This window comes from Streptomyces pyxinicus (genome assembly GCF_024753135.1).
In the GTDB taxonomy this organism is placed as follows: Bacteria; Actinomycetota; Actinomycetes; order Streptomycetales; family Streptomycetaceae; genus Streptomyces; species Streptomyces pyxinicus.
Genome location: NZ_JANUGP010000001.1, coordinates 56,571 through 111,274, shown reverse-complemented (window position 1 = coordinate 111,274; position 54,704 = coordinate 56,571). Strand labels below are relative to the sequence as shown.

The window sequence follows — 54,704 nt, the reverse complement described above, 5'->3', positions numbered from 1 at the left end:
CTCTCCGGCGGCCAGCGCCAGTGCGTGGCGATCGCCCGCGCCGTCCACTTCGGCGCCCGCGTCCTCATCCTGGACGAGCCGACGGCCGCCCTCGGGGTCAAGCAGTCCGGTGTCGTCCTCAAGTACATCGCCGCCGCCCGCGAACGCGGCCTCGGCGTCATCTTCATCACCCACAACCCGCACCACGCCTTCATGGTCGGCGACCACTTCAGCGTGCTGCGCCTCGGCACCCTCGAACTGAGCGCCGACCGCGGCGAGGTGAGCCTGGACGAGCTGACCAACCACATGGCGGGCGGCGCCGAACTCGCCGCGCTCAAGCACGAACTGGCCCAGGTGAGCGGCGTCGACGTGGCGGGACTGCCCGAGGCGGGCGACCTCACCGCACCCGTGGCGACCTCGCCGGAAGGGAACACCTGAGATGACCGACCCCACCCCGCTGGACCGCATCCGGGTCGGCTCCGCCCCCGACTCCTGGGGCGTGTGGTTCCCCGACGACCCCCGCCAGGTCCCCTGGGAACGCTTCCTCGACGAGGTCGCGGAAGCGGGCTACGACTGGATCGAACTCGGCCCCTACGGCTACCTCCCCACCGACCCCGGCCGGCTGGCCGGCGAACTGGCCCGGCGCGACCTCACCGTGTCGGCCGGCACCGTCTTCACCGGCCTGCACCGCGGCCCCGCCGTCTGGGACGACACCTGGGCGCACGTGAGCCAGGTGGCCGCGCTCACCCGGGCGACGGGCGCCCGGCACCTGGTCGTCATCCCCTCCTTCTGGCGCGACGACAAGACCGCCGAGATCCTGGAGCCCCCGGAGCTGACGGCCGAGCAGTGGGCGCACCTGACCAAGGGCATGGAGCGGCTCGGGCACGAGGTCAGGGAGACCTACGGCCTCGACATCGTGGTGCACCCGCACGCCGACACCCACATCGACACCGAGGACCACGTCGAACGCTTCCTGGACTCCACCGACTCCGAACTGGTCAACCTGTGCCTGGACACCGGGCACTACGCCTACTGCGGCGGGGACAGCGTCAAGCTCATCGAGACCTACGGCGAGCGCATCGGCTACCTGCACCTCAAGCAGGTCGACCCGGCCGTCCTCGCCGAGGTGGTCGCGCGGGAGGTGCCGTTCGGTCCGGCCGTGCAGCGGGGCGTGATGTGCGAACCGCCCTCCGGCGTGCCGGAGCTGGGACCGGTCCTCCAGGCCGCCCAGCGGCTCGGGGTGGACCTGTTCGCCATCGTGGAGCAGGACATGTACCCCTGCGAACCGGACCGGCCGCTGCCGATCGCGGTGCGCACCCGGCGGTTCCTGCGCTCCTGCGGGGCGTGAGGAGTCTCCCTCCGGGGCAACTGGTTTCCTGCGCAACCACACGTGATTCGGGTGGGCGGGCGCCGGGAACCAACCGGGGCACGCGGGCGTTCTCCTGAATGACGGGGGACGCCCGCGGAGACGGGAGGACGAGATGACACACCGTTCGGAACACCGGCACACGTCCCAGGACACCACCGACGCGGCCACACTGCGCCGCGACCGCTTCGGCACCCTGCCCGAGCGGATACGCCCCGAGGACACTACGGAGACCCGCCCGGCGACCCTGCCGGACCCGGCCCGGGACCGCTACCACGCCGACGAGTGGCTGGTCCGCTACTGCCTCTGAGGCACTTCGGAGGGGACAGCGACGCGGGCGAGCAGGCTCCCGGCGCGGCCCGGAACCGCCCGCGCGGCGGGGCGAGGTCGCCGACCGAGCGGTTACCCGGCCTTCTCGGTGCCGGTCCGGGCGCCGTCGGCCGAGTGCCGGAGTGATCTCGCACCGGGACATGTCACCGATCCGGGCCGCGAGCCGCACCAGCCCGTCCGGCACCCGGAGCACGGGCACCCACAGCCGCCGCTCGTCCGGTTCCTGCCGGGGACGGGCCCCACACAGCACCGGACAGCACTGTGGCCCGGCGCGGTCGGTCCGTCGTAGCCGGGGTTCGTCCGCAGCGGAGACCGGTGGCGCCGGCGGCTCCCTCCGGGCCGGGTCGACTCGGAGGATGTCCTGCTCCGGCTCCGACTGGGTGGGTCGGGGCGGATCGACCTCTTCCGTGACGGCGAGGAGCGGCCCGAGCGCATCCTGGCGCAGCTCGTCAACGCCCCGCGCGCCGGACCCGCCTGCGGGGCCTCAGCCCGCCCGTACCTCCGCGAGCGTCACCGGCCGGTGCTCGCGCAGCGACAGGGTGCAGGCCTCGGCGATCCAGCCCGCCTCCAGCGCGTCCTCAACCGTGCAGGGGGAGGGGCGGGTGCCGGTCACGACCTCGGTAAAGGCGGTGAGTTCGGCGCGGTAGGCGGCGGTGAAGCGGTCCATGAAGAAGGCGTGCGGGATGCCGGCGGGGAAGGTGGTCCCGGGCTCGACCGAGCGCAGTGGCAACTGGTCGTCCAAGCCGACCGCGATCGAGTCGGTGAAGCCGTGCAACTCCATGCGGACGTCGTAACCACGGGCGTTGTGGCGGGAGTTGGAGACCGTCGCCAGGGTGCCGTCGTCCAGGGTGAGGAGTGCGCCCGTGGTGTCGGCGTCACCGGCCGCCCGGATGTACGCGGCGCCCCGGTTGCCGCCCACCGCGTACACCTCGGTCACCTCGCGGCCGGTCACCCAGCGCAGGATGTCGAAGTCGTGCACGGAGCAGTCCCGGAAGATGCCACCGGAGGCGGCGACATAGGCGGCCGGCGGCGGCGCCGGGTCCAGCGTCGTACAGCGGACCGTGTGCAGGGCGCCCAGCTCGCCCGAGCGCACCGCGGCCCGCGCGGCGGCGAAGCCCGCGTCGAAACGCCGCTGGTAGCCGATCTGGATCGGCACGCCACTGTCCCGTACCGCGGCGAGCACCGCGACGCCCTCCGCCATGGTGCGGGCCACCGGCTTCTCGCAGAACACGGGAACACCGGCCGCCACCCCGGCCCGGATCAGCGCCGGGTGGGCGTCCGTGGCCGCCGCGACGACCAGGCCGTCCACCCCGGCCGCGAGCAGCGCCTCCGGCGAGTCCGCGACCTCGGCCCCGAACCGCTCGGCGGCGACCTTGGCGGCCTGCGCGAACGGGTCGCAGACGACGAGCGACTCCACGGCGTCCAGGCCGGCGAGGGTCTCGGCGTGGAAGGCCCCGATGCGGCCGAGGCCGAGGATTCCGATGCGCATGCTGCTGCTCCTAGGGTGCGAGGGGGCCCGGTGCGCTCGCCCTCGGTCGCGGTCCGGCGCGGTGCTGTCATTCTTGTCAGTACAAACCCCTCGAACAACCAGCAGGCAGCCATCAAAAACCCCTCAAGGAGCCGGTCCGTGGGCCATCCGTTCCCGATCCGGGAGATCGCCCGTCAGGCGGGACTCAGCGAGGCCACCGTGGACCGGGTGCTGAACGGCAGGGGCGGGGTCCGGGAGAGCACCGCGCGGGAGGTGCGGCGGGCCATCGCCGACCTGGACCGCCAGCGCACCCAGGTCCGGCTGGTCGGCCGCACCTTCATGGTCGACATCGTCGCCCAGGCACCCGAGCGGTTCACCACCGCCGTGCGCGCCGCCCTGGAGGCCGAGCTACCGGGCCTGCACCCGGCCGTGGTCCGCTCCCGCTTCCACTTCCGCGAGACCGCCCCGGTGCCCGAGCTGGTCGCCACGCTGGACCGGATCGCCCGGCGCGGCTCCCAGGGCGTCATCCTCAAGGCCCCGGACGTGCCCGAGGTCGTCGCGGCCGCCGGCCGGCTCATCGCCGCCGGCGTCCCGGTCGTCACCCTCGTCACCGACCTGCCCGTCACCGGCCGGCTCGCCTACGTCGGCATAGACAACCGGGCCGCCGGTGCCACCGCCGCCTATCTGACGGGCCAGTGGCTCGGCGACCGGCCCGGCAACGTCCTCACCAGCCTCAGCAGCGGCTTCTTCCGCAACGAGGAGGAACGCGAGATGGGCTTCCGGAGCGTCATGCGCGCCCGGCACCCCGAGCGCGCCCTGAGAGAGATCACCGAGGGCCAGGGCCTGGACGCCACCCAGTACGACCTGGTGCGCGCCGCCCTGCTGCGCGACCCGGAGATCCGCGCCGTCTACTCCATCGGCGGCGGCAACGACGCCACCCTGCGCGCCTTCGCCGACCTCGGCCGCGACTGCGCGGTGTTCGTCGCGCATGACCTCGACCACGACAACACCCGCCTGCTGCGCGCACACCGGCTGTCCGCCGTCCTCCACCACGACCTGCGCCAGGACCTGCGCGAAGCCTGCCGGCTGGTGATGCGCGCCCACGGCGCCCTGCCCCCGGCCGGACCGGTACCGCCGTCCGCGATCCAGGTCGTCACCCCGTACAACATGCCCGCGGGGGCCGCCGCGTGACAGGGGACCGGACGCCCCGCACCGAGCAGGTGGAGATCGAGGGGGTACCGCTGCTCGCCACCTATGTACCGGGCGGCCGGATCGGGCTGCTCGCGCTGCACGGCAGCAACGAAGGGGGCACGGCCGAGCTGGCCGGCCTGGTGGCCCGGCGCTGCGACGCCACCAGCCTGGTCTTCACCCAGCCCGGGGTACGACGGCCCGTGCACCTCCCCTCCGCGCGCATGGCCGCCGACCACTGCGCCCTGCTGCGGGAGTTCCTGGACCGGGTCGCGCTCACCGTCTCCCTGCACGGCCACATGCGGCCCGCGGCGCAGCGCACCCTCTTCCTGGGCGGCGGCAACCGTACGGCGGCCCACCTCCTCGCCGCGGAACTGGCCGCCCTGGCACCGGAGTTCCGTACCGTCACCGACCTGGCGGAGATCCCCCGGCACCTGCGCGGCCTGCACCCCCGCAACCCGGTCAACCTCACCCGGCTCGGCGGCGTCCAGGTGGAACTCCCGCTGTCGGCCCGCACCACCGGCACCGCCGACACACCCCCGGCGCCGGTCGCGGGCGCGCTCACCGCCGGTGTCGTACGGCTCGCTCACGCCGTGTCGATGTCCACCCACGAGCCGAGCTGAGCGGACCGCTCCATCGCGTCCAGCACCGCCGCACCGCGCACCGCGTCCGTGAGCGTGGTGCCGTACGGCGTGCCCTCGGCGATGGAGCGGACGAACCGGTACGCCTCGATGACCTTCAGATCGTCGTAGCCCATCGCGTTGGCGGCACCCGGCTGGAACGCGGCGAACTCGCCCGCGCCCGGGCCGACGTACACCGTGCTCACCGGCTGGTCCTGGAACGTCGTACCGCGGCTGACGCCCAACTCGTTCATCCGGCGGAAGTCCCAGAACACCGCTCCCCTGGTGCCGTGCACCTCGAAGCCGTAGGCGTTCTGCTCGCCGACCGAGACCCGGCAGGCCTCCAGCACGCCACGGGCACCGGAGGCGAAGCGCAGCAGGCAGCCGACGTAGTCCTCGTTCTCGACCGGCCCCGGGACGCCTCCCGAGGCCAGGGCGTGACCGGCGGTGGCGCCGGCCGGGCGGGCGCGCTCCGGGACGAAGACGGCGGTGTCGGCGGTGAGCGAGACGATGTCGCCGAGCAGGAAACGGGCCAGGTCGGCGCCGTGCGAGGCCAGGTCGCCGAGCACCCCGCTGCCACCGCGCCGCCGCTCGTAGCGCCAGGTCAGGGCGCCGTCCGGATGGGCGGCGTAGTCGCTGAACAGCCGGACGCGGACATGTGTGACCGCGCCGATGTCACCGGCGGCGATCAGATCGCGGGCGGCCTCGACGGCGGGCGCGTTGCGGTAGTTGAAGCCCACCGCGCCCTGCACGCCGGCCCGCGTGACCGCGTCGGCGACCGCGCGGGCGTCCCCGGCGCTCAGACCCACCGGCTTCTCGATCCACAGGTGCTTGCCGGCCTCGGCCATCGCCACGCCGATCTCCCGGTGCAGGAAGTTCGGCGCCGTGACACTGACCGCCTGGACCCGGGGATCGGCGGCCACCTCGCGCCAGTCGCGCACGGCGCAGGCGAACCCGAACCGCTCGGCGGCCTCCTCGGCCCGACCCGGCACCTCCTCGGCGACCGCCACCAGCCGGGGACGCAGGGGCAGGTGGGGATAGTGGTGGGGGAGACGGGCGTACGCCTGGGTGTGCACCCGGCCCATCCAGCCGAACCCGACGACGGCGACACCGAGCGCATCCACCATGACAGCCCCTCCGTGGACCGGTCCAACTCCTGTCCCGGTCACCATGTCCGGACATGGAGCGGCTGTCAAGCAGTGCGTACCCGGCGGCCGACCCCCTTTGACAGTCCTCTCCCGCACATGGAACGGTCCATCCATGAGACCTCCGACGATCCGCGACGTGGCCGAGCGCGCCGGGGTGTCCAAGTCGCTGGTCTCCCTCGTGCTGCGCGGCTCGGGACCGGTCGGCACGGCGAAGCGGGACGCCGTCCTCGCCGCCGTGCGCGAGCTGGACTACCGGCCCAACGCCGCCGCGCGCAGCCTGAGCGAGCGGCGCACCCGGACCGTCGGCGTCCTCCTGGACGACCTGCGCAACCCCTGGTTCGTGGACCTGCTCGACGGCCTCAACGCCCCCCTGCGCACGGCCGGTCTGCGCATGCTCCTCGCCGACGCCCGCCTGAACCGGCGGGCCGGCCACGACCTCGCCGAACCCTTCCTGGACCTCGGCGTCGACGCTCTCGTGGTGGTCGGCACCGTCCCGGACGCGGGCGCGCTCGGCGACCTGGCGCGGCGGATGCCGGTGGTCGTGGCCGGCGCCCGCGAACCCCGGCCCGTCCGGGTGGACGTCGTCGCCGGGGACGACGAACAGGGCGCCCGGCTCGCCACCGAGCACCTGCTGGGCCTCGGCCACCGGCGCGTCGCCCACCTCGCCGGCCACGGCGCCGTCGGGACGCTGCGCCGGCGCGGCTACGAGACGGCCATGCGCGCTCACGGCGCCGAGCCCCTGGTCGAGCCGGGCGACCTCACCGAGGAGGGCGGCTACCGAGGGACCGTACGCCTGCTCGGCCGCCCCGAACGGCCCACCGCCGTCTTCGCCGCCAACGACATGGCCGCGGTCGGGGCGCTCTCCGCGGCGGCCGAGCTGGGCCTGCGGGTACCGCGCGACCTGTCCGTGGCCGGCTATGACAACACCGGCACCGCCCGGCTCCGGCACGTCTGGCTGACCACCGTCGACACCGGGCCGTACGAGATCGGCCGGCGCGCCGCGCGCTGTCTGCTGGACCGCTTCGCACGGCCGGAGGCGGAGGGGCGCGAGCAACTGGCCGTGCCGCGGCTGGAGATCAGGGGGACCACCGGACCGCCGCCCGGCCCGGCGGCGCTCACAGGTTGATCGCGTACGCCTTGCGCAGCGTCTCGTGCACGGTCCACGTCGTACGGTCGCCCGCCCGCAGCACCGCCATGTCACCCGGTCCCACCCGCAGCGTCGGACCGCCCTCGACCTCGATCGTCGCCGAGCCGCTGACCACCACGAACAGCTCGTCCGCCTCCGTGTCGGTGACCACGCCCGGCGTGATCTGCCAGATGCCCCGGAGCTGCCGGCCGTCCGGCGACTCCCAGACCACCTTGCCGGTCACCTCCGGGGTGCCGGAGACGATCTGCTCCGGGTCGAGGGGCTCGGGTTCGAGGTCGGCGTCCGGGATGTGGATCGCGAAGCTGTGCGTCATGGGGCCGACCCTAGCGAGCCGCGCCGGCGCGCCGCCGTGGACAGTGTGTGGGGCGTCCGGGCAGGTGGGAGGACACATCGTCGCGCCGCGCGAACTGGCGGCGGGGCGCGGCCCGGGTGATCGTGGAGGCATGGCGGACTCCACGGCGGCCACCGGGACGAGCGGCACGCCCGGTGAGCCGCGCCGAGGACACGACACCCGCGAGGCGGTCCTCTTCGGCGGGGTCTACGGCGCCGTCCTCGCCAGCTCGATGGTCGCCGCGCTCACCCAGTACGGCCACAGCTCCGCCGCGAGCCGCCGCTACGACGCCCTGTGGCTGCTGGTCACCGCCTGCGCCTCCGCGCTGGCCCACGGCTACGCCCACTACATCGCCGAGCGCACCCCGCACCGCCGCTGGGACGCGCTGCGCGCCCTGCGGCAGGAGTGGCCGCTGGTCACGGCCGTGCTCCCGACGGTGTTCCTGCTCGCGGGCGCGGGCTGGGGGTGGTGGCCGCCGGGCGGGGTGGAGTACCCGGCGTTCGGCCTCAATATCCTCCTGCTCTTCGCGCTCGGCCTCGTCACCGCCCGCCGCGCGACCCGCGCCTGGCCGGTCGCCGTCCTCACCGGTCTCGGTGACGCGCTGCTCGGCGTGCTGGTGGTCGTGGCGAACGCGCTGATCAAGTAGCCACCCGGCCTCAGCGGCCGGTGCGCACTCCGTCCAGGGCGATGGCGAGGACCCGGTCGCGCTGGGCGTCGTCCTCGAAGGCGGTGGCCGTGATGCCGGCGACCATCCGCAGCAGGTCGCTGAAGTCCATGTCCGGCCGCGCCGTGCCCGCGCGCTGGGCGCGCTCCAGCAGCGGGCCGCCGGCGGCGTACATCGAGTCGCGGCAGGCGGTGAAGATGTCCGACTCCTCGTTCAGCGCCTCGCGCACCGCCCGCTTGGTGACCATGTAGCCGGCGAACCGGTCGAGCCAGGCGGTCAGCGCCGCCCAGGGCTCGCGACCGGCCAGTTCCACGGCCGCCTGGCACAGGGCGTTCACCTCGTCCGCGTAGACGCTCTCGAAGAGGTCCCGGCGGGTGGGGAAGTTCCGGTACAGGGTGCCGATGCCGACGCCGGCCCGGCGGGCGACGTCCTCCAGCGAGGCCTCCGCGCCGTGCTCCGCGAAGGCCTCGCGGGCGGCGGCGATCAGGGCGTCGTAGTTGCGGGCGGCGTCCTTGCGGTGCGGCCGGCGGGTCGCCACGATCTCGCCGACGGGGAACGGCGTGGCCGTCACTGCTGCCTCCTGGGCGGCTGGTGGAAGCGGAGGTCTCCGTACCGGAAGCGGAGGTAAGCATCCGTTTCTTGAACCGGAGGACTACCTCCACTACAGTGGAGGGGTACCTCCACTTTACCAGTGCGGAGGCGGCTCCGCCGTGGCCGGACCTGCCCCGATCTCCCCGGCCTCCGATGTCCGGGCGTCCGTACACCCTCCGTCAACACGTCTCGGAGAGGCACCCTCATGCCCCGCTCGTCCACGCGTCTCACCTTCGCGGTCCTCGCGACCGGTGCCGGCGTGTTCTCCATGCTCCAGTCGCTGATCGCGCCGGCCCTGCCGACCGTCCAGCACGCCCTGGGCACCTCCCAGTCCACCGCGACCTGGGTGATGACGGCGTACCTGCTGTCGGCTTCGGTCTTCACCCCGATCCTCGGCCGGGTCGGCGACCTCGCCGGGAAGAAACGCACCCTGGTCGCCGTGCTGGTCACCGTCCTCGCGGGCTGCCTGACAGCCGCGCTGGCCCCGAACATCGGCGTGCTGATCGCCGCCCGGGTCGTCCAGGGCGTCGGCGGCGCCCTCTTCCCGCTGTCCTTCGGCATCATCCGCGATGAGTTCGCCGCGTCCCGGGTCAGCGGCAGCATCAGCAACCTCTCCGCGGTGATCGCCGCCGGCGGCGGTGTCGGCATGGTGGCCGCCGGTCCGATCGTCTCCGCGCTGGACTACCGCTGGCTGTTCTGGATCCCGGTCGGCATCGTCGCCGTGACCGTCCTGATCGCTGCGCGCTACGTCCCCGAGTCCCCCAAGCGGGCTGCGGGCAAGGTCGGTTGGGCCGGTGCCATACTGCTGTCCGCCTGGCTGGTGGCGCTGCTGCTGCCGCTGAGCGAGGCCGGCCGGTGGGGCTGGGGCTCGCCGAAGGTGCTCGGCCTGTTCGCCGCCGCCGTGATCCTCTTCACCGTCTGGCTCACCGTCGAGGCCCGCTCCCGCAACCCGCTGATCGACCTCCGCGTGCTGCGGCTGCCCGCCGTGTGGACGACCAACACCGCCGCGCTGCTCTTCGGCGCCGGCATGTACGCGATCTGGTCCTTCCTGCCGGGCTTCGTCCAGACGCCGACCGCGGCCGGGTACGGCTTCGGCGCCAGCGTCACCGCCTCCGGCCTGCTGATGCTCCCGATGCTGCTGGCGATGTTCCTCTCCGGGATCCTCTCGGGCCGGCTCGAACCCCGCGTCGGCGCCAAGGCCCTGCTCACCACCGGAGCCGCCCTGGGCGCCCTGGCCTGCGGCTTCCTCACCCTGTGGCATGACGAGCGGTGGCAGATCGCCGTCGTCGCCGGCCTCTTCGGCCTCGGCATCGGCCTGGCCTTCGCCTCCATGGCCAACCTGATCGTCGGCAGCGTCCCGCCCGAGCAGACCGGCGCCGCGACCGGCATGAACGCCAACATCCGCACCATCGGCGGCTCCATCGGCGCGGCCCTCACCAGCGTCCTCGTCACCGGCCGGCTCCAGCCCTCCGGCCTGCCCCAGGCCTCCGGCTACACCCACGGCTGGGCCCTGCTGTCCCTCCTGTGCCTGGCCGCGGCCGGCGCCGCCCTCCTGGTCCCGGCCCGCCGCCCCACCCCCCTCACCCCGGCCACCACACCGGGTACGGCACGGACACCGGCCGGGGTGCGGTAGGGTTGACCTGCGTGATCACACGGGCCACTCCGGGTGGGATCGCGGCCGGGACGTGGCGCAGCTTGGTAGCGCACTTGACTGGGGGTCAAGGGGTCGCAGGTTCAAATCCTGTCGTCCCGACTGGAGACGGTCGTAGATCAGGGGCCGGTGTCGGAGCAGTCCGACACCGGCCCCTGATGGTTTCGCCGCCCTTGCGGACACCGGCCGGGGCACCGTTCGTGGTTGCGCGCCCGGTCGCTACGGCTTGAGGAGGATGCGGCCGACGTGCTCGGTGTCGTTCTCCATGTACGCGTGGGCGTCGGCCGCCTTGGTCAGGGGGAAACGGGCGGCGATGGGGGAGTGGACGCGGCCTTGGGCGAGGAGGTCGAGGACGCGTAGGGCGTCCTCCTGGCGGGCGCCGCGGATTCCGACGATGTCGCACTCCAGCATGGTCAGATCCAGCACCGCGAAGGGCATGGGGCCCGGTGTGTTCATCGAGCCGGACGCGGGGCAGAGGCGGCCGCCGAGGCGCAGGCTGTCGATCAGGAGGCGCAGCAGATCGCTGTTGCCGGTGTTGTCGATCGCGTGGTCGGCACCCCGACCGCCGGTCAGGTCCCGGATGTGGGCCCGGGCCGCGGTGAGATCGGTGGTGACGACGACCTCGTCGGCACCGGCGGCGCGCAGCCCCTCGGCACGCGCGGCCTGGCGGGTGGTGGCGATGGTGCGCAGGCCGAAGACGGCCGCCAGGTTGAGCATGGCCAGGCCCATCGGACCCGTGCCGCCGGCCACGAGCAGCGTGTCACCCGCTTGTACGCGGAGCCGGTCGCGCAGGATGCGGTGACTGGTGCCGTACGGCCACAGGGTGACCGCGGCCTGTTCGAGATCGGCGTCCGCCGGCAGCGGCAGCCACAGGCTCTCGTCGCGGATCAGGTGTGACGCGTAGCTGCCGGGGCTCTGGTGCCCGGGGATGGCGATGCCCGTGGAGAGGTTGCCCAGGCCGCGGTAGGTCTCAAGAGCGGTCGGGTTCTCCGGGTGGACGACGCCTGCCACCTTGTCGCCGGCCTGGAAAGCCGTGACCGCGCTGCCTACGGCGAGTACGGTGCCGGCGCCTTCCCGGCCCAGGCGCTGCGGCAGGGGGAAGGGGTTTCGGCCGGGCAGGACGATGTCGCCGAGACCCTTGCGGTACCTGAGGTCCCAGCCGGAGAGGGCCGTGGTGTCCACGGACACCAGCACGTCGTGGGGCCCCGGGTCGGGCAGCCGGCGTTCCTCCACGGTCAGTTGCTCGGGCCCTCCGTTCTCGTACACCCAGACTTCGGTGGCGGTGGTGGGTTGCGTCACGGGAATGCCTCTTTCGACCGACGGTACTATGCCCTACATAACAGGATGCTGGTTCTGTATAGCAAGACTGGGTGAGGTCGTGGGGCGTGCCGCGTCCGGGGAAGGTGGCCGCAACCGTGCCCGCAACTCGCCGATCAGGTGGTGGAGTTCGAGGGGGGTCGTGGCCGTGCCGAAGAGGTAGAAGTCGGGGCGGATGACGGCCGCGACGTGGCCGTGTCCGGGCAGGTGCGGCAGACAGGCGTCGTCGGAGTCGACGTACTCCGCGCCGGCCGTGGCCGGAGAGTGCAGCGGGAGGATCGTCGCGCCGATCCGGTCCAGGAACTCCCGGTCGCGGAGATCGAGTTCGGAGCACGCGGCGTCACCGTCGGCCAGGACGACGAAGCCACCGCCGGTGATGTCGTCCAACGGCGCGGTACGGCCCCGGCGGGTGACCCGGTGCTGAGGGGTGAGGTGCCCGGCGCCGGGGGCGCGGGACGTGCCGTCCTCGCCGCGTTGCAGGACGCCGTCACCCAGGACCGGCGGGGGCATGTCGGGGAGTACGCGAGCGGGGTCCGCCCCGGCGGCGATCATGCGCGCGTCGCGTGCGGTGGCCGCTGCCTCGTCGGGTACGCAGATGACCTTCCCCAGCGCCATCGACATGCCGATGGCGTGCTGGACGTGGTCGCGCCGCTCACTGGTGTAGGTGTCCAGGAGGGCGGGGGACACGGTGCCGTCGAGTACCAGGCCGAGCTTCCAGGCGAGGTTCATCGCGTCGCGCAGTCCCGAGCACATGCCCTGTCCGGCGAACGGCGGCATCTGGTGCGCGGCGTCCCCCGCGAGCAGCAGCCGGCCCTCGCGCCAGGTGTCGGCCCAGCGGGCCTGGAAGGTGTAGACGGCGTGCCGTTCGATGGTGGTGTTGTCCGGGGTGCGCCCCCAGGGCTTGAGCAAGTGCCAGGCCGCGTCGAGGGAGTTCAGGTCCGTGACGCTCTCGCCGGGCAGGCGCATGAACTCCCAGCGGCGCCGCCCGGGACCGCCCGAGACGAGCGTCGTGGGCCGCCGCGGGTCGCACAGCTGCCAGTTCATCGGGGACCACACGGTGTCGGTGTCCTGGGGGAGGACGTCGACGATGAGCCAGTCATGGAAGTAGCCCAGGTCGGTGACGGCGGTACGCATGCGGGAGCGTACGAAGCTGTTGGCGCCGTCGGCCCCCACGACGAAGCGGGCCCGGAACGTCTCGCCCGTCCCCGTGACCAACTCGACGTGCTCGTCACCTTCGTGGAGACCGACGACCTCCCGGCCGCGGCACAGGGTGATGCTCGGCTGTCCGGCGGCGGCCGCGGTGAGTACGGCTTCCAGGTCGGGCTGGGAGAAGAAGTTGGCGACCGGCCATCCCGAGGGGCCGTTGCCCGACCAGTCGATACGGAGCAGGGCGTCCCCGTCGCGGTTCCGCCACTCGTAGTGGTCCGGCACCGGCTCGGTGACCGCCCGTACCCGCTCGCCGACGCCCGCGAACTGGAGGATCCGGCCGATCTCGTCGTCGAAGTGCACCGCTCGCGGCAACTCGTAGGGTGTGGGCCAGCGTTCGAGTACGAGCACCTCGTGACCGGCGCGTGCGAGCAGCAGGGAGAGGAGCTGGCCGACGGGGCCGAAGCCGACGATCGCCACGTCGTACGCGGAGGACGTCCCGCCGGTCATCGGGTCACCGCCCCGCACTGTGGGTTCCGGTCATCAGCGCGGCGAGGTCCTCGGGGCGCAGGAAGGACGGAGGCGGCGGCGGACCCCAGGCGAACAACCCCCGCGCGCCTTCGAGGACTTCGGGCGTCCACAGCTGGTCGTCCACGACGCAGTCCATGTCGGAGTAGTACTCGGAGAAGTTCCCGGCCGGATCCTTGAGGTACCAGAAGAAGTTGGACCCGGCGTGGTGCCGGCCCAGGCCCCAGACGTGCCGCTCGGGGTGCTCCCGGAGCATCGCGGTGGCCCCGCGGCCCACCTCGTCGATGTCGTCGACCTGCCAGGACGTGTGATGCAGGAAGGTGACCGGAGCGTTGAGGACCAGGATGTTGTGGTGGTCGGTGGAGCAACGCAGGAAGGCGCCCTCGCCCTTGATGTAGTCGCTGGCCTTGAAGCCGAGTCCATCGCGGAAGAACGAGGAGGTCGCCTCGAAGTCGGTGGTGCCGACGACGGCGTGGCCGAGCTTGCGGGGGCGGACGGGGGTATCGCGCAGGACACCGGGGGCGCGGGTGCCGGCCCGCTCGACGCGGCCGGGGCCGTTGTAGGGAATCGCCGAGACCGGGGACTGGGTGATCCTGGGGGCGACTTCGAGGACGGCGCGTACCCCGGTGGCCTTGTCGCGGGCCGCCAGCGACGAGCCGTGCCGTTCGCCCGGAACGCCGATGCGCTCCAGGCGGGACGCGGCGGCGGCCAGGTCGTCGGAGTCGTCGACGCCGACGCGCACCTCGACCAGGCGGCGGGTCGGGGCGTGCACGATGTGCAGCTGGCGTCCGCCGTCGCGGGTGGCGAACCAGCCGTCGCTCTCGGGCGAGAGGCCGAAGTCGGCGTAGTAGGCGGCGGTTTCGGCGACGTTCGGGACCCCCATCGTGAGGGAGGTCAGGCGGTGCAGTGCCATGGCGGGGACTCCTTTGTCCGGTTCCGTGGCGCGGGCGGGGCCGGGTCAGGCGTGGAAGGTCTGGCGCAGCTCGCCGATGCCCTCGACGGACGAGACCAGGACGTCCCCGGGGGCCAGCCAGCGCTGCGGATCGCGGCCCAGGCCGACGCCGGCCGGGGTGCCCGTGAAGACGACGTCGCCGGGCAGGAGCGGCAGCACGGCGGACAGCTTCGAGATCAGGGTGGGGACGGTGAATATCAGGTCGCGGGTACGGCCCTTCTGGACCTGTTCGCCGTTGATGCGGCAGCCGAGTTCGAGGTCGTCCGGGTTGTCGAACTCGTCCGGAGTGACGAGCCAGGGGCCCATCGGTGTGAACCCCGGGAAGGACTTGCCGAGGCTGAACTGCGGTACGGGGCCGGCCAGCTGGGAGATCCGCTCCGAGATGTCCTGACCTGCCGTGAGCCCGGCCACATGCGACCAGGCGTCGGCCTCGGCCACGTGCTCCGCCCTGGTGCCGATCACCGCGACCAGCTCGACCTCCCAGTCGGTGTGCCCGCCGGTCGGCAGCGCGACCTCGGTGACCGGGCCCGAGATGCTGGTGGCGAACTTCGTGAACACCGGAGGGAGGCCCTCGGGGACCGCGAAGCCCGCCTCGGACGCGTGCTTGCGATAGTTGAGCCCGATGGCGAACAGCTGGCGCGGGGCGGGTGCGGGGGAGCCGAGGTCGACGGCCTCGAACGGGCGGCCCGGGGGGAGCTCGACAGTGGCGGCCCAGGACCGGAACTCCGTCCAGCGCTCGTACACGGCCTGCGGGTCCGCGCCGAAGCGCCCGCCGCCGGCCTCCTCGACGTCGACGGCCCGGGTCTGGTCGTCGGTGATCAGAGCCAGTCGGCCGCAGACATTGGCGATCCGCATGGAGTGCTCCTCGTCGGCATCAAGGGAGCATGCTGACGTCGAATTCAGCATGATGATTAGGGTGATGCTGCTCCCGGTCCTCCGGTGACGTCAAGAGGGGGCATGGGAGTAACCTCCATAATCAATTCAGGGAAGCGTCGGAGGAGAGCCTTGAGCACCGCACGTGATGCCGCACGCACGAAGGCCACCAGCCGGGCCGAGCAGGCGGCGCAGCACATCGCCCAGCTCACCGAGGCCGCGCGACCCGGTGCCAGGCTCGGCACGAAGGAGTCCCTGCGTACGCGGTGCGCGGTGTCGGTCGGGACCTTCAACGAGTCGCTGCGCCTGCTCCAGTCCCGCGGTCTGGTCACCGTCAGGCCCGGCCCGGGAGGCGGGATCTTCGTGGCCGAGCAGTCCCCCATGGTCCGCCTCGGCAATTCCGTGCTCGCCCTGGACGCGCAGGAGACGGACGTGGCGGACGCCGTGCGCATCCGGGACGCGCTCGACCCGCTGCTCATCGAGGACGCGCTGTGGCACGCCTCGCCGGCCGACATCGCGGACCTGCGCGAGCGGATCGAGGACATGGCGGCGGCGGCCACCGCGAGCGACCCCGTCGCCTTCGTCCACGCCAACTGGAAGCTGCACGCGCGGATCGCGGCGATCAGCCCGAACTCGCTGCTGAGGTCGCTCTACGACAACCTCCTCGACCTGATCGAGACCCACACCCTGGACGTGCTGCCCGCGAGCGACCAGCCGCTCGCCGACTACATCGCCGAGCGCCACCAGCTGCACCGCGACCTCGTGGACGCCCTCGACGCACGTGACCGCGAGACGGCGCTGCGGCTCATCCACGAGCACAACACGAGCCTCGCCGACCCCCAGCGCTGATGCGGCGCTCCGGCCCCCCCGGGCGGGGCGGGCCAGAGCGCCGCGGCGGCGAGCGTTGCCCGGCGGTCGGCCGCCGCAACGCTCAAGTGCTGCTCTACAGATGGGCCTTGAGGAATGCGTCGACGATGTCGAGGACATCCTCCTGCCAGAACGGCGCTCCGCCGTGGTCCGCGCCGGCCAGCTTGTAGAACGTGACGGGCTGGCCGGCCGCCTTGAGCGCGTCGTGGAGCAGGACGCTCTGGGCGAACGGGACGAGCCGGTCCTTGCTGCCGTGCATGATCAGCAGCGGCTTGAGGGCCGCGTCGGGGGTCACGTGGTTCATGGCCACGGTGGGGGCGACGAGTTCGGGGTTCTCCCGTACGTCGCGGCCGCCGATGAGCATGCCTTCAGGGCTGTCGGGTGCGATGTGGTTCTGCACGGAGGGCTCTTCGCACATCCGGGAGATGTCGGTCGGCCCGTAGTAGTCGACGAAGCACCGGATGCCCAACGGCTCCTCACCGACGGGCTCTTCGCTGAAGGCCTGGTCGTTCTCGGTGAGGTACGTGAGGACGGTGGTGTGGCCGCCGGACGAGTCGCCCCACAGGGCGATCCTGCTCGGGTCGACGCGGAACCTGGCGGCGTTGCGGGACAGGAAGCGCAGAGCCGTGCGGGTGTCGTGGATCTGGGCCGGGAAGGCCGCCACCGTGGACGGGCGGTACTCGATGATGGCGACCACGTAGCCGCGCTTGGTGAAATCCGCCAGGGCGGCGGCGTTCGCCCCCAGGTCCTGCGGGAACCAGCCCGATCCCTGGACGAAGCCGATCAGCGGGAACGTGCGCTCGTCGTCCTCCGGCACCGGGGGGTGGAGCACATGGACACGCAGGGGATACCCGTCCTTCTGGGCGTAGCGCACGTCGGTGGTCACACGCGCGTACCGGGGCGTGAGGTCAGCGGGGATGACCCGCATGCCCTCGCTCGCCGCCTCGCTCTCGGGGAACGCGTCGTATCCGACCTGCTGCGGTTCGACGACGGCTCGGTTCGGGGAATTGACGGTCATGCCTTCTCCAGATCGTGGGCCGCGGCTGCCGGTACGGCGGCGCGGCCCGTGCGGACGTACCTGAGGGTGGTGAGGAGGGCGACGGCCGTGAGGACCACGGCCGCGACCAGCAGCTGGGCCGTGGCGCGCTCGTCGCCGTCGAGGGTCCCGGCGATCCCCAGGATGTAGGGCGCCAGGGCTGTTCCGACGGCGGCGCCCGTGAAGAGCAGCGCGGTGGCCATGGCGGACGCCTCGGGGGTGGACCGGTTGTTGGTCTCCGTGACGAGGAAGGGCATGTAGACCCCGAAGCCCAGGCCCGCGAGGACTGCCGCGACATAGCCGGTCAGGGCGCTGTCCGCGCCGGCGCACAGGGCCATGGACACGGCCAGGACCAGCGCCGAGGCCGTCCCGGTCCAGTTGCGCAGCCGCCTGACCGCGGTGCCGAAGATCAGGCCGGCGGCGACCGACGCCAGGGCGAAGAAGGTCATGATCCAGGGCACGGTGGAGGCCGCGACCAGGTGCTTCTCCGCTGTGAAGGCCAGGGGCATCGAGATGATGAGGCCCTGGTAGCCGGCGGTGAAGACGAGCATGAGACCTGCGGCGAGCCACGCGTCGGCCGGCAGCCGGTACCAGCGGGGCGTCGCGGCGGCGGGCTCGGCCCGGACTTCCTCGGGCCTGACGACCTCGGCCCGGACTTTCTCGGGCCGGGCCCGCCCGGGCGGCTCGGGCACGTATCGCGCGTAGAGCCCCATGCAGGCCAGGCCGACGCCGTAGACCAGGAACGCGGCCTTCCAGTCCCACAGGACGAGCAGGCCGACGAGCAGGTTCCAGATCACGCCGCCCAGGCCGACCGCGGCGCTCTGCCAGCCGAGCATGTCCTCGCGCTCCTTGCCGCGGTAGAAGTCCGCGATGACGCTGGCGCTCAGCGGCTGCACGAAACCCATGCCGATGCCGAGGACGATGCGCGAGGCGAGCAGCGCCCCGAAGTTCCCGAGGGGGACGAGCACCAGCGGGGCCATACCGGCCACGGCCATCAGGGCCATGCCCAGCAGGGTGAGCCGGCGCTTGCCGAGCCGGCCGGCGAGCGCGCCCGCCAGCAGGGTGCACACCGTCACCGCGGCCGACCCTATGGTCATGAAGCTCTGGATCGAGGTCTGGCTCTCGTGGGGGAAGGCGTCGGCCAGTTCGGGCAGGGTGGCGGACACGGCGCCCGCCTCTGACAGCAGTAGAGACGCCGACAGCAGGGCTGCCCGGAATCTCCTGGACTGGGGATCGTGGCGCACGAGTCCTCCTCATTGAAGTCATGGCCTGCCGCGACGAGTGGGGTGATGTAGGTCGTGGGCGCCCGGCGGGGCGCCGACCGCATCGGCTCCGGCCCCACTCGGGGCGCCTCGGACCCTACGGAGCCGCACGTTTTAAGTCAACGGTTGACGTAAATAGGGTTCGGATCGCCGTCGCACCCCGGGAGCCGGGCCCGGGAGCCCGGCCGGTCAGGCGCTTGCGCGGGGCGCGACCCCCCTGCACCATGAACCGCATGCCCCCGTCACCCGCGGTCTCGGCCGATGTCGGCCGGCACAACATGTCCCTGGTCCTGCGCTCGCTGGCGGACCACGAGCCGTGTGCCAGAAGCGAGATCCGGGCCCGGACCGGTCTGGTCAGCGGCACCGTCACGACGATGACCGAGGAACTCGCGGCCCGTGGTCTCGTACAGGAGACGGGGAGCGTGTCCGGAGGGGGCAGGGGCAGGCCACGGCGGTTGCTGCGGACGGTGCCGCAGCGGGTCAGGACGGTCGCCGTCCAGCTCTCCTCGGGCAGCGTCATGGGGGAGGTGAGGGACCTCGCCGGGCAGGTCCTGTGGGCGAAGACCGACGAGCACGGCACCGCCGCGGGTGACATCGACGAGCTGGTGGCACGGGCGGGGCGGATGCTCGACGCCGCGATCGAGACGGCCGAGGACGATCCGCGCGTCCATGTGCCGGCGCCGGTGGTCGTCGTGCCCGGCCTGCTCAGGTCCGATGCCACGGTGGTCGCCTCGCTCGAACTCGGTCTGGGCCAGACCGACTTGCGCACCCCGTTGACCCGCCGGCTGCGGCGCCCGAGGGACCTGGCCCTGATGAACACCGGACGGCTGGGCGCCCTGTCCGAGTACGCGGCGCACCCGCCCGACGCCCGCCCGCACGCCATGGCGTACGTCAACGGACTCGAAGGGGTCGGCGGCACCGTCCTGCTGGACGGGGACTTCTACGGCGGTGCGCACGGACTGGCCGGCGAGTGCGGCCACATCACCGTGGACATGAACGGGCCCCGGTGCGGCTGCGGCGCCCGGGGCTGCCTGGACCTGTATCTCGGCCTCACCGCCATCCTCACCCGGGTCGGTCTGCCCACCGAGGACCCGGCCCGGTCCCTCGGCGAACTCGTCGACCGCCTGGAACGCGCCGAGCCCACGGCCTGCGAGGCCCTCGACACGGCCGGCCGGGCACTGGCGGGTGCCATGGCGACCATGGCCAGCTACACCGACCTCGACCTCGTGGTGCTCGGCGGCGTCCTGCCCCGGCTGTTCCCCTGGCTGGAGCCGCACCTCGACGAACTCGTCACCGCCCGGAGCCGGGTCACCCCCGAGTTCAACCCCAAGGTCGCCCTCGCCCGGTACGGCAAGGAGGCACCGCGCCGGGGCGCTTGGCTGCACTCCCGCGGCCTGGTCCTCGACGATCCGTCCCGGGTGCCGTACGTGTGAGGTCCGCGGTGCCGGGGATCGTGGTCCGCCGGTGATCATCGGCCGGGACACTCCGCGTGCACCCTGCCGGGCACCCCAGGGCGAGGCCTACGAGCGGCGTACCCCCCAGGCGCCCTGACCGCCCGCGTGCAGGACCGGTAGCAGCACCGTGTCCACGAACTCGGTCTGGGCGTCGACGGAGAACGGCCGCCCCTGGATCATGTGCCGGACGAGAGCCCGTCCCAGAATGAGGTCGAACAGGACGTCGGTCACCGCCGGGTCCTTCAACTCGCCGCGTCCGATGGCGCGCTGTACGACGTCGCGGCAGTTGCGCTGCTGAGTGGCCAGCGCCCCGCCCCGCAGGGTGTCGGCGATGACCGGGTCCTTCTGCGCTGCCGCCAGCAGGCTCACGAACCCCGGTGTGTCCTCCTGTGCGGCCAGCGCGGTCAGCGCCGTCACCAGGGCGATCAGATCCTCGCGCAGGCTCACGGCCGTGGCCGGCAGTTCGGCGGTCGCCTTCGAGCGGTCGAGCAGCGCGGCGCACACCAGGGACCGCTTGTCGGGCCAGCGCCGGTAGATCGTGGTCTTGCTCGCCCCGGCGCGGGCCGCCACCGCGTCGATGGACAACTGCTCGTAGCCGACTTCGCGCAACAGCGTGTGAGTGGCGCTGATGATGGCCGCCGTGCGTGCCGCCGCGCGACCTGGGGGCATCTTTTTCACGGACATGGTGTACGTGATCGTATGGTTCGGCACCGGGCCGTCGCAACCGGCGGGCCGCTGGGAGCAGCGGGCTGTGCAGGGCCGCGAACGCCGATGTGTACGGTGCCGTCTTCTCTCCTCCGCTTCTCTCCTCCGGGCGGGGCTCTTCAGCGCGTGAACCACCCGGCCTCGGGAGTCAGATCTGCTCAGCCGGCAGGCGGACGGTCAAGCCGTCCAGTGCGGGGGAGACCGTGATCTGGCAGCTGAGGCGACTGAAGTCATCCGGTTCCAGGGCGAGTTCGAGCATCGCTTCTTCCGTCTCGGACCGTGGCTCCAGGCGCTGAGCCCAGGGTGGCTCGATGTGGACGTGGCAGGTGGCGCAGGCCGCGATACCGCCGCACTCGGCCAGGATGCCGCGGATGCCGGTCCTTACCGCCGTGCGCATCAGGGTGTCCCCGACGACGGCCTCGCGTTCGTGGGCGACCCCGGCCGCGTCCACGAAGGTGACCCTGACCCCCATCAGGACTCCGCGGCGAGAGGGCTGGGCACCGACGGTCCGGTCATCGGGTACGGGACCAGTTCGGCCACGTGCCGTCCGTCCTCGGTGAACCGCAGCTTCGTGCGGTACATCATGCGCACCCGGTTGTCCTGCCACACCCCCTCGACCGGGTCGACGCGGAAGAAGACCTGCCGCAGCCGCACCCCGGCGCGCCGGAAGTTCTCGTACATGTCCGGGGAGTCGCGCAGCCACTCGAACTGCTCGTGGCTGAGCCCCAGCACCCGCTCGACCTCCTCGGGATCATTGACGAACGAGGCGCGGCCGGTGACCTGGACGTGACGGGCCTGAAGGCGCCCCGCGAAGCCGTCGGCGGGCATGTGGGCGAGCGTGTAGCCGACCCGGAGGTCACGCAGGATGCTCTCGTACTTCCGGGTGTAGGTGAATGTGTGCAGGTAGGCCGTCAGGCCGTCCCCGACGAAGTGCATCATCGCGGCGGAGGGGAATCCGTTCTCGTCCAGAACCGCGACCGCCCCGACCTCCTCCTCCCGCAGCAGCTCGACGACGGCCCGCTCCACGTCCGCGGCACTCGGCTGGGTCACTGCCATGTGGATCCCTCTCCCACCAGACTGCTCGGTCGAATGTGTACGGGACCGTATCGACTAGGAGCCAGCTAAACAAGGGAAAGGAAACCTTGAATTACTGAATGCGTACGCTAGCGTCTCGTTCATGAGGCGTTACGACGTGATCATCGCGGGCGCGGGACACGCCGGCTCGGCGGTCGCCGGGGAGCTGCGCGCGGCCGGCTTCACGGGGACGATCCTGCTGGTGGGCGACGAGCCCCGGCTGCCCTATCAGCGGCCGCCTCTGTCCAAGGGGTGGCTGACGGCGAGCCCCGACCCCGAAGCGCTGGAACTGCGCCCTGCCGCCTTCTACGCCCAGGAGCGCATCGACCTGCTGCTCGGCAGCCGCGCGGAGAAGGTCGAACCCGCCGCGAATCTGCTCCGCCTCGCCGACGGAACGGAGCTGACATGGCGTCACCTCGTCCTCGCCACCGGAGCCGGGCCGCGCGTGCCGCGACTGCCCGGCGTCGGACTCGACGGCGTGCACGTCCTGCGCGACATGGACGACGCCACACTGCTCAAGGCGGCGCTGGAGTCGGGGCAGCGGCTGGTGGTCATCGGCGGCGGCTGGGTCGGTCTCGAGGTGGCGGCCTCCGCGCGTGCTCGGGGGGTCCGGGTGACCGTCCTGGAGGCCCGGCCGCGGTTGCTGGCCCGGACCGCCGGCCCGACGGTGGCCGCCTGCCTGGAGCGTCACCACCTGTCCCGGGGCGTGGACATCCGCACCGGTGCGCAGGCGGAGAGGCTGTTCGCGGGACCGGACGGGCGGGTCGGGGCCGTGCGGCTCGCCGACGGCTCGTGTCTGGACTGCGATGCGGTGCTGCTCGCCGTCGGCGCGGTCCCGAGGGACGCCCTGGCCCGTGCGGCCGGTCTCGTCTGCCGGGACGGGGTACTGGTCGACGCCCAGGGGGCCACCGACGCCCCCGGCGTGTACGCCGTCGGGGATGTCACCGTCCGCCCCCTGGCGGGGGAGAGCTTCAGCGGGCGCCTGGAGAGCATCCAGAGCGCCCACGAACAGGCGCGGCGGACGGCCGCCGCCATCTGCGGACGGCCGCAGCGTCCCCTGGAGACGCCCTGGTTCTGGTCCGAGCAGTACGAGCTGAGGATCCAGATAGCGGGGCTGCCCCTGGAAGCGGGGACGAGTGTGCTGCGCGGAGAGCCGGACGGTCCCGGCTTCGCCGTCTTCCATCTGCGCGGCGACCGGCTCCGAGCGGTCGAAGCGGTCAGCGCGCCACGGGAGTTCGCGCTCGGCCGCAAGCTCATCGGAGAGGGTGCACGTGTCTTGGCCTCGGCGCTCGGGGATCAGACCAGGCCGCTGCGCGAGGCCGTGCTCGGGCACGGCTGAGTTCCGCCGGACCGGACCCGGCCGTCGCCCTCCGTCAGGGGATGCGAGGCCCGGGACCTGAGGGCGGTCCCGGGCGGTTGGTGGGACGGGCGAGTGCGTCAAGGCGCGTGGAGGGCTCGGCCGTACGCGGGTGCTCAGGCCGTGCAGACGCCGGCGACGGCGATCTTCCGGACCAGGATCGGATAGGAGAGTGATCCGTCAGGGTAGAGCGGCAGGAGGTTCTGGAAGTCTTCGTTCATGAACGCCTTCCTGAGGGCGGTGAGGGACTCCCAGACCGCCACGTTCGTCAGCACCCTGCTGTCGCCGATGCCGCGGTGCAACTGTGCTGAGACGAAGCCGGGTTGGGCCTTCATGACGAAGGAGTCCTTCCGCCAGGCGTCGATGACCGCCTCGGTCCGGCCCTCGGGGGCGACGAAGGTGTTGACGAGGGTGACCGGCTGCCCGTCGTCGTGGCCCTGGAGCTGGGCCCGGAAGGGGAGCCTGGGTTCGATGTCCCGGATCTCGATCATGCGCCTCTCCTGATTCCGCTTGTTACGCTGGCTTCTACCTCTAGTGCTAGAGGTAACCTGTCCGCAGTGCCGCGGGTGCGTGGCGGCGGGGCTGGATTTTTTCGCATGGCAGGACCATAGTCTTCGTTATCAGGACACGACAGGTTCAGGAGCTGACATGTCTCAGCGGACGGCCAGGGGCGCGCGCCCACAGGAACCCAAGATCGACCGTTCCCTCACCCTGCATCTGCGGGGTGACTGGGGGAGCGCGAACCTGCACCGGGTGTGCGGCTGGATCTCCCAGGAACTCACCGACCGGTGCGGCCCTCATACGAAGGTCGCCATCTGGAACAGCCGTGGCTTCAGTGACGCGGTGCGGGCGGTCGGCCGCGGTGAGGTCGATGTCGCGATGACCACGCCCGTCGCCTTCGCGACCGCAGCTCTCGACGGGCGGGGGGTGTTCTCCGAAGAGGCCTTCCCGGAGCTGCGCGCCCTGGGTGTCGTGCCGCAGCGCGACCGGCTCGTCATGGGTGTGCGCAAGTCGCTCGGCATCACCACGTTCGCCGAACTGCGCGCGGCGAGGCCCGCGTTGAAGCTGGCCACTTCGGTCCACGACGGAGTGAACTACGTCGGCCTCGCCGCGCACGAACTCCTGACCCGCTCGGGCGTCGACATCGAGGGGTGGGGCGGCGAGTTCCTGGAGGACGAGCGCCCCTTCGAGACCCTGGACCACGTCCGGGACGGCCGGGCGGACGCCGTCATCCATGAGGCGTACATGCTCCCCGCCTGGCAGGAGATCGGCACCGGCCTGAACTTCCTGGAGGTCGAGCCGGACGTCCTGGACGGGCTGTGGAACGACTACAGCTGGCCCGCCGCCGTGGTCGACGAGGGGCACTTCCCCGGCTGCCCGCGCTTTCGGACGCTGGACTTCTCGGACTTCCTCGTCCTGACACGTAGTGATCTGCCCGAGGACGTCGCCTACGCGATCGCCTGGGTGCTCGGTGAGACGCGGCACGTCATCGAGAGCCAGTACCGCCACCTCGCGCCCGAGCGCAGCCCGATCAGCTACCCGCTCGACCCGGTCGTGATGGGCAGGACCCCGGTTCCGCTCCATCCTGGTGCCGCCGCGTACTACGACGCGCTGCCCACGCCGTGACGCCCCGGGAAGCGCGGGCTCTGGCCGTGCGGGCGTCCCACGCGCTGGCGGCCGCCGGACAGGGCGACATGGTGTGGGGGCACACCGCAGTCCGGGACCCGGAAGGCCGGGGCATCTGGATCAAGGCTCCCGGCTGGGGCCTTGAGGAGGTCCGGGAGGAACGGCTGCAGCTCGTGTCCTGGGCGGCCGACGTCCTCGAAGGCGAGGGGGCCCCGCACAAGGAGTGTCACATCCACCTCGAAGTGCTGCGGGCGAACCCGGAGTTGACGTGCTGCGTGCACACCCACGCCCCGGACGCCGTGGCGTTCGCCGCGCTCGACGTGCCGCTGCTGCCCTTGTCCCACGAAGGGGCACTCTTCGCCGGCGAGGACGTACCCCGCTTCCGTGACACCGGCGCCCTGGTCAGCACGGCGGCCCTCGGCAAGGCGCTCGCCGCCACGCTGGGCGACGCCCCGGCGGCGCTCATGCCCAGGCACGGCCTGGTCGCCGCGAGCCGCGGCGTCCCGGCCGCCGTGATGCACGCCGTCCTCCTGGACCGGGCCTGCCGGACCCAGCTGACCGCCCTCGCCGCCGGCCCGCCCCGGACGTATTCGGACGCGGCCGAGGCCCGCGCCAAGCGCGCCCAGTGCTGGCCGGACAGCCAACTGGAGGCGGGCTGGCGGTACTTGCTGCGCCGCGCCGCCACTCACCGGACCACCTGACACCACCCGGCACGACGAAGGAAACCGAACGATGACCGACCACCGCACCCCCACCGCCGCGACGACCGACTGGGTCACCCTGCCGACCGCCGACGGCCCCATGCGCACCTACGTCGCACGCCCCGGCACCCCGGCCGACCGGGCCGTGATCGTGCTCCAGGAGGCGTTCGGCGTCAACGACCACATCCAGGACATCGCCCGCCGCTATGCCGCCCGCGGCTACCTCGCCCTGGCCCCCGACCTCTTCCACCGCAACGGCGTCGGCACCCTCGGATACGAGCAGCACGCCGAGGCCATGCCGCTGATCGGAGCCATCGGAGCGGACGCGATCGTCACCGACGTGGACGCCGTGCTGACCCACCTCGCCGAGGCCGAGGGCGTCCCGGCCGCCCGTACCGCGGTGAACGGCTTCTGCTTCGGCGGCCGGGCCGCGTTCACCGCCGCCACCGCCATCAGCGGCCTGGCGGCCACGGTCGTCTTCTACGGACCCGGCATCGCCGCGGGACCGCACGCCGTCCTCGACCGCGCCCAGTCCATCGACGCACCCGTGCTGCTGCACGTGGGCGCCGAGGACCCCACCATCCCCGCCGAGCAGGTGGCGGCGATCGACAGCGCGCTGAAGAGCGCCGGCGTCACCTTCGAGAGCTACGTGTACCCGGGAGCGGGGCACGCCTTCGCCTGTGACGCCCGGCCGCACATGTACCGCGCGGACCCGGCCGGCACCGCCTGGAGCCGTACCCACGCCTTCCTCGACCGGCACCTCCCCGCGACGGCCTGACCAGTCCGCCCCGCCCGCCCCGACCGACCCGTCCAGCTTCAGGGAGTCCGCATGGGAACCGTGCAGGAAGTCATCCAGGTCATCTGCTCCGAACAGCCGCCGCGGACGGTGGAACGCGACGAGCACCAGCTCCTCTCCGCCCCCCATCCGAGCCCGTTCCCCGTCAAACTGTGGCGCGACCACGAGCCGTTGACGGTGGTGCACTTCCCCCAGGAGTACGCGGCCCAGCCGTTCGCCCCGCCCCGCGGCGTCTACGAGAGCGCCCAGGTACGCGTCGAATGGCAGACGATGGACAACCGTCAGCCCTTCTACCACCGCAACACCGACGTCGATGAGATCTCGTACCAGGTGGCGGGCGAGCGGACCCTCATGACCGAACTGGGCGTCGTGGAGCACCGCGCCGGCGAGTTCTCCCGTATCCCGCGCGGCGTGGCCCACGACAACTACGGCCGCAAGGAGAGCCACCTCCTCTTCTACACCCCCGCCCCGGTCGCCGAGGACCGCCCGGCGGAACGCGACTCGGAGCCGGTCTTCCCGCCCTTTGCCGGCTGGGAGGCGGGGCGGCTCAACGAGGCCGTCACCCAGTGCATGGGCACCCCCGGACACGACATCACCGTCTTCCCGGTCGACGAGCGCGCCCTGCTCGAACAGGTCCACAAGGAGAAGGACCGGCTGCGGGTCCTGCGCGCGGCCGACGGGTACGGAGTGACCTGGCTCTACCGCTCCGACCCCTTCCGGCTCGCCACCGTGCGCCTGCCCGCCGGCGACGGCCGCGTCTACCACCGCACCCTGGACGCCGACGAGATCCAGTACCAGATCAGCGGCCACCGCACCCTGATCACGCAGCGCGGCATCGTCGAACTCGGCCCCGGAGACTTCGTCCGCATCCCCCTCGGCCTCGCCCACACCAGCGTCACCGCCCAGGACAGCGAGCACATCGCCCTGTACTCGGACCGCGAACTGCCCCAGATCGCCGAGACGACCAGGACCGCCGAGCCGTACTCGCCGCAGCGGCTCGCCGCGGCGCGCGCCTGACGCCCCCGACCCCGTCAAGGAGCCGCATTCCATGACCGCCATGCTGGCCGCCCGAGCCCAGAAGGGCTCCAACACGCTGCAGCTGCACAAGATCGCCGTGCCGGAACCGGGCCCCGGGGAGGTCCTGGTCAAGGTCGCCGCCGCCGGACTGGCCCCCGGCATGATGACACTGCTCGCCCAGGGCGCCTTCAAGCACCTGCCCACCACGCTCGGCCACGAGGCCGCGGGCGCCGTCGCCGCCGTCGGCCCCGACGTCACCGGGATCGACGTCGGCGCGCGGGTGCGCGTGCACCCCAACCTGAACTGCCGGGCCTGCGACCCCTGCCGCACCGACCGCGAGATGATGTGCCGGCAGCAGGCGATGATCGGCCACGCCGCCTTCAGCGACGTACCCATGCCGCTGTACGACCGCTACCACGACGGCGGGCTCGCCGAGTACGTCCGCGTACCGCACTGGCTCATCGACCAACTGCCCGACTCCGTCAGCTTCGACGTCGGCGCCAAGGTCCACGATCTCGCCAACGCGGTACGGGCACTCAAGTGCGCGCAACTGCCCACCGGAGCCACCCTGATCGTCACGGCCGCGACCGGGACCATGGGCACGGCCACCATAAAACTCGCCGCCCACTTCGGGGTGGCCCGCCTCATCCTCGTCGCCCGCAGCACCGAACGCCTGGCAGCCGTACGGCACTTGGCGGGCGGCATGGCCGTGGACACGGTCGCACTCGAACAGCTTCCCGACGACTGGGGAACCACCCAGGCGCTCACCGGCGCCCTGCGCGCCCTCGCACCGCAGGGCGCCGACGCGGTGCTCGACTACGTACCCGACGGACCGGCCACCGCCCAGTCACTGGCCGCGCTCGCCACCGGCGGCACCCTCGTCCACATGGGCGCCAACCGCTCGCCCCTGCTCTTCCCGATGGTCGCCGTCATGGTGAACTGCTGGCGGATCGTCGGCACCCGGGCCTGCACCCGTGCCGACGCCCAGGAGGTGTTGAAGCTGCTGGGCGGCGGCGCGCTCGACGTCGACGACCTCATCACCCACCGGTTCCCGCTCGCCGAGGCCGAACGGGCGGTCGCGGCCATGCAGAGCCGTACCGAACCCATCTGGATGGCGGTGGTCAATCCGTGAACCGCCCCGCCCCGCCCGTCCTCGTGGTCGGCGGCGGACCGGTCGGCCTGACCGTCGCCAACCTCCTGGCGGCGTACGGCGTCCAGGTCGTCCTGGTCGAACGCAACCCCGCCACCAGCGACGAGGCCAAGGCGATCAGCCTGGACGACGAGTCGCTGCGCACCCTGCACACGGCCGGCCTGGCGGACGCCGTCCTGGACATCGTCGTCCCCGGCACCGGCACCCGCTACTACGACCGCAAGGGCCGGCCGCTCTTCCACGCGCGCGGCCCGCAGCCCTACCGGCTCGGCCACCCCTTCAAGAACCAGTTCGCCCAGCCCGAACTCGAACGGGTCCTGCTGGACGCCCTCAAGTCCCGCCCGGAAGCCGACGTCCGCTTCTCCACCGAACTCGTCGACGTACACAACGACCCAAGCGGTTCCCGCGTATTGGTGGGGCTGCGCCGCACCGGCGAGGAATCCTCCGCCCCCGAGGCGGAGGAGTTCAGCTGGGTCCTGGGCTGCGACGGGGGCCGCTCCACGCTCCGTGAGCTGCTCGGCATCGGCATGACCGGCGAGCGCCACGACCAGGTCTGGCTCGTCGCCGACACGACCGGCGACCACCACGACGAGCGGTACGGCATGCACCACGGCACCCCCGGCCGGCCCACCGTGATCGTGCCGGGGCGCGGCGGACGCTGCCGCTACGAGTTCCTCCTGCACCCCGGCGAGGGCACCAAGGGCGAGGCCGACTTCGAGACGATCCGCCGGCTGGTCGCCCCCTACCGGGAGATCACCGAGGACCAGGTCGAACGCTCCACCAACTACACCTTCAACGCGGTGGTCGCCGACCGATGGCGCGACGGCCGCTGCCTGCTGCTCGGCGACGCGGCGCACATGATGCCCCCGTTCGCCGGACAGGGCCTCAACTCGGGCGTCCGGGACGCCGCCAACGTCGCCTGGAAGATCTGCGAGGTGTGGCACGGCCGCGCGGACCAGCGGCTGCTGGACACGTACGAACAGGAACGCGCTCCGCACGCGAGGGCGGTCGTGACGTACTCCCAGCGGCTCGGCGACGTGGTGATGACCACCGACAGGCGGCGCGCCCTCGTCCGTGACATCGCCGTGCGCTCGCTGCTGCGCACGCCGCCGGGCCGCCGCTATCTGACCGGGATGCGGTTCCGCCCGCCGGCCCGCCACGACCGGGGTCTCGTGTCCGGCACGCACCCGCTGACCGGCGGCATCCTGCCGCAACCGCGGGTGCTCGTACCGCCGAGCCTGAAACCGCGGATGCTGGACGACGTCCTCGGACGAGGGTTCGCCCTGCTCGCCGTGGACGTGCCCGGCGCGGCCTGGCAGCGGTTCGACGGGCCCGACTGGCGTGACCTCGCCTGGCCGCTCCGGCGGATCGACGTCTTCCTCGGCGACCGCCTGCCGATCGCACACCCCGGCCGGTACGCGATCGCCGACGCCGACGGTCGCCTGGAGGAGGCCCTGGCCACCGCCCGCAACCGGTTCGTCCTGGTGAAGCCGGACCGGTACGTCGCCGCGGTCATGAAGCCCGACGACATCGCGGCGGTGTCCTCGATGCTGCGCTCCGTGCTGACGTGAGACTCTCGCCGGCCGCGTCTCCGGTCAGCTCCTCGTCCGCTCGGGCCACAGACTGACAGCCGGCGTGTCCGGGCCGTCCAGCTCCTCCGCGACGCGGCGCAGCGCGTCGCGGAAGCTCCGGGCCTCCTCCGCACCGCCGAGGGACGCCGTGATGCGGGAGACGACATGATCGGTGATCGTCCGCCCCCTGGCGACTCCTTCGTGACCCGGCTCCGTCAGTTCGAGCAGGACCACCCGCTTGTGCACCGGGTGGGGCCTGCGCCGGAGCCACCCGAGGCGGTCGACCTGGGCCAGGGCGGTGTTCACCGTCTGGGGCGTGAGGCCCTGGCTGCGGGCGAGATCAGCGGCCGACAACGGGGCGTACTCGTCCAGGGCGACGGCGAGGGCGAACTGGCTGACCGTGAGTCCCAGTTCGCCCAGCTCGTCGTTGAGTGTGCGGTGCATGGCCTGGGCGGCCTTCCACAGGAGGTGGTTCAGCGTCTGCTGCCAGGGGGGCACCGGGGCGGTGCTCTCGTTCGGGGCCGGCATGGTCTCGCTCCTCGGGTGGTCGATCGGTCATCGTAACCGAAATTCCAAGGTGTGGCAGCAGTGCGATCTAGTTATCAGTACTACTGATATTATGGCAGTGAAGCGAATATGAAAGGAGGGCATCTCCATGTCCGTCACCACCGCACCCGCACACAGCCCACCGGCCCACCGGGCTTCACGCCCCGCCATGACGGTGCTCCTCGCCTGCCTGGGAGTCTTCGCGTCGTACATCCCGATCGGCGGCGTGTCCGTCTCGCTGCCCAGCATCCAACAGGGGCTGGGAGCGTCCACGTCCGACCTGCAGTGGATCACTGACGCGTTCATCCTCCCGATGGCGGCGTTCATCCTGACCTTCGGCCTGCTCGGCGACCTGTACGGCCGTAAGAAGGTCTTCCTGTCCGGCCTCGGGTTCTTCGCCGCCGGCTCGGCGGTCAGCCTGACCGCGAACGGCGTCGCCCAGGTCTGGGTCGGACAGGCCCTGTCCGGCGTCGGAGCAGCGGCACTGCTCACCTCCACGCTCGCCCTGATCAGCCACGTCTACCCGGACTTCCGGGCGCGGGCCAAGGCCGTGTCCGCGTGGGCCGCCTCGCTGGGTCTCGGCATGTCGCTCGGTCCGCTGGTCAGCGGCGGAATCCTGGAAGGGGCCGGCTGGCGCTGGATCTTCCTGCCCGCGCTGGTCGTCGCCGTGATCGGTCTGGTCGCCGGAGCCGTGCTGCTGGAGGACTCGCGGGCCGCCCACGGGCGCGCCATCGACATCCCGGGCCAGATCGCGGCGGTCGTGACCATCGCCGCTCTCGTCTACGGCGTCATCGAAGGCGGCGCGTCCGGCTGGGGAGAGGGCAAGGTCGTCGCCGCGTTCGTCGTCGCGGCGGTCGGGCTGGTCTCCTTCGTCGCCGTGGAACTGCGCTCCTCCTCGCCGATGCTGTCCATGCGGTTGTTCCGCTCGCGCGCCTTCAGCGGTGCGGGAGCGGTCATCGCCCTCGCCCTGTTCGCGCAGGTGGGCCTGGTCTTCGCGCTCAGCCTGTTCTTCGGCACCGTGCAGCACCTGTCCGCCCTGCAGATCGGCCTCCGCTTCCTGGCGCTCAACGGCCTCGCGGTGATCCTCGGGCCGGTGGTGGGCCGTCTCATGGGGCGCGTCGCTCCCGGCCTGCTGCTGACCGGGGGGCTCGTCGTCACGGCGGCCGGCACCTTCTGGCTCGACACCCTCGAAGCGGACACGGGCGCGGGGCCCGTGGTCCTGGTCCTCGCCGTCATCGGCGCCGGATTCTCCTTCGTGATGGCGCCCATCACCGCGATCGCGGTGACCAGCGTCCCGCACCACCTGGCCGGCATGGCCGGAGCCGGAAGCAACACGCTGCGCCAGGTCGGCGGCGCCATGGGGCCTGCGGTCTTCGGCGTCGTCCTCACCGACCACACGGTGGCCTCGCTGCCGGACAACCTCGCCGCGGCCGGCCTGAGCGCGGCCGATCGGCAGCACGTCGTCAACGCCGTGACCTCCGAAGGGCTGGGCGCGGCCGGGCACCTCGGCCTGGGCGGCAAGGCCACCGGCCAGGCGCTGAGCGCCTTCGGCGACAGCTTCAGCGCCGCCTTGCACACCTGCACGACGATCGGGGCCGTCGGCATGCTGGTGGCGGCCGCGGTCACCGTGGTCTTCATCGGCGTCCGCAAGCCGTCGGCCCCGGGGCACGCGGTGACGGCGAGCGCCGCCCCGCGCTCCTCCGCGGAGACCGTGGAGCCCGCAGAGGCTGTAGAGCCCGAGACCGTCTGAGCGGTCCGTGAGGCGGCCGGCCGCCCGTCCGGCCCCGCAGGCCGGGCGGCCTGTCGTCCTACGGCGGGCAGCTCACCGCCCGGCGGAGGCATGGCCCGTCGCCGGCCCCGACCGGTGGCCCGGTGACCCGGTGATTCTCAGGTCGTCTGATCCGCGACGCACCGGTTGCGCGTCTCGCCGATCCCCTCGATGACCGTCCGCAGCACCTGCCCCTCCTTCAGATAGACCTTGGGGTCGCGGCCGTCTCCGACGCCTCCGGGAGTGCCGGTGCAGATCACGTCGCCCGGCAGGAGCGTGATGATGTCGCTGACGTACGACACGATGTCGGCGATCCCGAAGAGCAGGTCCGAGGTGCGCGAACGCTGCATCACCGCGCCGTCCACCTCGCAGCGGATCTCCAGGTCCGGCTCCGCGTCGCCGAACTCGTCCGCGGTGACGAGCACGGGTCCGACCGGTGTCGTGCCCTCGAAGGTCTTTCCGGACAGGAACTCGCGGGTGCGCCGCTGGTAGTCCCGCACCGTCACGTCGTTGACCACCGTGTAGCCGGCGACGAAGCCGAGCGCCGCCTCCTTCGGCACATGGCGTGCCCTGCGGCCGATGACGAAGCCCAACTCGGCCTCCCAGTCGACGCGGTCGCTGACGACGGGCAGCACGATCGGGTCGTAGGCGCCGATCAGGGAGCCGTCGTACTTGGCGAACAGGGTGGGGTACTCCGGGGTGGCGCGGCCCATCTCCTTGATGTGCGTGGCGTAGTTCAGACCCAGGCAGATGATCTTGTTCGGATGCGGGACCAGGGCCGCGAACTCGGCGTCCGTCGCTGCCACACGGTCGCCCTCCTGCCGCTCGGCGAGGGATCGCCAGTGCTCGCCCTCCGCCAGCAGTGCGCCGAGGTCCGCGTAGGGGAGCAGGACGTATTCGTCGCCGTCCAGGCGTGCCGCGCGGGTTTCCCCCCGGACTCGAAGCGTGGCCAGTCGCATGGGTCGTACCCCTCTTCCGTCGTTGACCTGTGCCGAACGCGATCGTACTCTTGTTTCGTAATGCAGGATAGCTGTCCTGCTTTGCAGGACGTCTGAGGAGAAGGTGTCATGGCGATCACTGGACTCGGCCACACGGGACTGTGGGTCTACGACCTGCCGAAGATGCGTGACTTCTACGAACGGCTGATGGGGCTGACGGTCACCGACGAGGACGAGGGGCTCGGGATCGTCTTCTTCAGCGCGCGGCCCGACGAGGAGCACCACGAGTTCGTCCTGCAGGAGGGCCGTACCGCGGCCATCGGCGAGAAGCAGCAGCACCAGATCTCCTGGCGGGTGGCCTCGCTCGACGACATCCGGGCCTTCCACCGGCTCTTCGAGGAGGAGGGGGTCGAGGTGCAGCAGGAGGTCACGCACGGCAACGCCTTCGGCATCTACTTCTTCGATCCGGAAGGCAACCGGAACGAGGTCTACCTGCGCGTCGAGCGGGACGTGCGCCAGCCGTTCCGCAAGACCATCGACTTCGGGATGGCACCCGAGGCGATCTACGCCGAGGCCGAACGCCTGCTGGCCGACGACGGTCCCGCCTACCGGCCGGTGCAGTGACCGGGCGCCCCGGACGGCCCCTGCTATCTTTCTCGCATGTCAGGAACTGCTCCTCGCGAAACAGGAAGCGGTCAGGGGTATCGCGTACGCAACTCGACCGCCGACCGAGCCCTGGACATCCTGCTGCTGTTCGATGAGGAGCGGCTCACCCTCTCCGCCAACGAGGTGGCCACACACCTCGCCGTCGCCCGGTCCACGGCGTACCGCTATCTCCAGTCGCTGACCGCCAACGGCTTCCTGGAGGAGAACGACGCCGGTTCCGGGTTCCGTCTCGGCCCCCGCGTCCTCGACCTGGCGCGTCTGGCGCGCAAGGGGGTCGGGCTGTCGGAGCTGGCCCGCCCCGTCATGCGCGACCTGGTCGAGCGGACCGGAATGCCGGCGCTGCTCACCCGCCGCGCCGGTTCCGCCGTCGTCTGTCTGGAGCGCGAGGAATCCGGCCGCACCCTGCGCCTGTCGTACGAGCGGGGCCAGGTGCTGCCCGTCAACGCCGGCGCGGCGGCCCTGGCCCTGCTGGCCTGGGCGCCCGACGGCGAACTCGACGAGCTGCTGGCCGAGCCGCTGCCCCGCTTCACCGACGCCACCCACACCGATCCGGACGAGCTGCGGGCGCACCTCGCCGAGATCAGGGACCGGGGCTACGCGGTGGGACGCGGCGAACTCGACCCCGACGTCCTCGGCATCGGCGCACCGGTGCGGGCGGAGGACGGCCGCGTCGTCGCCGCCCTCAGCATCGCGGCACTCTCCCACCGCGTGCCGGACGAGGAACTTCCGCGCTACGTGACACCGGTGCGCGAGGCCGCGGACGAACTGTCCCGGCAGATCGCGCGGATGGGGGCGTACTGACCCCGCGGAGCGCGGGAGCCCCCCCACCCCGTGCCCACGGCGTCATGCCGCGGACACGCCTGACGCTCCCCGGTGATCAGGAAGCGTCCCGCACCGCCTCGCGCCGCACTCGCCGGGCCGCCATCACCGCGTACACCAGGACGCCCGCGAACAGGAACAGCACGCCCTGGTAGACCGCCGCGTAGCCGGCGCCCGCCATCAGCCAGATCGAGAAGGCGGCGGCCACCGAGGTGATCACCGCGTCCCGGACCAGCCGTGACCGGTCCACCGGGCCGCGGCCGGAGACGAGGTGGAAGAGCTGCGCGGCGGTGGCCAGCAGATACGGCACGGTCGCCGTGAACGTGGTGACGAGGACCAGGACCTCGAAGACCCGGCCCGAGCCCGACAGGTAGTTGTACGCCGTCAGCAGCGAGGACAGGACCACGGTGACCGCGACACCGACCGTGGGCACACCCCGGCGACGGCGCGCGAAGGCCGCCGGGAACAGGCCGTCCTTGGCGGCGGCGTACGGCGTCTGGGCGCTCAGCAGCGTCCAGCCGTTCAGGCAGCCGGTCATCGACACCAGCGCGGCCAGCGCCACCGCCGTACCGCCCCAGCCCCCGCCGAACATGGTGTTCACCGCGTCCGAGAACGGCGCCGTCGAGGCCACCAGGCGGTCGTGCGGGACGGTGCCGAAGACCGACAGGGTGCCCAGCAGATAGACCAGGGCGGCGCCCGCGGTGCCGATCACGGTGGCCCGGCCCACGTTGCGGCGGGCGTCCCTGACCTCGCCGGCGCTGACCGCTGCGGACTCCACCCCGAGGTAGGAGAAGAGCAGCAGCGCCGCCGAGGCGGACACCGCGCCGACCGCGCCCTGGCCACTGGAGTTGAACGGCCCGAGCCGGGAGGGGTCGAAGAAGAACAGACCGCCCACCGCCACGAGCAGCAGCGGGACGAACTTCAGCACCGTCGAGACCAGCTGCACCGCGCCCACGTAGCGGGTGCCGGCGAAGTTGGCGAGCGCGGGCAGCCACTGGAGGGCGAGCGCGGCCAGGCAGGCGCTCCACCGATGGCCGCCCACCGGGATCAGCACGTCGAGGTAGCCGACGGCGGCGACGGCGAGCGCGGCGTTGGACACCCAGGTGGTGATCCAGTACGACCAGGCGGCGAGGAAGCCGGCGAAGTCGCCGAACGCGCCGCGGGCGTACACGTACGGCCCGCCGGTGCGGGGGTCGCGTGCCGCGAGCCGGCCGAAGACCAGGGCCAGCGCGATGGCGCCGACGGTCAGCACGCCGAAGGCGACCAGGCTCACCGTGCCGAAGGGCGCGATCGAGGCGGGGAGCAGGAAGATGCCGCCGCCGATGATGTTGCCCATGACCAGCGCGGTGGCCACGGGCAGGCCGAACCGGCGGGCAGGTCCGCCGGGGGTGTCGTGGGGGTCCCCGCCGGGAACCGCGCGGGTCTCCGAGGGGGCCGGAGCCGACTGCGGGACGGTTCCGGTGCTGTGCATGGCTGGTGCGCCTCTCATGGAACTGACGTTCCCGGGATCGCCGGGACCGGCCCATGGTCGGCGACGGTCCGCAGTGGCTCAAAATCGCCGCCCCTTTGCCCGTCCGGGCCGCCGGAGCGCGCAAAAAGCGCCGTGATGAGAGCCGGACGCCGTGAGATGTCCGGTGGTGCGGAGGGGCGGCCGGTGGCGCGAAGTGGCGGCCGGTGGTCAGTCGCCGGCCGCCCAGAGGCTCCGGACGTGTCCCAGGTGCCGGGTCATGATCTCCCGGGCGGCCTTCTCGTCGCGCTCCAGCAGGGCGTCCAGGAGATCCAGGTGCTCCTGGGCCGAGGCCAGCAGCCGGCCCGCCTTCACCAGCGCGGTCAGCCCGTAGAGGCGGGAGCGTTTGCGCAGGTCGGCGACGACCTCCACCAGGTGGGCATTGCCCGCCAGGGCCAGCAGGCCGAGGTGGAAGCGGGTGTCGGCCTCCACATAGGCGATGAGGTCGCCAGCCACCGCGGCGGTGACGATCTCGCGGGCCGCCGGGCGCAGCGCCTCCAGCGAGACCCGGTCGGCCGTGCGGGCCAGCTCCGTCACGGTCGGGATCTCGATGAGCGCGCGGACATGGGTGTACTCGTCGAGCTGCCGGTCGGAGACGGCGGTGACCCGGAAGCCCTTGTTCGGGACCGTGTCGACCAGCCCCTCCTTGGCCAGGTCCAGCATCGCCTCGCGTACCGGCGTCGCCGAGACGCCGAAGCGGACGGCGAGCGACGGCGCCGAGTAGACCTCGCCGGGCCGCAGCTCGCCCGCGATCAGCGCGGCACGCAGCGCCTCCGCCACCCGCTCCCGGTAACTGCTGCGCCGGCCGCCGAGCCGGGGGAAGGCGGGCAGGTCCGCGTCCTGCGGGGTCTGTGCCGGGGGCTGTGCCATGTCACGCGTCACCGGGGTGAGTCTAGAGGACGGCTAGAGGACGAAACCCTCCGGGAACGGGTCGGTGGGGTCCAGCAGGTACTGCGCGGTCCCGGTGAGCCACGCCCGGCCGGTGAAGCTCGGCAGGACCGCGGGCAGGCCGCCGACCTCCGTCGTGCCGAGCAGCCGGCCGGTGAAGTGCGTGCCGATGAAGGACTCGTTCACGAACTCGGTGTGCAGCGGGAGTTCACCGCGCGCGTGCAGTTGTGCCATGCGCGCGCTGGTGCCCGTGCCGCACGGGGAGCGGTCGAACCAGCCGGGGTGGATGACCATCGCGTGTTGGGAGCGGCGGGCGGTGGCGCCCGGCGCGTACAGGTGGACGTGGTGGCAGCCGTGGATGGAGGGATCGGTCGGGTGCACGGGTTCCGCCTCCGCGTTGACCGCGTCCATGAGAGCCAGTCCGGCCGCCATGATCTCGTCCTTGCGGGAGCGGTCGAAGGGCAGCCCGAAGGCGTCCAGGGGCAGGATCGCGTAGAAGTTGCCGCCGTAGGCGAGGTCGTAGGTGACCGTGCGGCCGTCGGGGAGGGCGATCTCGCGGTCCAGACCGACGGCGAAGGACGGGACGTTGCGCAGGGTCACGTGCCGGGCGGCGCCGTCCGCCACCGCCACCTCCGCGACCACCACGCCGGCCGGGGTGTCGAGCCGGATGGTGGTCACCGGCTCCACGACCTCCACCATGCCGGTCTCGACCAGCACGGTGGCGACGCCGATCGTGCCGTGTCCGCACATCGGCAGGTAGCCCGAGACCTCGATGTAGAGGACGCCCCAGTCGCAGTCGGGACGGGTCGGCGGTTGCAGGATCGCGCCGCTCATCGCGGAGTGGCCGCGCGGCTCGTTCATCAGCAACCGCTTGACGTGGTCGCGGTGTTCGCGGAAGTACAGCCGCCGCTCGTTCATCGTCGCGCCGGGTACGGTGCCGATCCCGCCGGTGATCACGCGGGTCGGCATGCCCTCGGTGTGCGAGTCCACGGCGTGCAGGACGAGTCTGCTGCGCACGGTGCCGGCCTCCCTGTCAGACGAGTCCGGCCGCTACGGCCTTCTCGGTGGCCGCCCGGACCGCGTCCCGCTGCTCGGCGGTGAGCGGCACGCGCGGCGGGCGCACCGGTCCGCCGTACCGCCCGACGACGTCCATGGACAGCTTGATCGCCTGCACGAACTCGGTCCGCGAGTCCCAGCGCAGCAGCGGGTGCAGCTGCCGGTAGCGGGGGAGCGCGGCGGCGAGATCCCCGGCCGTGGCGGCGCGGTACAGCTCGGCCGAGGCGCGGGGGAGCGCGTTGGGGTAGCCGGCCACCCAGCCCTTGGCGCCCGCCACGGCCAGCTCCAGCAGCACGTCGTCGGCGCCCGCCAACAGGTCGAGGTCCGGGGCGAGTTCGGCGATCCGGTAGGCGCGCCGGACATCACCGGAGAACTCCTTGACCGCCCGGACGTACCCCTCCCCGTGCAACCGGGCCAGGAGTTCGGGCACCAGGTCGACCTTGGTGTCGACCGGGTTGTTGTACGCCACCACCGGCAGCCCGCACTTCGCCACCTCGGCGTAGTGGGCGAGGACCGCCCGCTCGTCGGCCCGGTAGCCGTTGGGCGGCAGCAGCATCACCGACGCACAGCCGGCCTCGCCCGCCTGCTCGGCCCAGCGCCGCGCCTCGGCGGAGCCGTACGCGGCGACACCGGGCATCACCCGGTCACCGCCGACCGCGGCGACCGCGGTGCGCACCACCCGGGCGCGCTCCTCGGGCGTGAGCACCTGGTACTCGCCCAGCGAGCCGTTCGGTACCACGCCGTCGCAGCCCTGCTCGACCAGCCAGGCGCAGTGCTCCGCGTACCGGTCGTGGTCGATCGAGAGGTCCTCACGCAGGGGGAGCGCGGTGGCGACGAGGATGCCGCGCCAGGGGTGGGAGCGGAGATCGGGCATGTCGGACTCCAAGTCAGTGAGGTGTGACATGGCACAGGGAGGTGTCAGGGGGCGGGGGCGTCCGGGTCCGGCAGCGCGGCCAGGACCCCCAGCGGTACGGGACGGGCGAAGGGCCGGCGGCCCGGGGTGAGCGGGCAGCCGGTCAGGGCGGCCACCGCGGGCCCGCACATCCGGCCCTGGCACCAGCCCATCCCGGCCCGGGTGAGCAGCTTCGCCGAGCGCGCGTCCGTGGCGCCGAGCGTGCTCACGGCCGTCCGGACCTCCCCGGCGGTGACCTCCTCGCAGCGGCACACCACGGTGTCGTCCGGGACCGACCCGGCCCGGCCCGGCGGGGGTGCGCACACCGCGTCCACCGCCGCGAAGAAGCGCCGCAGCCGGGACCTCGCGCGCGCGGCCGGCGCCCAGCCGGCCGGGTCGGGTGTCCTGCCGTACAGACGGGCGGCGGCGGAGCGGCCGGCGATATGGCCCTCGGCGAGCGCGAGGGCCGCCCCGCCGATGCCGGTGGTCTCACCGGCGGCCCAGGCGCCGGGCACGTCGGTGCGCTGCTCGGCGTCGACCCGTACGGCGGTCCCGGTCAGGGTGCAGCCGAGGGTCTCGGCGAGGTCGGTGCCCGGGAGCATGCCGTGGCCGACGGCGAGGGTGTCGCAGAGGATGCGGAGGGAACGGCCGCCGGGGCTGAGCGGGGCCACGGTGACCGCCTCCAGCCGGTCGGTGCCGTGGGCCGCCACCACGGTGTGCCGGGTCAGGATGCGGACGCGGTGCCGCAGCAGCCGTACCGCGTACCCGGCGCCCTCGGCCAGCTTGTCCGGCCGTACCAGCAGGTCGGGGAACCGGCGCGGCACCGCCCCGGGGTCGGCGGACTCCACCAGCGCGGCCACCTCGGCACCGGCCGCGGCGAGACCGGTGGCGACGGGCAGCAGCAGGGGGCCGGTGCCGGCGACGACGACATGACGGCCCGGCAGCACTCGTTCGCCCTTGAGCATGGCCTGTGCGCCGCCCGCCGTGATCACGCCCGGGAGGGTCCAGCCGGGGAAGGGCAGGACGTACTCGTGACCGCCGGTGGCGAGCAGGACGGCGTCCGCGCGGAGGGACACGCCCTCGTCCTGGGCGGGCCCGAGCAGCGCGTGCACGAGGAAGGACATCGAGTCCCGCTGCACACACCACACATGATGCTCCGTCAGGTGAGTGACGCGGTGCCGGTCGAGTCCCGTCCGCAGCCGTTCCCAGGTGTGTCCCTGGCGGGGCGGTGCGCCGAGGGCGGGGGAGGGTTGCCGGTGGAACTGGCCGCCGGGCCGGCCGGCCGCGTCGACCAGGGTCACGTCGACGCCCCGCGCGGCGGCGGCCAGCGCGCCGGCGAGGCCCGCCGGACCCGCGCCGACGACGGCCAGGCGTGGTCGTTCAGTCATCGTCCCGGCCCGTCCCCTCCTGGACGCCGATCACGTCACCCGGCCGTACCGGTACCAGGCAAGCCCGTTGGTTGGGGCTGCCGTTGACGGTCACCAGGCAGTCGAAGCAGACCCCGATCCCGCAGAACACCCCGCGCGGCCGGCCCGCCCGACGAGTGGTGCGCCAGGCCGTCACGCCGGCCGCCCACAGCGCCGCGGCGACGGTCTGTCCGGGCCGCGCCTCCAGCGGGCGGCCGTCGAAGGTGACCGTGCAGGTGCCGTCCGGACGTGCCTGTCCCGACTGCCGTGCTCTCACGTCCGGACGTGCCTGTGCCGGCTGTTGTGGTCTCACGCGCTCTCGCCTCCCTCGGTGTCGAACCGCTCCGGCCGGAACGGCGTGAGGTCCATGTCCGGCGCCTTTCCGGTGAGCGCCTGGGCGATCAACCGCCCGGTGCCGGTGGCGAGTCCGATGCCGGCGCCCTCGTGTCCGCAGGCGTGGAACAGGCCCGGTGCGCGGGGGTCGGGGCCGATCGCCGGCAGGTGGTCGGGCAGGTACGGGCGGAATCCGGCGTACGTGCGCAGGGCGCGGACCCCGGCGAGGAACGGGAACAGGCCGATCGCGCCCCTGGCCAGCGCCCGGACCGCGGGAAGCGACAACGAGCGGTCGAAGCCGACGCGTTCGCGGGTGGCGCCGATCAGGACCGGGCCCGCCGCCGTGCCCTCAACGACCGGCGAGGAGCGCAGGGCGGCCGAGTCGCTCGCCACGTCGGCCACGTAGTCGGCCGCGTACACCTTGTGCCGGACCCGGCGCGGGAGCGGTTCGGTGACCAGGACGAAGCCGCGCCGGGGCAGCACCGGCAGCCGTACCCTCGCCAGTGCCGCGAGGTCACCGCCCCACGTGCCGGCCGCGTTCACCACCGCGGGCGCGTGCAGGTCGCCGTGGTCGGTGCGGACGCCGCGCACGGTGCCGTCCGGGGCCCGCAGCACACCGGTCACCGTCCGGCCGGTGTGCACGCGGGCGCCGGAGGCCCGTAGCAGGTGGGCCGCCGCGAGGGCCGGCATGACCTGGGCGTCCTGCGGGTAGCGCACACCGCCCGCCACGCCGGGGATCAAGTAAGGCTCCAGGGAGCGGAGTTCGTCCGGGCCGACCGGATCGGCCGTCACCCCGGCCGCGCGCTGGCCGGCCGCGAACCGGGTCAGCGCGCTCAGGGCCGCCGGGGTCGAGGCGATCACCAGGCCGCCCTTCGGCTCGTACTCGACGGCCGCGCCGAGACCGTCCGCCAGCTCCGCCCACAACCGGGCCGACAGCAGGGCCAGTTCGAGTTCGGGGCCCGGTCCCTTGTCGGAGACCAGGAGGTTGCCCTCGCCCGCGCCGGTGGTGCCGCCGGCCACCGGCCCCCGGTCCACCACACGCACGTCGAGGCTCGCCCGCGCGGCGTACCACGCACACGCCGCGCCCACCATTCCGGCCCCGACGACCACGACATCGCAGGTCAGTCGCTTCGCCACGGCAGTACTATGTCACATGTCGCACCCTCTGAGGAGACCCCGCGCAGTCGTCCGATCTCCAGGCGTGGACGCCCCCTTGACGCCAACCCGCGCCGGATCGACACTCCCAGGAGGGAATCCTAGTGAACAGGTAGGGAACCATGACGCGCCTTGAGACGGGTACCGGCCGCACAGGCCGGACGCCGTTGCGCGCACCCCTGCTCACCTCCCGGCGCCACATCGACCTGCTGCGCGTGAACAGCGCCATCGGCCTGCCGCGCTGAGCCCGGCCCGGCCAGGCTGTCCCGTCGTCGCGCCTGACGGCGCCTGCCCGCGCGCCCGCACCGCACGTCCACCACGCACGTCCGTCACGAGGGCGACCGCACGCCCACCACCAGGGGAGACGCATGTCCGTCAGTCCGCTCGCCACCGCCACGCACCCCCACCGCCCCGCCGCCTTCCGGGGCCGCATCGGCCGGGACGCGCGCAGCGGCCACTACGCCGTGCCGCACCGCTACCGGCTCCTGCTGTCGACCGCCTGCCCCGACGGGCTGCGCCTCGCCGTCGGGCACGCCGTACTCCGGCTGGACGAGAGCTGTCCCGTCACCCTCCTGCCCGCCGTCCCGGACTGTCCCGACGGCGGCCACACGGCCCTGCGCCCGCTATACGAGGCGAGCGCCCACCACTACACCGGCCCCGCCCTCGCCCCCGTCCTGTGCGACGACTGGTCCGGACGCATCGTCAGCACCCACGCCCCCGAGATCCTGCGCGACCTGGACCGCTTCCCGCGCGAGGGCGGGCCCCGGCTGTACCCCCGCGGCACCGAGTCCGTCATCGAGGCCGTCGAACGGATGTGCGCCGAGGGCGTCGAGGAGGCCGCCCAGCGCGCCGGGCGCGCCGACACCGACCCCGCCGAGCGGGCCGCCGCCCTGGACGTGCTGCTCGACACGCTCGGCCGGCTGGAGCGCCGGCTGACCGGCGAGGAGTACCTGGTCGGCGACGCGCTCACCGCCGCCGACATCGAGCTGTGGGTGACCCTGGTGCAGCTCGACACCGTGCACCGCTGCCACCTGGACGCCTCCGCCGTCCACCGGATCGCCGGCCACCGCGCCCTGTGGGCCCACGCCCGCCGCCTGGCCGCGCGTCCCGCCTTCGGCCGGCATCTCGACCTGGACGGCATCTCCCGCCGCCACCACGGCCGTTGCCGGGGTCTGGAGGCCGCCGGAGCCGCCGTCCAGATCCTGGACTGGGCCGGCCACGCGGCGGACGCACCGGACGCTTCCCGCAGGTGAGAGGCGGCTGTCGGCGTCCACTTCGCGGACGGGCGTTGACAACCGAACGGACAACTGCCTTACTTGCCGCTCAGAACGGTCATGAGCGTCAGCGTCAAGCCCTGGCTGGCTGACCGGCAACCCTCGCATCGCGGTGGGGTGCCCCAGGTGACGACCGGACCGGACCACGATTTCGGTAAGCGCGAGGCCCCGCGGGGCCCGGAACAGTGACAGGTGACGCCATGTACGCAGCTCCCAGGACGGCCCCGAGCCGCCCCCAGGGCTGCGTACGGTCGTCCGCCCAGCTCCTGGTCGCCGACCGCGCCGTCGATCTGCTCCGCGTCAGCAGCGCACTGTGTACCGCACCGGGCTCCGCCCGCTGTCGGGGCTGACCTCTCTCCTCCCAGCCCCCGCGTTCCGCCCGCACACCCGCCGTGCGGTGTGCCGCCGCCCGCCCAGCTCCCGGTTCCGCGCGTTCCCGTGCGCCGCCCCGTGCCCCCGTGCCGGGCCGGCCCCCGACCGTTCGCCGCCGCCCCGGGATGTCCGATTCCGCCGGAGCCCGCCATGAGTGAACCCCCAGGCGCCGCCGTCTCCCTCGCCGAGAGCGAGAGCAAGAACGAGAACGAGGCACCACCCGCTGATACATCGTCAAGACCCTTGACAGCGCAGCGCGTTCAGCCACTGCGCAGGCCCGGCCGGTGGATCGTCACCGCCGTCGTCCTGGTGCTCGTCGCGCAGATCCTGCACGGCCTGGTCACCAACCCCTTCTACCAGTGGGACCGCTTCCGCTACTGGTTCCTGCGCCCCACCGTGCTCGACGGGCTCGTCGTCACCCTCGAAGTCACCGCCCTGAGCGCCGTGCTGGGCCTGGTCGGCGGCATCCTGCTGGCCCTCGCCCGGCTCTCCGGAAGCCCCGTGCTGCGCGCGGTGAGCTGGACGTACACCTGGCTGCTCCGGTCCGTGCCGCTGATCGTCGTCCTGATCTTCCTCTACAACTTCAGCGCCCTGTACAAGACGTTGAGCCTCGGTGTGCCCTTCGGACCGGCCTTCGTCACCTTCGACGAGTCCCGGCTCGCCACCGACATGGCCATCGCCGTCATCGGACTCAGCCTCAACGAGGCCGCCTACGCCGCCGAGGTGGTGCGCGGCGGACTGCTCTCCGTCGACCAGGGACAGCACGAGGCGGCCGCCGCGCTCGGTCTGCCCCAGGGCTACCAGTTCCGCCGGATCGTCTTCCCGCAGGCCCTGCGCTCCATCACCCCGAACTACGTCAACCAGCTCATCGGACTCGTCAAGAGCACGTCCCTGGTCTTCTACGTCTCCCTGCTCGACCTGTTCGGCACCGTGCAGTCGATGGGCAGCACCTACCCCGGCGACGTCGTCCCGCTGCTGCTGGTCGCCACCGTCTGGTACCTGATCCTGACCAGCGCCGTCTCCGTCGTCCAGTTCTACGTCGAGCGGTACTACGCCCGCGGCGCCACCCGCACCCTGCCGCCGACCCCCGTGCAGAAGGCCCGGGCCGGTCTGGCCGGCCTGCGGGCCCGGCTGCGCAGAGAGGCCGCCGTATGAGCACCGCACCCGCCCCGGGAAAGACCGCGCCCGCCCCGGGAAAGACCGCCCCCGCCCCGGAGAAGACCGCACCCGTCGCGCTGGAGGTGCACGACGTCCACAAGTGGTACGGCGCCCATCGAGTCCTCGACGGCATCGACCTGACCATCCGCCCCGGCGAGGTCACGGTGATCCTCGGGCCCTCCGGCTCCGGCAAGTCGACACTCCTGCGGGTCATCAACCACCTGGAGAAGCCCGAGATCGGCCATGTCAGCGTGGGCGGCGAGCTGATCGGCGTCAAGCGGCACGGGGACCGTCTGAAGGAGCTCGGCGAACGCGCCATCCTCGCCCAGCGCGGCCGGATCGGTTTCGTCTTCCAGAACTTCAACCTGTTCCCGCACCTGACCGTCCTCGACAACGTGGCCGCCGCACCCGTGGCCACCGGCCGGCTGAGCAAGCCGGCCGCGCGGGAACTGGCCCGTGAACTGCTCGACCGCGTCGGCCTCGGCGACCGCACCGGCTCCTATCCGCGCCAGCTGTCCGGCGGCCAGCAGCAGCGCGTCGCCATCGCCCGCGCCCTCGCCCTGCGGCCCGGGGTCATCCTCTTCGACGAGCCGACCTCGGCCCTCGACCCCGAACTCGTCGGCGAGGTACTGGCCGTCATCAAGGACCTGGCGACCAGCGGGACCACGCTCGTCATCGTCACCCACGAGATCGGCTTCGCCCGCGAGGTCGCCGACCGCGTCGTCTTCATCGACGGCGGCCGGATCGTCGAACAGGGGCCGCCCGGCCAGGTGCTGGACCAGCCCCGCCACGAACGCACCCGGGACTTCCTGCGCAAGGTCCTGTGACCCCGCAACTCACCTGTGTGACCCACGACTTCCCCCCACGCGGCTCGACCCACGACACCCCCAGCACGCCCATCACCCTCATCAGCGAGACAAGGACAGCCACGCCATGCCTACCCACCTCACCCGACGCGGCCTGATACGCGGCATCACCGCGGCGACCGCCGTCGCCACCCTCGCCACCGGGCTCGCCGCCTGCGGGGGCGACAGCGAGGCCGCCACCAAGACCGAGAGCGCCGGCACCGTCACCGTGGGACGGCTGTCCAACGGCGCGGCCAAGGAGACCGGACTGAAGGTCTCCGAAGTGAAGTCGATCAGCGCCGAACTGCCGGCCGCCGTCCGCGAGAGCGGCAAGCTCGTCGTCGGCATCGGCGCCCTGCCCTCGGGATCCGCGCCGCTGAACTTCGTCGGCAGCGACCAGAGGACCCTCACCGGCTCCGAGCCCGACTTCGGCCGCCTGGTCGCCGCCGTGCTCGGCCTCAAGCCCGAGATCAGGAACTTCACCTGGGAGAACCTCTTCGTCGGCGTCGACAGCGGCAAGGTCGACGCGGCCTTCTCCAACGTCACCGTCACCGAGGAGCGCAAGAAGAAGTACGAGTTCGCCTCCTACCGCAAGGACAACCTCGCCTTCGAGGTGCCGAAGAAGAGCACCTGGAACTTCGGCGGCGACTACCGCAACCTGGCGGGCAAGACCGTCTCCGTCGGCGCCGGCACCAACCAGGAGAAGATCCTCCTGGAGTGGAAGGCCAAGCTGGCCAAGGAGGGCAAGAAGCTCACCGTCAAGTACTTCCCGGACCAGAACGCCACCAACCTGGCGCTGTCCAGTGGCAAGATCGACGCCTTCTTCGGGCCGAACCCCTCCGTCGCCTACCGCGCCCGGCAGACCGCGAACACCCCCAATCCGACCCGCAACGCGGGCACTTTCTCCGGTGCAGGCGAGACCCTCCAGGGCCTGATCGCCGCCACCGCCAAGAAGGACAGCGGGCTCGCCAAGCCGCTCGCGGACGCCATCAACTACCTGATCGAACACGGGCAGTACGGCAAGTGGCTGGCCGCGTACAACCTCTCCAACGAGTCCGTGGCCAAGTCGGAGGTCAACCCGCCCGGACTGCCGCTCGACAACTCCTGACGCAACGTCAATTACCGTCCTGTGGCCCGAGCAAGGAAGGACTCCGCCTCCGTGGCACCCGTGACCGACCTCCGCGGCGGCGGAGCCCCGCCCCTGCCCGGCGCTCCCGCACTCGACAACGCCGTCTGGGCCGCCCTCGACGGCCCGCACGCCCACCTCGCCGAACGCCACGGCCGCGCCGCCCGCTACCGGCCGGACATCTACGCCTTCGCCGCCCTCGCCGACCCGGCGGATCCGGCCGCCTGGGCCGACCTGCGCACCCTCGTCGGACCGGGAGCCACCGTCCGGATCAAGCCCGTCGAACACGCCCCCGACGGCTGGCAGATCACCGGCTCCGTCGAGGGCGTCCAGCTCGTGGACACCGCGCTGCGCGCCGAGCCCGATCCCGAGGCGGTACGGCTGGGCCCCGCCGACGTCCCCGAGATCCTCGGCCTGGTCGCCCGCACCCGGCCCGGCCCGTTCCTGGAGCGCACCGTCGAGATGGGCGGCTATCTCGGCATCCGGCACGAGGGCCAGCTGGTCGCGCTCGCCGGGGAACGGCTCCGGCTGCCCGGCTGGACCGAGATCAGCGCCGTCTGCACCGACCCCGCGCACCGCGGCCGGGGGCTCGCCACCCGGCTGGTGCGAGCCGTCGCCGCCGGTATCCGGGAGCGCGGGGACACCCCGTTCCTGCACGCGGCGGCCGGCAACACCCGGGCGATCCGGCTCTACGAGTCGATCGGGTTCACCCTGCGCCGCCGCTCCCGGATCGTCCAGGTGCGGGTGCCGGAGGCCGTCGGCGACGGCTTCCGGAATCTCGGTGGCGGGGCGGGAACACCGGGCGTGGGCCGGGCGTTGTAGGTCATGACGAGATCCACCAGGCGGACGAGGCCCACCAGGCGGTGGCACGGCCCCGCCGTGGCCCGCACACGGAGGACGGAGGTGGCGGCCATGACCGACGTACTCCCGTACGGACGCGCGCCGCGCCTCCCGCACCCCTACCGCTCCGTGCGCCTGCACTCCCGGCCGCACATAGACCTCCAGCGCGTGTCCGCCGCGCTCTGTCGTCACTGACGTTCTCACCGGCACCCACCTCCTCACCGTCCCCGGCCGGGTCCCCCTCCCGCCGCGCCGCCCGTCCCCGGCCGTGCCCCGCCCGGGCGAGCCCGCGTTCCCTCACGGACATCGCACCCTCACGGACATCGTTCTCTCATGGACATCAAGGAAGGCACCGACGTGTCCTCGACCCCCGCTTCCCCGCTGCATCTCGCCGTCGCGCTGGACGGCACCGGCTGGCACCCCGCGTCCTGGCGCGAGCCGGTCGCCCGGCCCCGCGACCTGTTCACCGCCGGCTACTGGGCCGACCAGGTCGCCGAGGCCGAGCGCGGCCTGCTCGACTTCGTCACCATCGAGGACGGCCTCGGCCCGCAGTCCTCCCGCTTCCTGGCGCCCGACGACCGCACCGACCAGGTGCGCGGCCGGCTCGACGCGGTCCTCGTCGCCGCCCGGATCGCCCCCCTCACCCGGCACATAGGCCTCGTCCCGACCGTGGTGGCCACCCATACCGAGCCGTTCCACATCTCCAAGGCCATCGCCACCCTGGACTACGTCAGCACCGGGCGCGCGGGCCTGCGCGTGCAGGTCACCGCCCGGCCGGACGAGGCCGCGCACTTCGGCCGCCGTACCGTCGAGCGGGTCGACGCCTACGACAGCCCGGAGGCGCGGGGGCTGGTCGCCGACCTGTTCGACGAGGCCGCCGACCATGTCGAGGTGGTCCGCCGGCTCTGGGACAGCTGGGAGGACGACGCCGAGATCCGGGACGCCGCCACCGGCCGCTTCGTCGACCGGGACAAGCTGCACTACATCGACTTCGAAGGCCGCTTCTTCAGCGTCAAGGGCCCCTCCATCACCCCCCGTCCACCGCAGGGCCAGCCGCTGGTCACCGCCCTCGCCCACCAGAGCGTCCCGTACCGCCTGGTGGCCCGGCAGGCCGACGTCGGCTACGTCACCCCGCACGATGCCGGGCAGGCCGGCGCGATCGTCGCCGAGATCCGCGCCGAGCAGCGAGCCGCCGGGCGTGCCGACGAGACCGTGCACGTCTTCGGCGACCTCGTCGTCCTGCTCGACGACAGCCGCGCCGAGGCGGAGGCACGCCGCGACCGCCTGGACACGCCGGCCGGTGAGCCGTACACCAGCGACGCCCGGATCTTCGCCGGCACCGCCGTCGAACTCGCCGACCTGCTGGAGGAGTTGGCCGCCCCCGGACTGACCGGCTTCCGGCTGCGGCCCGCCGTCACCGGGCACGACCTGCCCCGGATCAGCCGGGACCTGGTGCCCGAACTCCAGCGCCGGGGCCGCTTCCGGGACGCCTACGAGGCGGACACCCTGCGCGGGCTGCTCGGCCTCGCCCGCCCCGCCAACCGCTATGCCGCAGCCGTCGCCTGAGCCGGAGGACCGCACACCATGAGCAAGCCGCTGAAGCAGATCCATCTGGCCGCCCACTTCCCCGGCGTCAACAACACCACCGTGTGGAGCGATCCGGCCGCCGGCAGCCACATCGAGTTCAGCTCCTTCGCGCACTTCGCCCGCACCGCCGAACGCGCCAAGTTCGACTTCCTGTTCCTCGCCGAGGGCCTGCGCCTGCGTGAACAGGGCGGCCGGATCTACGACCTGGACGTGGTGGGGCGCCCCGACACCTTCACCGTGCTGGCCGCGCTCGCCGCCGTCACCGACCGGCTCGGCCTGACCGGCACGATCAACTCCACGTTCAACGAGCCGTACGAGGTGGCCAGGCAGTTCGCGAGCCTCGACCACCTCTCCGCCGGCCGCTCCGCCTGGAACGTCGTCACCTCCTGGGACGCCTTCACCGGGGAGAACTTCCGCCGCGGCGGCTTCCTGCCGCAGGAGGAGCGCTACTCCCGCGCGAAGGAGTTCCTCGCCACCGCGACCGAGCTGTTCGACTCCTGGCGGGGCGACGAGATCCTCGCGGACCAGGCCACCGGCACCTTCCTCGGCGACGCCAAGGCCGGCGCCTTCGTGCACCAGGGGCAGCACTTCGACATCCACGGCCGCTTCAACGTCCCGCGCTCGCCCCAGGGCCGCCCGGTGATCTTCCAGGCCGGCGACTCCGACGAGGGCCGCGAGTTCGCCGCCGCCGAGGCCGACGCCATCTTCAGCCGGTACGCGACGCTGAAGGAGGGCCAGGCCTTCTACACGGACGTCAAGTCCCGCCTCGCCAGGTACGGCCGCCGACATGACCAGTTGCTCATCCTGCCCGCCGCGACCTTCGTCCTCGGCGACACCGAGCAGGAGGCCGCCGAACTGGCCCGCGAGGTGCGCCGCCGGCAGGTCAGCGGCGCGACCGCCCTCAAGCACCTGGAGTTCGTCTGGAACCGGGACCTGTCGGGCTACGACCCGGAGGGGCCGCTGCCCGACGTCGACCCGGTGGTGAGCGAGGAGCACATCTCCCGGGGCCGCGCCCAGGTCCGGATGTACCGGGACCCGCTCGCCATCGCCCGCGAGTGGCGCCAGCTCGCCGAGGCCAACAAGTGGTCCATACGCGACCTGGTCATCAACACCGGCAACCGGCAGACCTTCGTCGGCACCCCGGCCCATGTCGCCCGGACCATCAACGACTTCGTGCAGGCGGACGCCTCCGACGGCTTCATCCTCGTCCCGCACCTCACCCCCTCCGGCCTGGACACGTTCGCGGACAAGGTGGTCCCCCTCCTCCAGGAACAGGGCGTCTTCCGCGCCGACTACGCGGGCACCACCCTGCGCGACCACCTCGGCCTCGCCCACCCCGACACCGGGGCCGCCGCCGAGCGGGCCGCGTCGTGAAGTGCCTGGCGATCACCCTGATCGTGCACCGGCCCGACCCCGCGACGGGGGTGAAGAAGCCGACGCACGACCGGTTCCGCGAGGTCCTGGACAACGCGGTGCTGGCGGAGGAGCTGGGCTTCGACGGGTTCGGAGTGGGGGAGCGGCACGAACGGCCGTTCCTCTCCTCCTCGCCCACGGTGGTGCTCAGCCATGTCGCCGCCCGCACCCGGCGCATCCGGCTCTTCACCGCCGTCACCACCCTCAGCCTGCTGGACCCGGTCCGCGCCTACGAGGACTACGCGACGCTGGACCACCTCTCCGAGGGCCGCCTCGACCTGATCATCGGCAAGGGCAACGGCACCGCCCAGCGCGAGCTGTTCCACGTCACCCCCGAGGACCAGTGGGACCGCAACGCCGAGAGCTACGAGGTCTTCCGGCAGCTGTGGCGGCAGGACCGGGTCACCGCCGACACCCGGTTCCGGCCCCCGCTGAAGGACGCCGAGGTGTGGCCGCGGCCGTACCAGCGGCCGGTGCGGGTCTGGCACGGCAGCGCCACCAGCAAGGAGTCCGTGGACCTCGCCGCGCGCTACGGCGACCCGCTGTTCTCGGCCAACGTCACGCACGCGATCGAGCCCTACGCCGAGCTGATCCGGTACTACCGGGAGCGCTGGGAGCACCACGGCCACGACCCGGCACGGATCACGGTCGGCGCCGGCTCGGCCGGGCTGTACGTCGCCCGCACCACCCAGGAGGCGCTGACGGCGTACCGGCCCCTGTTCGAGAGCAACCTCGCCTTCCAGCGCGAGGCCGGCCTGCCCGTGGTCTTCGAGACGCTGGAGGACTTCGTCGAGCGCGGCTCCGCGCTGATCGGCAGCCCGCAGCAGGTCATCGACAAGGTGCACCGCTACCACGAGGAGTTCGGGCACACCGTCCTGCATGTGCACGCGGACGCGAGCGGGCTCACCGACATCCAGCACCGCGACTCGCTCGAACTGTTCCAGTCGGCGGTCGCACCGGTGCTGCGCAGGGACATCCCGGATCCGCCGTTCGCCTGGGAACCGGTCGTGCCCGGGCCGGCGGCCACCGACCGCTGAGGAGCCACGCCATGCCCTCCGCCACCCCGCTCGGCGTCCTCGACCTGGTGCCCGTCGCGTCCGGCTCCACCGCGTCCGAGGCGCTGCGCAACTCCACCGACCTGGCCCGGCGCGCCGAGGAGTTCGGCTACCACCGCTACTGGTTCGCCGAGCACCACCTCAACCCCGGCGTGGCCGGCACCTCCCCGGCGGTCGTGCTGGCGCTCACCGCCGCCGCGACCTCCACCATCCGGCTCGGCTCCGGCGCGGTGCAGCTGGGACACCGCACGGCGCTGTCCACCGTGGAGGAGTTCGGCCTGATCGACGCCCTGCACCCGGGCCGGCTCGACCTCGGCCTCGGCCGCTCCGGCGGCGCCCCGCCGGGAGACGGCGCTCCCCGGCCGGGAGACGGGGCCACCCCGCCCGGAGCCGGCGCCGGCCCGCCGCCGACCGCCACTGCGGTGGTCGACGGGCGGGCGCCCAACGGCCTGCTCATCCCGCCGCGCTTCTCCTTCCGCCAACTCCTCGGCTCCCCGCGCATCGCGCTGCAGCGCGAACTGCTCCAGCTCCCGCACGCCGAGCCGCCGGACTACGCCGAGCAGATCGACGACGTCCTCGCCCTGCTCGCCGGCACCTACCGTTCCCCGGAGGGCGTCGAGGCCCACGCCGTACCGGGCGAGGGCGCTGATGTCGAGGTGTGGATCTTCGGCAGCAGCGGCGGCCGGAGCGCACAAGTGGCGGGCGCCCGGGGCCTGCGCTTCGCCGCCAACTACCACGTCAGCCCCGGCACCGTACTGGAGGCGGTGGACGCCTACCGCGCCCACTTCCGGCCCTCCGACACCCTGGACAAGCCGTATGTCACCGTCTCCGCCGACGTGGTCGTGGCCGAGGACGACGCGACGGCCCGGGACCTCGCCGCCGGCTACGGCCCCTGGGTCCGGAGCATCCGCACCGCCGAGGGCGCCATCCCCTACCCGACCCCCGAGGAGGCCCGCGCCCACCCCTGGACCGACGCGGACCAGGCCCTGGTCCAGGACCGTCTGGACACCCGGTTCGTCGGCACCCCCGCCCGGGTCGCCGGCCGGCTGGAACAGCTCCGGGAGGCCACGGGCGCCGACGAACTGCTCATCACCACCCTCACCCACGACCACCGGGACCGCGTCCGCTCCTATGAGCTGCTGGCGGAGGAGTGGCGGCGCGGATGACGACGGAACCCGGAACGCCGGGACCGTACCGGTGCGGCCGCGGATGTCACCTCCCCCGTCGGTGACATCCGCGGCCTTCCCCCGGGGTGCCCGGTCATGGCCCCCTGACCACACCGGCACCTGACGGCCGTACCGCCCGCGCCCCGCGCGGAGCGCGCGTCCCCCGTCGCGCTCCGGCCGGACCACGAGCACCGGCCGGCTGTCGCGACAGCGGGCGCGGGCGTCGGGTCGTAGGGCCAGCGTGCCCGGACGCGGTGCCGGGCGCCTGAGTCGGGGCCTACTCAAGTCCGGGTGTATCAGAGCCGAGTAGGCGCGCTCCTGTAGACGTGAGGACTTTCGAAGAGGGCGCGCGGGCGCCCGGGACAGCGTGGCCGTTCACCGGCCGGGAGCACGAACTGGAGTCGCTGCGCGCGGCCTTGGTCACCGGCCGGGCCGGCATCGTGGTGACCGGCCCGCCGGGACACGGCAAGACCCGGCTGCTCGCCGAGGCGGTCCGGGGCACGGACCACGCGCGGGTGACGGGCACCCCCGAGGCGCGGCACCTGCCCTTCGCCGCGTTCGCCCACCTGCTGCCCGACACCGTCTCCCCGCACCGCGCGGTCCACCTGCTGTCCGGACCACGGCTGCTCGTCGTGGACGACGCGCATCTGCTGGACGAGGCGTCGGCCGCCCTGGTCCACCAGCTCGCCGTCCACGGGCGCACCCGGCTGCTGGTCGCGGCCGTGGACGGGGTGCCCGCGCCCGGCGCGGTCGCCCGGCTGTGGACCGGTGAGCTGCTGCCCCGGCTGACCCTGGCCCCGCTGCCCCGGGAGCACACCGCCCGGCTCCTCGCGGCGGACGGCCTGGAGGCGCTGACCGCGGCCCGCCTGCACCGGCTCTGCGCGGGTGACCTGCGGCTGCTGCGCGCCCTGGTGAGCGCCCTCGCCGCCGCCGGACGCCTGGTCCCGGTCCCGGGCACCGGTGAACGGGCCTGGCGCGGGCCGCTCCCGCTCACCCCGGCCGTCCGCGACCGCCTCGCCGCCCTGCCGGACCACCCCGGAGCCCGCGGCGTCCTCGAACGCCTCGCCTTCGCCGAGCCGTCGCCCGTGCCGGCGGACGAGTGCGACCTCGGTGTCCTCGAACAGCTTGAGGAGGACGGCCTGATCGACGTCGACGACCGGAGCGCGGTCACCCTCGCCCACCCCCTGCACGGACCGGCCCTGCGCGCCGCCACGGGCCGGTTGCGGGCCCGCCGGCTCAGCCCCCGCCCGGCCGCGCACGGCGCCGCCCTGGAGGCCGAACGCCGCATGCTGGTCCGGAGGATGGCGGAGATGGACGTCCGCTCGGTGCCGACGCCGGTGGGGGAGTGGCTGGTCGCCGAGGACGCCCCGCTGCCGCCCGGGTACGCCGCCGCCCGGGCCCGGTACGCGCGGCTGCGCGGCGAGGTGCGGGACGCGGCGGCCTGGGCGCGGGAAGGGCTGCGGTGGACAGCCGGCGACTCCGGGTGCCTCCGCGAACTCGGCCTGGCAGCAGAGGAGTCGGCCACCGAGGACGAGGAAGTGCTCGGGTCGTACCAGGCCGTGCGGCTCGGTGAACCCGGGCGGGCGGCCGGACGTCTGCCCGCCGGGAGCGTGTTCGCCCGGCACGCCGAGGCGCTGGCGCGCGGCGACGGGCCGGGGCTCGACCGCGCCGCCGAGGCGCTCCGGGAGCGCGGCTTCCTGCTGTTCGCGGCGGAGGCCCACGCGCAGGCCGTACGGGCGCACCGGGACCCGGCCGCCGCGCGGCGCTCCCGTGCCCGGGCACTCGCCTGCGCCGCCCGCTGCCAGGGCGCCCGCACCCCCGCCCTGGCCGGACTCGTGCTGGGCGAACTCACCGCCCGGCAGCGGCAGATCGTGACCCTGGCGGCGGCCGGCCTGAGCAACCGGGAGATCGCCGACCGGCTGACCCTGTCCGTGCGGACGGTGGGCAACCACCTGTACGGCGCCTACAGCCGTCTCGGC

The 54,704-nt window shown here is 72.8% G+C and carries 55 protein-coding genes, 1 tRNA gene and 1 riboswitch (2 of these 57 cut by a window edge); of the genes, 33 read left to right on the top strand and 23 right to left on the bottom strand.

Annotation, left to right across the window (positions count from 1 at the left end):
* From NX794_RS00545 to NX794_RS00535, 3 genes are all read left to right on the top strand, one after another.
* Positions 1-417: the end of an ATP-binding cassette domain-containing protein gene (locus NX794_RS00545; protein ID WP_258775929.1), read on the top strand. Its footprint begins 492 nt before the window's first position; 417 of the gene's 909 nt are visible here — the last part of the coding sequence; its start codon lies off the left edge, out of view; it ends in the stop codon at positions 415-417.
* Between the two features lies 1 nt (position 418).
* Positions 419-1,327 carry a sugar phosphate isomerase/epimerase family protein gene (locus NX794_RS00540; RefSeq protein WP_258775928.1) on the top strand — a complete coding sequence of 303 codons (909 nt, stop codon included), beginning with the start codon at positions 419-421 and terminating at the stop codon, positions 1,325-1,327.
* A gap of 133 nt (positions 1,328-1,460) precedes the next feature.
* Positions 1,461-1,655, top strand: coding sequence for a hypothetical protein (locus NX794_RS00535; RefSeq protein ID WP_258775927.1), 195 nt, complete (start codon positions 1,461-1,463; stop codon positions 1,653-1,655).
* Positions 1,656-2,159: 504 nt separating this feature from the next.
* On the opposite strand, the gene NX794_RS00530 is transcribed toward NX794_RS00535, so the two are convergent.
* Positions 2,160-3,164 carry a Gfo/Idh/MocA family protein gene (locus NX794_RS00530; protein WP_258775926.1) on the bottom strand — a complete coding sequence of 335 codons (1,005 nt, stop codon included), beginning with the start codon at positions 3,162-3,164 and terminating at the stop codon, positions 2,160-2,162.
* Between the two features lie 138 nt (positions 3,165-3,302).
* Between NX794_RS00530 and NX794_RS00525 the strand changes: the two genes are divergently transcribed.
* Both NX794_RS00525 and NX794_RS00520 read left to right on the top strand, forming a co-directional pair.
* A complete protein-coding gene (locus tag NX794_RS00525; RefSeq protein WP_258775925.1) occupies positions 3,303-4,334 on the top strand; it encodes a LacI family DNA-binding transcriptional regulator in 1,032 nt (343 codons plus the stop codon).
* Complete coding sequence (locus tag NX794_RS00520; protein WP_258775924.1) at positions 4,331-4,954, top strand: poly-gamma-glutamate hydrolase family protein; 624 nt, start codon at positions 4,331-4,333, stop codon at positions 4,952-4,954. Before NX794_RS00525 ends, NX794_RS00520 begins: the two co-directional genes overlap by 4 nt.
* Here NX794_RS00520 and NX794_RS00515 read toward each other — a convergent pair.
* Complete coding sequence (locus tag NX794_RS00515) at positions 4,918-6,078, bottom strand: Gfo/Idh/MocA family protein (protein ID WP_258775923.1); 1,161 nt, start codon at positions 6,076-6,078, stop codon at positions 4,918-4,920. The two genes, NX794_RS00520 and NX794_RS00515, sit on opposite strands and share 37 nt — an antisense overlap.
* A gap of 133 nt (positions 6,079-6,211) precedes the next feature.
* On the opposite strand from NX794_RS00515, the gene NX794_RS00510 reads away from it, so the two are divergent.
* Complete coding sequence (locus tag NX794_RS00510) at positions 6,212-7,225, top strand: LacI family DNA-binding transcriptional regulator (RefSeq protein WP_258775921.1); 1,014 nt, start codon at positions 6,212-6,214, stop codon at positions 7,223-7,225.
* On the opposite strand, the gene NX794_RS00505 is transcribed toward NX794_RS00510, so the two are convergent.
* Positions 7,215-7,559 carry a cupin domain-containing protein gene (locus NX794_RS00505; protein WP_258775919.1) on the bottom strand — a complete coding sequence of 115 codons (345 nt, stop codon included), beginning with the start codon at positions 7,557-7,559 and terminating at the stop codon, positions 7,215-7,217. The genes NX794_RS00510 and NX794_RS00505 overlap by 11 nt on opposite strands.
* A gap of 130 nt (positions 7,560-7,689) precedes the next feature.
* On the opposite strand from NX794_RS00505, the gene NX794_RS00500 reads away from it, so the two are divergent.
* The gene (locus NX794_RS00500) at positions 7,690-8,223 is read left to right on the top strand and encodes a hypothetical protein (RefSeq protein ID WP_258775918.1); all 534 of its coding nucleotides are present in this window, start codon (positions 7,690-7,692) and stop codon (positions 8,221-8,223) included.
* A 10-nt stretch (positions 8,224-8,233) separates the two neighbouring features.
* Here NX794_RS00500 and NX794_RS00495 read toward each other — a convergent pair whose 3' ends face one another.
* Entirely contained in the window at positions 8,234-8,812 is a 579-nt protein-coding gene (locus NX794_RS00495; protein WP_258775917.1) for a TetR/AcrR family transcriptional regulator, read from the bottom strand.
* Positions 8,813-9,037: 225 nt separating this feature from the next.
* Between NX794_RS00495 and NX794_RS00490 the strand changes: the two genes are divergently transcribed.
* Positions 9,038-10,465, top strand: a complete 1,428-nt coding sequence (locus NX794_RS00490; protein ID WP_258775916.1) for an MFS transporter — start codon at positions 9,038-9,040, stop codon at positions 10,463-10,465.
* Positions 10,466-10,511: 46 nt separating this feature from the next.
* Positions 10,512-10,585: transfer RNA gene (locus NX794_RS00485), tRNA-Pro, on the top strand.
* A 117-nt stretch (positions 10,586-10,702) separates the two neighbouring features.
* Here NX794_RS00485 and NX794_RS00480 read toward each other — a convergent pair.
* Genes NX794_RS00480 through NX794_RS00465 form a run of 4 tightly spaced genes read right to left on the bottom strand, consistent with a single transcriptional unit; the run spans position 10,703 to position 15,281 of the window.
* A complete protein-coding gene (locus NX794_RS00480; RefSeq protein ID WP_258775915.1) occupies positions 10,703-11,782 on the bottom strand; it encodes a quinone oxidoreductase family protein in 1,080 nt (359 codons plus the stop codon).
* Between the two features lie 33 nt (positions 11,783-11,815).
* The gene (mhpA, locus tag NX794_RS00475) at positions 11,816-13,456 is read right to left on the bottom strand and encodes a bifunctional 3-(3-hydroxy-phenyl)propionate/3-hydroxycinnamic acid hydroxylase MhpA (protein ID WP_258775913.1); all 1,641 of its coding nucleotides are present in this window, start codon (positions 13,454-13,456) and stop codon (positions 11,816-11,818) included.
* Between the two features lie 4 nt (positions 13,457-13,460).
* Positions 13,461-14,387 carry a VOC family protein gene (locus NX794_RS00470; RefSeq protein WP_258775912.1) on the bottom strand — a complete coding sequence of 309 codons (927 nt, stop codon included), beginning with the start codon at positions 14,385-14,387 and terminating at the stop codon, positions 13,461-13,463.
* Between the two features lie 45 nt (positions 14,388-14,432).
* Positions 14,433-15,281 carry a fumarylacetoacetate hydrolase family protein gene (locus tag NX794_RS00465; protein ID WP_258775911.1) on the bottom strand — a complete coding sequence of 283 codons (849 nt, stop codon included), beginning with the start codon at positions 15,279-15,281 and terminating at the stop codon, positions 14,433-14,435.
* Between the two features lie 150 nt (positions 15,282-15,431).
* Here NX794_RS00465 and NX794_RS00460 point away from each other — a divergent pair, with 150 nt between their 5' ends.
* Positions 15,432-16,148: a FadR/GntR family transcriptional regulator gene (locus NX794_RS00460; protein WP_258775910.1), complete on the top strand. Its 717-nt coding sequence runs from the start codon at positions 15,432-15,434 to the stop codon at positions 16,146-16,148.
* 94 nt (positions 16,149-16,242) lie between these two features.
* Here the strand turns inward: NX794_RS00460 and NX794_RS00455 are convergent, their stop codons facing one another.
* On the bottom strand, positions 16,243-17,184 hold the full coding sequence (locus NX794_RS00455) for an alpha/beta hydrolase (RefSeq protein ID WP_258775909.1): 942 nt from the start codon (positions 17,182-17,184) through the stop codon (positions 16,243-16,245).
* Complete coding sequence (locus tag NX794_RS00450; protein ID WP_258775906.1) at positions 17,181-18,446, bottom strand: MFS transporter; 1,266 nt, start codon at positions 18,444-18,446, stop codon at positions 17,181-17,183. The genes NX794_RS00455 and NX794_RS00450 overlap by 4 nt, the downstream gene beginning before the upstream one ends.
* A gap of 251 nt (positions 18,447-18,697) precedes the next feature.
* On the opposite strand from NX794_RS00450, the gene NX794_RS00445 reads away from it, so the two are divergent.
* The gene (locus tag NX794_RS00445; protein WP_258775905.1) at positions 18,698-19,897 is read left to right on the top strand and encodes an ROK family transcriptional regulator; all 1,200 of its coding nucleotides are present in this window, start codon (positions 18,698-18,700) and stop codon (positions 19,895-19,897) included.
* An 87-nt stretch (positions 19,898-19,984) separates the two neighbouring features.
* Here the strand turns inward: NX794_RS00445 and NX794_RS00440 are convergent, their stop codons facing one another.
* The 3 genes from NX794_RS00440 to NX794_RS00430 form a co-directional block, all read right to left on the bottom strand.
* Positions 19,985-20,602 carry a TetR/AcrR family transcriptional regulator gene (locus NX794_RS00440; RefSeq protein WP_258775904.1) on the bottom strand — a complete coding sequence of 206 codons (618 nt, stop codon included), beginning with the start codon at positions 20,600-20,602 and terminating at the stop codon, positions 19,985-19,987.
* A 169-nt stretch (positions 20,603-20,771) separates the two neighbouring features.
* The gene (locus tag NX794_RS00435; RefSeq protein ID WP_258775903.1) at positions 20,772-21,095 is read right to left on the bottom strand and encodes a 2Fe-2S iron-sulfur cluster-binding protein; all 324 of its coding nucleotides are present in this window, start codon (positions 21,093-21,095) and stop codon (positions 20,772-20,774) included.
* Entirely contained in the window at positions 21,095-21,679 is a 585-nt protein-coding gene (locus NX794_RS00430) for a pyridoxamine 5'-phosphate oxidase family protein (RefSeq protein WP_258775902.1), read from the bottom strand. Before NX794_RS00430 ends, NX794_RS00435 begins: the two co-directional genes overlap by 1 nt.
* Positions 21,680-21,800: 121 nt before the next feature.
* On the opposite strand from NX794_RS00430, the gene NX794_RS00425 reads away from it, so the two are divergent.
* Positions 21,801-23,036, top strand: coding sequence for an NAD(P)/FAD-dependent oxidoreductase (locus NX794_RS00425; protein ID WP_258775901.1), 1,236 nt, complete (start codon positions 21,801-21,803; stop codon positions 23,034-23,036).
* 134 nt (positions 23,037-23,170) lie between these two features.
* Here NX794_RS00425 and NX794_RS00420 read toward each other — a convergent pair whose 3' ends face one another.
* A complete protein-coding gene (locus NX794_RS00420) occupies positions 23,171-23,545 on the bottom strand; it encodes an antibiotic biosynthesis monooxygenase family protein (RefSeq protein WP_258775900.1) in 375 nt (124 codons plus the stop codon).
* A gap of 157 nt (positions 23,546-23,702) precedes the next feature.
* Between NX794_RS00420 and NX794_RS00415 the strand changes: the two genes are divergently transcribed.
* From NX794_RS00415 to NX794_RS00390, 6 genes are read left to right on the top strand one after another with little or no spacing between them, the layout of a single operon-like run.
* Positions 23,703-24,680 carry a TAXI family TRAP transporter solute-binding subunit gene (locus NX794_RS00415; RefSeq protein ID WP_258775898.1) on the top strand — a complete coding sequence of 326 codons (978 nt, stop codon included), beginning with the start codon at positions 23,703-23,705 and terminating at the stop codon, positions 24,678-24,680.
* Positions 24,681-24,706: 26 nt separating this feature from the next.
* On the top strand, positions 24,707-25,381 hold the full coding sequence (locus tag NX794_RS00410; RefSeq protein ID WP_258775897.1) for a class II aldolase/adducin family protein: 675 nt from the start codon (positions 24,707-24,709) through the stop codon (positions 25,379-25,381).
* Between the two features lie 31 nt (positions 25,382-25,412).
* The gene (locus NX794_RS00405; RefSeq protein ID WP_258775895.1) at positions 25,413-26,159 is read left to right on the top strand and encodes a dienelactone hydrolase family protein; all 747 of its coding nucleotides are present in this window, start codon (positions 25,413-25,415) and stop codon (positions 26,157-26,159) included.
* A 51-nt stretch (positions 26,160-26,210) separates the two neighbouring features.
* The gene (locus NX794_RS00400) at positions 26,211-27,194 is read left to right on the top strand and encodes a cupin domain-containing protein (protein WP_258775893.1); all 984 of its coding nucleotides are present in this window, start codon (positions 26,211-26,213) and stop codon (positions 27,192-27,194) included.
* Between the two features lie 31 nt (positions 27,195-27,225).
* Positions 27,226-28,326 carry an alcohol dehydrogenase catalytic domain-containing protein gene (locus NX794_RS00395; RefSeq protein WP_258775892.1) on the top strand — a complete coding sequence of 367 codons (1,101 nt, stop codon included), beginning with the start codon at positions 27,226-27,228 and terminating at the stop codon, positions 28,324-28,326.
* Entirely contained in the window at positions 28,323-29,915 is a 1,593-nt protein-coding gene (locus tag NX794_RS00390; RefSeq protein WP_258775891.1) for a bifunctional 3-(3-hydroxy-phenyl)propionate/3-hydroxycinnamic acid hydroxylase, read from the top strand. The genes NX794_RS00395 and NX794_RS00390 overlap by 4 nt, the downstream gene beginning before the upstream one ends.
* A gap of 24 nt (positions 29,916-29,939) precedes the next feature.
* Here the strand turns inward: NX794_RS00390 and NX794_RS00385 are convergent, their stop codons facing one another.
* A complete protein-coding gene (locus tag NX794_RS00385) occupies positions 29,940-30,443 on the bottom strand; it encodes a MarR family winged helix-turn-helix transcriptional regulator (protein ID WP_258775890.1) in 504 nt (167 codons plus the stop codon).
* Between the two features lie 127 nt (positions 30,444-30,570).
* On the opposite strand from NX794_RS00385, the gene NX794_RS00380 reads away from it, so the two are divergent.
* Positions 30,571-32,211: an MFS transporter gene (locus NX794_RS00380; protein WP_258775889.1), complete on the top strand. Its 1,641-nt coding sequence runs from the start codon at positions 30,571-30,573 to the stop codon at positions 32,209-32,211.
* Between the two features lie 137 nt (positions 32,212-32,348).
* Here NX794_RS00380 and NX794_RS00375 read toward each other — a convergent pair whose 3' ends face one another.
* Positions 32,349-33,188: a fumarylacetoacetate hydrolase family protein gene (locus NX794_RS00375; protein ID WP_258775888.1), complete on the bottom strand. Its 840-nt coding sequence runs from the start codon at positions 33,186-33,188 to the stop codon at positions 32,349-32,351.
* Positions 33,189-33,296: 108 nt separating this feature from the next.
* On the opposite strand from NX794_RS00375, the gene NX794_RS00370 reads away from it, so the two are divergent.
* Together NX794_RS00370 and NX794_RS00365 are read left to right on the top strand one after the other, a co-directional pair.
* Positions 33,297-33,791 carry a VOC family protein gene (locus tag NX794_RS00370; RefSeq protein WP_258775886.1) on the top strand — a complete coding sequence of 165 codons (495 nt, stop codon included), beginning with the start codon at positions 33,297-33,299 and terminating at the stop codon, positions 33,789-33,791.
* Between the two features lie 36 nt (positions 33,792-33,827).
* On the top strand, positions 33,828-34,634 hold the full coding sequence (locus tag NX794_RS00365) for an IclR family transcriptional regulator (protein WP_258775884.1): 807 nt from the start codon (positions 33,828-33,830) through the stop codon (positions 34,632-34,634).
* Between the two features lie 76 nt (positions 34,635-34,710).
* Here the strand turns inward: NX794_RS00365 and NX794_RS00360 are convergent, their stop codons facing one another.
* The 7 genes from NX794_RS00360 to NX794_RS00330 form a co-directional block, all read right to left on the bottom strand.
* Complete coding sequence (locus NX794_RS00360; protein ID WP_258775882.1) at positions 34,711-36,123, bottom strand: amino acid permease; 1,413 nt, start codon at positions 36,121-36,123, stop codon at positions 34,711-34,713.
* 207 nt (positions 36,124-36,330) lie between these two features.
* Positions 36,331-37,029 carry a GntR family transcriptional regulator gene (locus tag NX794_RS00355; RefSeq protein ID WP_258776382.1) on the bottom strand — a complete coding sequence of 233 codons (699 nt, stop codon included), beginning with the start codon at positions 37,027-37,029 and terminating at the stop codon, positions 36,331-36,333.
* Positions 37,030-37,062: 33 nt separating this feature from the next.
* Positions 37,063-38,064: a proline racemase family protein gene (locus NX794_RS00350; protein ID WP_258775881.1), complete on the bottom strand. Its 1,002-nt coding sequence runs from the start codon at positions 38,062-38,064 to the stop codon at positions 37,063-37,065.
* Between the two features lie 16 nt (positions 38,065-38,080).
* Positions 38,081-38,977, bottom strand: coding sequence for a dihydrodipicolinate synthase family protein (locus NX794_RS00345; RefSeq protein WP_258775880.1), 897 nt, complete (start codon positions 38,975-38,977; stop codon positions 38,081-38,083).
* 44 nt (positions 38,978-39,021) lie between these two features.
* A complete protein-coding gene (locus NX794_RS00340; RefSeq protein WP_258775879.1) occupies positions 39,022-40,383 on the bottom strand; it encodes an FAD/NAD(P)-dependent oxidoreductase in 1,362 nt (453 codons plus the stop codon).
* Positions 40,376-40,678 (bottom strand): (2Fe-2S)-binding protein, encoded by a 303-nt coding sequence (locus NX794_RS00335; RefSeq protein ID WP_258775878.1) that lies wholly within the window; start codon positions 40,676-40,678, stop codon positions 40,376-40,378. The genes NX794_RS00340 and NX794_RS00335 overlap by 8 nt, the downstream gene beginning before the upstream one ends.
* 32 nt (positions 40,679-40,710) lie before the next feature.
* Positions 40,711-41,871, bottom strand: coding sequence for an NAD(P)/FAD-dependent oxidoreductase (locus NX794_RS00330; RefSeq protein ID WP_258775877.1), 1,161 nt, complete (start codon positions 41,869-41,871; stop codon positions 40,711-40,713).
* 140 nt (positions 41,872-42,011) lie between these two features.
* Between NX794_RS00330 and NX794_RS00325 the strand changes: the two genes are divergently transcribed.
* From NX794_RS00325 to NX794_RS00270, 12 genes are all read left to right on the top strand, one after another.
* Positions 42,012-42,134, top strand: a complete 123-nt coding sequence (locus NX794_RS00325; protein WP_258775876.1) for a putative leader peptide — start codon at positions 42,012-42,014, stop codon at positions 42,132-42,134.
* Positions 42,135-42,257: 123 nt separating this feature from the next.
* Positions 42,258-43,142, top strand: a complete 885-nt coding sequence (locus tag NX794_RS00320; protein ID WP_258775875.1) for a glutathione S-transferase C-terminal domain-containing protein — start codon at positions 42,258-42,260, stop codon at positions 43,140-43,142.
* A gap of 77 nt (positions 43,143-43,219) precedes the next feature.
* Positions 43,220-43,330: riboswitch (SAM riboswitch) on the top strand.
* Positions 43,331-43,685: 355 nt separating this feature from the next.
* Positions 43,686-44,690, top strand: a complete 1,005-nt coding sequence (locus NX794_RS00315) for an amino acid ABC transporter permease (RefSeq protein ID WP_258775874.1) — start codon at positions 43,686-43,688, stop codon at positions 44,688-44,690.
* Positions 44,687-45,520 carry an amino acid ABC transporter ATP-binding protein gene (locus tag NX794_RS00310; protein WP_258775872.1) on the top strand — a complete coding sequence of 278 codons (834 nt, stop codon included), beginning with the start codon at positions 44,687-44,689 and terminating at the stop codon, positions 45,518-45,520. The genes NX794_RS00315 and NX794_RS00310 overlap by 4 nt, the downstream gene beginning before the upstream one ends.
* 106 nt (positions 45,521-45,626) lie before the next feature.
* Positions 45,627-46,646, top strand: coding sequence for a transporter substrate-binding domain-containing protein (locus NX794_RS00305; protein ID WP_258775871.1), 1,020 nt, complete (start codon positions 45,627-45,629; stop codon positions 46,644-46,646).
* 51 nt (positions 46,647-46,697) lie between these two features.
* Positions 46,698-47,486: a GNAT family N-acetyltransferase gene (locus tag NX794_RS00300; RefSeq protein ID WP_258775869.1), complete on the top strand. Its 789-nt coding sequence runs from the start codon at positions 46,698-46,700 to the stop codon at positions 47,484-47,486.
* 90 nt (positions 47,487-47,576) lie between these two features.
* A complete protein-coding gene (locus NX794_RS00295; protein ID WP_258775868.1) occupies positions 47,577-47,699 on the top strand; it encodes a putative leader peptide in 123 nt (40 codons plus the stop codon).
* A 138-nt stretch (positions 47,700-47,837) separates the two neighbouring features.
* Entirely contained in the window at positions 47,838-49,070 is a 1,233-nt protein-coding gene (locus NX794_RS00290; protein WP_428985823.1) for an LLM class flavin-dependent oxidoreductase, read from the top strand.
* Between the two features lie 18 nt (positions 49,071-49,088).
* Positions 49,089-50,465, top strand: a complete 1,377-nt coding sequence (locus NX794_RS00285; protein ID WP_258775867.1) for an NtaA/DmoA family FMN-dependent monooxygenase — start codon at positions 49,089-49,091, stop codon at positions 50,463-50,465.
* Positions 50,462-51,541 (top strand): LLM class flavin-dependent oxidoreductase, encoded by a 1,080-nt coding sequence (locus NX794_RS00280; RefSeq protein WP_258775866.1) that lies wholly within the window; start codon positions 50,462-50,464, stop codon positions 51,539-51,541. The genes NX794_RS00285 and NX794_RS00280 overlap by 4 nt, the downstream gene beginning before the upstream one ends.
* A gap of 11 nt (positions 51,542-51,552) precedes the next feature.
* Positions 51,553-52,725: an LLM class flavin-dependent oxidoreductase gene (locus NX794_RS00275; protein WP_258775865.1), complete on the top strand. Its 1,173-nt coding sequence runs from the start codon at positions 51,553-51,555 to the stop codon at positions 52,723-52,725.
* Between the two features lie 326 nt (positions 52,726-53,051).
* Positions 53,052-54,704: the 5' portion of a LuxR family transcriptional regulator AbsR2 gene (locus NX794_RS00270; protein WP_258775864.1), read on the top strand. Its footprint extends 60 nt past the window's final position; 1,653 of the gene's 1,713 nt are visible here — the first part of the coding sequence; it begins with the start codon at positions 53,052-53,054; the stop codon falls past the right edge of the window.

What these genes read in the sequence shown, in the direction of transcription:
- NX794_RS00540 (WP_258775928.1), top strand. Translation starts at nt 419, where the DNA reads ATGACCGACCCCACCCCGCTGGACCGCATCCGGGTCGGCTCCGCCCCC.
- NX794_RS00535 (WP_258775927.1), top strand. Translation starts at nt 1,461, where the DNA reads ATGACACACCGTTCGGAACACCGGCACACGTCCCAGGACACCACCGAC.
- NX794_RS00530 (WP_258775926.1), bottom strand. Translation starts at nt 3,164, where the DNA reads ATGCGCATCGGAATCCTCGGCCTCGGCCGCATCGGGGCCTTCCACGCC.
- NX794_RS00515 (WP_258775923.1), bottom strand. Translation starts at nt 6,078, where the DNA reads ATGGTGGATGCGCTCGGTGTCGCCGTCGTCGGGTTCGGCTGGATGGGC.
- NX794_RS00510 (WP_258775921.1), top strand. Translation starts at nt 6,212, where the DNA reads ATGAGACCTCCGACGATCCGCGACGTGGCCGAGCGCGCCGGGGTGTCC.
- NX794_RS00505 (WP_258775919.1), bottom strand. Translation starts at nt 7,559, where the DNA reads ATGACGCACAGCTTCGCGATCCACATCCCGGACGCCGACCTCGAACCC.
- NX794_RS00500 (WP_258775918.1), top strand. Translation starts at nt 7,690, where the DNA reads ATGGCGGACTCCACGGCGGCCACCGGGACGAGCGGCACGCCCGGTGAG.
- NX794_RS00490 (WP_258775916.1), top strand. Translation starts at nt 9,038, where the DNA reads ATGCCCCGCTCGTCCACGCGTCTCACCTTCGCGGTCCTCGCGACCGGT.
- mhpA (WP_258775913.1), bottom strand. Translation starts at nt 13,456, where the DNA reads ATGACCGGCGGGACGTCCTCCGCGTACGACGTGGCGATCGTCGGCTTC.
- NX794_RS00470 (WP_258775912.1), bottom strand. Translation starts at nt 14,387, where the DNA reads ATGGCACTGCACCGCCTGACCTCCCTCACGATGGGGGTCCCGAACGTC.
- NX794_RS00465 (WP_258775911.1), bottom strand. Translation starts at nt 15,281, where the DNA reads ATGCGGATCGCCAATGTCTGCGGCCGACTGGCTCTGATCACCGACGAC.
- NX794_RS00455 (WP_258775909.1), bottom strand. Translation starts at nt 17,184, where the DNA reads ATGACCGTCAATTCCCCGAACCGAGCCGTCGTCGAACCGCAGCAGGTC.
- NX794_RS00445 (WP_258775905.1), top strand. Translation starts at nt 18,698, where the DNA reads ATGCCCCCGTCACCCGCGGTCTCGGCCGATGTCGGCCGGCACAACATG.
- NX794_RS00440 (WP_258775904.1), bottom strand. Translation starts at nt 20,602, where the DNA reads ATGTCCGTGAAAAAGATGCCCCCAGGTCGCGCGGCGGCACGCACGGCG.
- NX794_RS00435 (WP_258775903.1), bottom strand. Translation starts at nt 21,095, where the DNA reads ATGGGGGTCAGGGTCACCTTCGTGGACGCGGCCGGGGTCGCCCACGAA.
- NX794_RS00430 (WP_258775902.1), bottom strand. Translation starts at nt 21,679, where the DNA reads ATGGCAGTGACCCAGCCGAGTGCCGCGGACGTGGAGCGGGCCGTCGTC.
- NX794_RS00425 (WP_258775901.1), top strand. Translation starts at nt 21,801, where the DNA reads ATGAGGCGTTACGACGTGATCATCGCGGGCGCGGGACACGCCGGCTCG.
- NX794_RS00420 (WP_258775900.1), bottom strand. Translation starts at nt 23,545, where the DNA reads ATGATCGAGATCCGGGACATCGAACCCAGGCTCCCCTTCCGGGCCCAG.
- NX794_RS00415 (WP_258775898.1), top strand. Translation starts at nt 23,703, where the DNA reads ATGTCTCAGCGGACGGCCAGGGGCGCGCGCCCACAGGAACCCAAGATC.
- NX794_RS00405 (WP_258775895.1), top strand. Translation starts at nt 25,413, where the DNA reads ATGACCGACCACCGCACCCCCACCGCCGCGACGACCGACTGGGTCACC.
- NX794_RS00400 (WP_258775893.1), top strand. Translation starts at nt 26,211, where the DNA reads ATGGGAACCGTGCAGGAAGTCATCCAGGTCATCTGCTCCGAACAGCCG.
- NX794_RS00395 (WP_258775892.1), top strand. Translation starts at nt 27,226, where the DNA reads ATGACCGCCATGCTGGCCGCCCGAGCCCAGAAGGGCTCCAACACGCTG.
- NX794_RS00385 (WP_258775890.1), bottom strand. Translation starts at nt 30,443, where the DNA reads ATGCCGGCCCCGAACGAGAGCACCGCCCCGGTGCCCCCCTGGCAGCAG.
- NX794_RS00380 (WP_258775889.1), top strand. Translation starts at nt 30,571, where the DNA reads ATGTCCGTCACCACCGCACCCGCACACAGCCCACCGGCCCACCGGGCT.
- NX794_RS00375 (WP_258775888.1), bottom strand. Translation starts at nt 33,188, where the DNA reads ATGCGACTGGCCACGCTTCGAGTCCGGGGGGAAACCCGCGCGGCACGC.
- NX794_RS00370 (WP_258775886.1), top strand. Translation starts at nt 33,297, where the DNA reads ATGGCGATCACTGGACTCGGCCACACGGGACTGTGGGTCTACGACCTG.
- NX794_RS00365 (WP_258775884.1), top strand. Translation starts at nt 33,828, where the DNA reads ATGTCAGGAACTGCTCCTCGCGAAACAGGAAGCGGTCAGGGGTATCGC.
- NX794_RS00360 (WP_258775882.1), bottom strand. Translation starts at nt 36,123, where the DNA reads ATGCACAGCACCGGAACCGTCCCGCAGTCGGCTCCGGCCCCCTCGGAG.
- NX794_RS00355 (WP_258776382.1), bottom strand. Translation starts at nt 37,029, where the DNA reads ATGGCACAGCCCCCGGCACAGACCCCGCAGGACGCGGACCTGCCCGCC.
- NX794_RS00345 (WP_258775880.1), bottom strand. Translation starts at nt 38,977, where the DNA reads ATGCCCGATCTCCGCTCCCACCCCTGGCGCGGCATCCTCGTCGCCACC.
- NX794_RS00340 (WP_258775879.1), bottom strand. Translation starts at nt 40,383, where the DNA reads ATGACTGAACGACCACGCCTGGCCGTCGTCGGCGCGGGTCCGGCGGGC.
- NX794_RS00325 (WP_258775876.1), top strand. Translation starts at nt 42,012, where the DNA reads ATGACGCGCCTTGAGACGGGTACCGGCCGCACAGGCCGGACGCCGTTG.
- NX794_RS00320 (WP_258775875.1), top strand. Translation starts at nt 42,258, where the DNA reads ATGTCCGTCAGTCCGCTCGCCACCGCCACGCACCCCCACCGCCCCGCC.
- NX794_RS00315 (WP_258775874.1), top strand. Translation starts at nt 43,686, where the DNA reads ATGAGTGAACCCCCAGGCGCCGCCGTCTCCCTCGCCGAGAGCGAGAGC.
- NX794_RS00310 (WP_258775872.1), top strand. Translation starts at nt 44,687, where the DNA reads ATGAGCACCGCACCCGCCCCGGGAAAGACCGCGCCCGCCCCGGGAAAG.
- NX794_RS00305 (WP_258775871.1), top strand. Translation starts at nt 45,627, where the DNA reads ATGCCTACCCACCTCACCCGACGCGGCCTGATACGCGGCATCACCGCG.
- NX794_RS00295 (WP_258775868.1), top strand. Translation starts at nt 47,577, where the DNA reads ATGACCGACGTACTCCCGTACGGACGCGCGCCGCGCCTCCCGCACCCC.
- NX794_RS00290 (WP_428985823.1), top strand. Translation starts at nt 47,838, where the DNA reads ATGGACATCAAGGAAGGCACCGACGTGTCCTCGACCCCCGCTTCCCCG.
- NX794_RS00285 (WP_258775867.1), top strand. Translation starts at nt 49,089, where the DNA reads ATGAGCAAGCCGCTGAAGCAGATCCATCTGGCCGCCCACTTCCCCGGC.
- NX794_RS00275 (WP_258775865.1), top strand. Translation starts at nt 51,553, where the DNA reads ATGCCCTCCGCCACCCCGCTCGGCGTCCTCGACCTGGTGCCCGTCGCG.